Origin of the sequence: Bacillus cereus group sp. BceL220 (genome assembly GCF_051776965.1) — a bacterium.
Lineage (GTDB): Bacteria > Bacillota > Bacilli > Bacillales > Bacillaceae_G > Bacillus_A > Bacillus_A cereus.
Genome location: NZ_JBPWBC010000019.1, coordinates 1 through 57,240 on the forward strand (window position 1 = coordinate 1; position 57,240 = coordinate 57,240).

Consider the following 57,240-nt stretch of genomic DNA (forward strand, 5'->3'; position numbering starts at 1 on the left):
TTATACTAATACGCTTGATAGAAATACGATTAATGCTGTTAATACTACCGCTCCACTTGCTGATCCTACGAAGTCACCTTTTGTTACTTGTAATACTTGCTCTTTCATATCTTTCATTCTCCCTTCTTTTTCTTTTGTTACAAAGTTTCTATTATACTAATACGCTTGATAGAAATACGATTAATGCTGTTAATACTACCGCTCCACTTGCTGATCCTACGAAGTCACCTTTTGTTACTTGTAATACTTGCTCTTTCATATCATTTATCCTCCCTTTTCATAAGTTATCTATATGTAATTTCTAAGAAATGTTTATTTCATAGTTTTTATGTTAACGTTACATTAAATTTGATAACGTAACGTTTGTAACATTAATGTAACATAACTATTGTTACGTTGCAATATAATAACGTGAAATTTATTACACTTTTTTTACGTTTTTTTATAATAATCCCTGAAAACCTTTATTTAATGCGATTTTCACTAAACTCACGTTTGTAACATTCGTGTAATATTACAGTCATAAAGTGAAATATAGTCATCCTCCTCTCTATTTTTGTTACAAACAGTTTATTTAGTGACACTAAACCTATCTAATCTTTACTTACTTTTAATATGAGATAAAATACCGTCTTTCCAAGATAAGTTTATATGTTTCCTCTATATAACTATGTATAATAAAAACAAAGAGGTGGTCATTTTGAAATTAATCGCATTAGATATGGATGGTACACTACTATCATCTAATCTTGAAATCTCCAAAGAAAACCTACAAGCAATCCAAACTGCACAAGAAGCTGGTCATATTGTAATGATTTGTTCTGGTCGTGCGAAAGAGGATGCTTTAAAGCTATTGGAAGAATATAAATTATCTCTTCCAGTCGGAGCAAGCAATGGGGCTATTGTTTATGTGGATGGAAAAGTAATTAACTCTCGTTGTATACAAAACGACAAAGTGTACAAACTTGCAAAATTACTAGAATCTGAAGGTTTCCCATATAAGCTATATACGAATAAAGGCGTTTATTCTCCATATACATGGCAAGATCAAGTGATGCAAGCGTTCGAAGAAAATAAGCATGCGCTCGATGTTACATTAGAGGAGCTTGAACGAATTACAGAAAAGCAAAAAAAATCAAACCTAATTACTGATTTCAAAAAAATAGAAGATGTTGTAAATAACCAAGAACTAGAAATATCTAAATTCTTCATTTCAACATTTAATGCAGCGCATCGCGCACAGCTATTAAGCGTGTTACAAGAAGACGCTGATATTATGGTTACAGCATCAGCTCCTACTAACTTAGAAATTATGGATAAGAATGGACATAAAGGAAACGGGCTACAGCAGATGGCAGCTCATTTTAATATCCCTATTGAAGATACAGTTGCTATTGGTGATAATTTTAATGATGTACCAATGCTAGAAGTAGCAGGCTTATCTGTTGCAATGGGCAACGCTGAAGAAGATGTAAAAAAACTATGTGATGTTGTAACACTAACAAACAATGAACATGGTGTTGCTCATGCAATCGAGCAATTTGTATTGAAACAAACTTCATCTAGTAAATAAAAAAAGGACTCTTTCAAATTGAAAGAGTCCTTTTTTTATACATGATGACAAGAAACAAAATGATTATCACCAACATTACGAAATTCTGGTATTGTTTTTTTACAAACATCTGTTGCAAACGGGCAACGTGTATGAAAACGACAACCCGAAGGTGGACTTGCTGGACTTGGAATATCCCCTTCTAGTATAATTCGCTCTCGCTTCACTGTTGGATCCGGTATTGGAACAGCTGATAACAATGCTTTTGTATACGGATGTAGCGGATTGGTAAATAACTCATCACGCGGCGCCGTCTCCACAATTGTACCTAAATACATAATTCCGATTTTCGTACATAAATGTTCTACTACACTCAAATCATGTGAAATGAATAAATAAGATAATCCCTTTTTCTCCTGTAACTCACTAAATAAATTAATAATTTGTGCTTGGATAGATACATCTAGTGCCGCCACAGGTTCATCAGCTACAATGAATTCTGGATTTAATACCATAGCCCTTGCTATTACGATACGCTGACGTTGTCCACCAGAAAACTCATGGGGATACCGGTCAATATGATAAGGAGCTAAGCCACATAACTCCAATACTTCAATTACCTTTTCACGAACATTTTCTTTCGTCGCTAATCCGTGGGCCAACATCGGCTCTCCAAGCGCTTCACCAATTCTCATTCTCGGATTTAATGAGCTAAATGGATCTTGGAAAACGAGCTGCATATTAGGGCGATGTTTTCTCAATTCATCCTTGGATAAAGAATGAACATCTTTCCCTTTAAACTTCACTTCCCCCTCCGTTTTTTGAACGAGACGTAAAATTGTTTTTCCTATCGTTGTTTTTCCGCTCCCTGATTCGCCAACGAGACCAAACACTTCACCTTTATTAATAGTAAAACTTACTCCATCAACTGCTTTTACATGCCCGATCGTTCTACTAAATATGCCACCTTTAATTGGAAAATATGTCTTTAGGTTTTTCACCTCTAATAATGGTTCACTCATTGTTCCGCACGCTCCTCATATAACCAGCAAGCTACTTTATGATTTTCATCATTTACATTTAGATTTGGGGCTTCTTTTTCACATATTTCCATACAATGCTCACAACGCCCACTAAAGTAGCAAAACTCACCTAAACCAACTAAATTCGGAACTTGCCCTGGAATAGAATATAGTTTATCTATTCGTTTTCCCATTACTGGTTTTGATTTCAACAATCCTTTCGTATAAGGGTGTTTTGGATTTTGGAATATCTCTCGTACTGGAGCTTCTTCAATAACTTTCCCGCCATACATAACGACAACGTAATCAGCCATTTCTGCTACGACACCTAAATCATGTGTAATTAATAAGATCGACGTTTTAAATTCTTCTTTCACTTGTCTTAGTAAATCCAATATTTGAGCTTGAATCGTAACATCAAGAGCTGTTGTTGGTTCATCTGCAATTAATAACTTAGGATTACAACTAAGCGCAACAGCAATCATAATACGTTGTAACATCCCGCCGCTCAATTCATGCGGATAAGAATGAACAATTTCATTAGCACGGGCTATGCCAACTTTACGAATTAACTCAATTGCTTTCTTATACGCTTCATTTTTACTAAGTAATTCATGCTCCCTTAGCGTTTCTACAATTTGCTCACCTACAGTGAAGACCGGATTTAGCGATGTCATCGGTTCTTGGAAAATCATCGCAATATCATTGCCTCGTAAACTACGAAGTTCTTTCTCTTTCATTCCTAAAAGACTTTTTCCTTCATATAAAATGTCTCCACCTACTACACTGCCAGATTCAGCAATAAGCCCCATAATAGATAAAGCCGTTACACTCTTCCCGCAACCTGATTCTCCTACTACACAAACCGTTTCACCTTCTCGAACAGCAAAGCTAACATGGTTTACAGCCTTCACTGTCCCTTCCTCCGTTTGAAAGTGTGTTTGTAAGTCTTTTAGCTCTACTACCGCTCTACTCATACCTTCTCACCTACCGTCTCATCTTTGGATCTAACGCATCACGAAGTGCATCACCAAGTAAATTAATTGATACAACTGTTATAAAGATTGCAAAGCCAGGCGGAATCCATAACCACGGACGCTTTTGGAAATCAATTAATGAGTTAGCTGCGCTAATCATGTTCCCCCATGATGGCGTAGGTGGGACGACGCCGAGACCTAAGTAACTTAGTGCGGACTCACTTAAAATAGATCCAGCCACACCTAGAGTTGCTACAACAATAAGTAACGGAAAGACGTTAGGAATTAGATGATGAATGATTTTCCGAGAATCTTTTAATCCTAATACATCTGCCGCTTGCATAAAGGCTTGCTCCCGCAATGTTAAAATTTGTCCCCTCACAAGACGGGCAAGTCCTGGCCATCCTACTAAACTTAAAATAATCATTACAACATATAAACGGTACTCCGATGGTAATTTCCATTCTGATAAAATTGCTCCCATTATAATAAGTAGTGGTAATCCTGGAATGGACATTAACACATCTGCAACACGCATAATTAAATGATCTACAACTCCTCGATAAAAACCAGCAATTGCTCCTAATAGAGCTCCTAGTATAACGGATAGTAGCATCGACGCTAAACCGATTGTTAATGAAATACGCCCTGCTTGCATAAGTCTAGTTAAAATATCCCGTCCCAACTGGTCTGTCCCAAGCCAATGTGACAGGCTGGGTGGTTTATTAATTTGTGTTACTTGTACTTTCCCATCAGCATACGGTGAAAAGATTGGACCAATAAAACTAAATAAAAACATAAATATTAAAACGTATAAGCCACACAGTGCCATCTTATTTTTCTTGATTTTTTTATACGCTTGGCGCCATGGTGATGATTCATTTCTCTTTTTCCGTTCTTTCTTTTTCTCTATTATAGGTGTAATAGTCTCCATATCTTTCCCCCCTTACTTCAATCGAATTCTTGGATCAACAAACGCATAGACAATATCAGCTAAGAAATTAGCCATAATTGTTAAACAAGAAAGAAACATTGTAAAGGCCATTAATACCGTATAATCACGAAAGTTTAATGCTTCTAATTGAATACTCCCAATCCCTGGCCAATTAAAAATCTGTTCAATAATAATGGCTCCTGAAAATAAACCCGGTAATTCAAAAGCGAGTAATGTAATTGCTGGCAAAATTGCATTTTTCAATGCATGTTTATAAATAACGGTTCTTTCTTTTAAACCTTTTGCACGAGCAGTACGAATATAATCTTGCCTAATAACATCCAACATGCCCGTTCTAAAATAGCGTGTTAACGATCCTACACCAAGAAGCGTTAAAATAAATACAGGTAGAATCATATGACGTAATACTTCTAATATGTATGCTATCCCTGTTGAGTTACTCCCAATATCAATCATGCCACCAATAGGTAATAACTTTAAATCAACTGCTAATAATTTAATTAAAAATAGTCCGATAAAGAATGATGGAAATGACATTGCTGCAAAGACACCGATTGTTACCAATCTATCAAACCAAGAATGCTGCTTTGTTGCAGAAATAACCCCAATAATAAGAGCAATAATCCAAGTGAAAAATAAAGCTGCAGCAGCAACAATAAATGTATTCCAAATGAATTTATTAAGTAATGAAGTTACCGGTTCTTGGTACTGTAAAGAAAATCCAAAATCACCATGCAAAGCATTCACTAGCCAATGAAAATACCTTTCAATAATCGGTTTATTTAAACCGTACAACTCTCTTAATTCTTGAGCTCTCTCTGGTGTTAATTTTGGATTTGAATCGATATAATCACCCGGTAAGAGTGCAAATAAGAAAAAGATAATAATAGACGTACCAAACAATGTAGGAATCATTTGTAGAAACCTACGAATGATATATGTTTTCACCTTTTGTCTCCCCAATCCTATTTACTTAAAAATAGAAGAACATTTTTTCAAAACAGCTACCATTCCATTGCTGTGTGAAAAAACGTCTTCTATTATTTAGGTCAACCCTTATTGTTCAATAGATAACACTGGTAAGTTGGAACTGATGCTATCGTACTTTTCTGGATCAATTCCTTTTATACGTGCATTATGAGCATAAAGTAGTTTACGATAGTTTAATAAAATAACTGGTGGATCATCACTTAACTCTTTATACAGCTCTTTATAAATCGCTTTACGTTTTTCAATATCTGTCGTTCCTATACCTTTTACAATCAAATCATCTACTTTCGGATTATTATAACCCGTATCACTTTTTGGATTAGTTGATAAGTACTCACTTACAACTTCACTTGGATCACTAATTCCTGGTGTTGAAACTGCCGCTAAATCGTAGTCACCTTTTCCTACTTTTGAAAGCATCGTATTAAAGTCCATCAACTCTGGATTTAATTCAACACCAATTTCTTTGTAACTTTCTTTTGCAATTGGAATAAAGATATCATTTGTTTTACCTGTATTTGATGCGTAGTATGTTAATTTTAATTTTTGACCATCTTTTTCACGAACCCCGTCAGAACCTACTTTCCAACCAGCCTCATCCAATAATTTTTTAGCCTTTTCTACGTCGTGCGGATATTTATTAATACCTTCTTCTGTATATGCCCATGAAACTGGAGCAATTGGTACGTTAGCGACAGAGCCATAGCCTTGTAAAGCTGTATCCACATACTTCTTACGGTCTAATCCATAAGTAAGTGCTTGGCGTACCTTTTTATCTTTCAAATACGACTTCTTATTATTTACATAGATATAAGCAATATCACTTGATGATTCAAGATTAATATTTGCAAACTCCAATCCTTTTAATTGGTCTATATTTTCAGGGTTCGCTCTAAATCCACTATAGTCCAGTTCACCTGTTTGGAATAATTGGAATCCAGTATCACCTGATGTGATTTTGTAAATAAAGTTTTTAATTTTTGGTTTACCTGCATAATAATTTTCGTTAGCAACAAAGCGGACTTCTTGACCTGGAACATATTTTTCAAATTTATATGGACCCGCTGCAATTGGTTGCCCATATAATGCTTTTAAATAGTCTAAACTTGTATTTTGTTTATAATCTTTTCCATAATAAGCTTTTGATAGCACTGGGCCACCTAAATTCGTTAGCGCCTGTGAATTAACTTTTTCAGTTGTAATTTTAATTGTCTGTGGATCAACAACTTGGATTCCTTCAATAGAAGTTGCTTTTCCTTCTTTATATTCTTTCCCACCTTTAACAGCATACTGAGCAATATCCAATCCACCTTCATACGCTTTATCATGAAGTAGTGTTAATGTAAATGCTACATCATCCGCTGTTAGAGGCGACCCATCACTAAATTTTAAATTTTTACGTAAATGGAATGTATATGTTAACTGGTCAGCAGAAATATCCCATTTTTCTGCAAGATCCGGAACAGGTTTACTTTGTTTGTCTGTTGTTACTAATGAAGCAAAAATAACCGACGTTACATTTCCATCCCAACCATTATCTTGGAAATACGGAAGGAAAACTCCCCCTGGCTTAGAAATGGCTGTAATGAAAGTATCTTTTCGTTGATTTGCTTTCTCTGGACTTTTCTTTTTATCTGTAGCTGGAATTGATTCAATCTTAGAATCTTTTAAATCCTGCTTTTTTACTGGTTCTGTAGAAGCCGTATCCTCCTGTCCCCCACAAGCAGATAACACAAGCGAACTACTAAGTAATACTGAAAATACACCAGCCCATTTTTTTGTCTTTTTCTTCATTGTCCCCACCCTAACTGTTTAATAGTTATACCCTTTGAACTTATTAGCTTATGTATGCCTCCCACAGCACATTTATAGCCAATCGGAAAAGTCGGTTTTAATCAGAAAAAAATAGATGTTTTTGAGGGGTAACAATCTTATTCCGACCTTTCCGGTAGACTTTATGGTTATTAGCTTATATCGTTCAGTATATTTTGTCAATTCTTTCTAAATAAATATTTTGAGAATTTTTCCAAAATTATCACTCTATTCTTATACTTTAAGAAAACTCAGCTATAATTCGTATTAAAAACTTAAAAATCTACTTCTATTTCTTCAGCATGAAACATAGAATACTAATAACCAATTACCAAAAAGGGGGCGAAAATATGGACAACCTATTCCAATACGTCCTGCACTACGTATTATTAACAATTATGATAGTCGGGGCGCTATTACTATTCCCGTTCTTCCCAAAGTTCGTCCTCTTTTTAGCTTTTTTTATCATGCTCGGGATCGCTATTATAATTTCAACAAGAGAAGATGCCACGCAGAAAGAGAGCAGAGTTCAGCGCGTAAAGCTGTAACTTTGCTCTCTTTTCGTTTTCAATCACTAGTCTCTGTTACACATATTTATCCCGCTATTTGCCGGGCAGTAACCCCCCCACTGATTAAAGTTTCACTTTATCTCTCGGGAAATAATTAGCCTTTGTTTTTGTGATTACTCCTATTGAAAGGCCACTAATGACATTTATTTTTCACCTTATCATTTCATACGCTTCACAAGCTATGCAAATTGAGGAACACGGATTTATCTAAGTTACTGTTTCACGTGAAACACATCGCTTCATTTAATCTTTAAAGCAAAATATCATTATGAAAAAGCCACTTCCTCCAACAAAACTGAAAGGAAGTGGCTTTCTACTCTTTACTCCACAATATTCTCTAACTCACTATATAACTTCGCTCGTAACAACTCTTTCATCGTTTTTTCCTCATATAATTTTTCAAGTCTTTCAACATCAGCTACATGTTCCATTTCACATTCTATTGCATATATATCTTCTTCTACATGCATTAACTCATTTTCAATCTCTTCAAGATTCCTAGCTTTTTTCTCTTTTACTGGAACCATTTCAACACTCTTTCTCCCTTGGCGTTTTTGCTTTATTACTTGCTTCTCAAGCTTTTCTTCCCATTTTTGACGAGCCCATGCATAGTTTCCTGCAAACTCAAATAATTTACATTCATCAATCCAGTACGTCTTTTCAAATAACTTATTTAAAAAAGAACGATCATGTGAAACAGCTAGGATTGTTCCATTATATTGCTCAAGGGCTTCCTCTAAAACTTCCCTTGATTCAATATCAAGATGGTTTGTCGGCTCATCTAGAATTAGAAAATTGATGTCTTGATACATAAGTTGCGCAAGTCTTAACCTCATTTTTTCTCCACCGCTCAGTTGCGTTACTTTCTTAAATACTGCTGGACCATAAAATAAAAACTTAGCCAATATATGTCTTGCTTCTCCTTCTGTTACAGCTACATACTCTCTAAACGCTTCCAATACATTACTCTTCACATTTCCATACGTATGCTGTGATAAATAACCAATCTTGACACTACTACCAATTCGAATTTCACCAACGTCTGGATTTATTTCTTTTAATAGTAGTTTTAATAATGTAGTCTTTCCTGTACCATTACGACCAACGATAGCCGCACGCTCTTGAAAACGAACATGTAAATTCGCTTGTTCAAATAAAGGTCGGCCAGCAAAACCTTTACTCACTTCTTTCATTACAACAACATCTTTCCCGCTTCTCTCTTGCCCTTCAAACTGAAGACCCATCTGTTTTCGTTCTAAAATTGGCCTCTTTAATTTCTCTATACGTTCTAACGCACGTTCCATATTTCTCGCTCTTTTATGCAATCCTTCATTCGGAGGGTTCGCTTGATTTGCCCATTCACGTAGACGCTTAATTGCTTCTTTCATTTTCTTTATTTTCTTTTGTTGCTCCTGATAAGCTTGAAACTCTTGAAGTAATCTTTCTTCCTTCTCCTCAACGAACTGAGAATAATTCGTATGGTACACGTGAATCTCTCCATCTTCCAAATCAAAAATTTTCGTTACAACTTCATCAAGGAAATAGCGATCATGTGAAATAACCATAACTGTTCCAGTGTATTCTTTTAAAAATTGCTCTAACCATTCAACTGCAAATAAATCTAAATGATTTGTTGGTTCATCTAATAGAAGTAAATCTGGTTTCTGCAATAGCATATATGCAAGGCTTACTTTCGTCTGTTCTCCTCCACTTAATTCTGTAAATACTCTTGAAAATAAGTCTGTCACTTGTAAGCCATTTGCTACCTTCATTATATTTGCTTCTATTTCATAACCACCAAGAAACGCAAATTTTTCTTGAATGACTCCGTACCTCTCCATTAGCTTTTCCAAAGCAGATTGTTCCTGTTCCACCGCCATATTTTTTTCTAAAGCATGCATTTCTTTTTCTAATTCCTTTTCTACTTTAAAAGCAGAACTCAATACATCATATACAGTCATAGCCTCATCAAACTTCAGAATTTGTGCGACATGACCAATACGTGTACCTTTCTTCATATGAATGGCTCCTGCATTCAAACTCTCCATTCCCGTTAGAAGCCCAAAGATTGTTGTCTTCCCACTACCGTTACGACCAACTAATCCAACACGTTCACCATTCTTTATTTCAAGCGATATATTTTCAAATATAGTGTTTCCACCAAAAGATTTCGTTACATTATTCACACTACAAATAGTCATTTTCCGTACTCCTTTCAATATAAAAAACCATGAGAAAGAAACATTCCCCATGGTTTTCGGCATAGAAAAAGGAAGCCAAATAGCTCCCTTTTCACACGTTTATTAAAAATGGGTGAAGAGATTTCTATCGTTCAATAGTCACTATGCAATTGTTAAAAAAGGGCATACGTATCCCGTTAACAACTACATCATGAAAAATCGCACGACAAAAATAGATAAAATCTAAAAATTTGGCACGTGCAGCTAAAGAACGTTTCATCTCATTCACCCCTTTCGTACGGAATTTAATACTTACTTCTTTATTATACTTTCCAATTTCATGTTTGAATAGTCATTTTTCTGAAAATAATGAAGATAGACTAAACATTTCAATAAGTGACATCAAATCTTACAAAACTGTTATGTTCACGTAATGGAAAGCGATAGTACGAAAAGATGCCTCCCTATACAATAAAGATGTAAACAAGAGAGACAAACAAAAGGAGGAAACAAACATGATGAAAGAAATCGTAAAAGCAATCTTTGAGGTATTAGTGAACGGACAAGCAGTTGTAAAAGAACTAAATGAACTATAAAAAGGAGTGAAGAAATATGATGAACATGGTGAAAATGATTTTACACGCTTTAGTCGATGCAAAAGCAGTTAGCCAAGAATTAAACCAACAATAAAAAGGGGTATATGAATATGAAGAAAGCCATTATTATCATTGCAAGCACAGCAATTACTTTATACACAATAAAAAATAGAAAAAAGAAAAATAATGAAAATGTTCTATATTATCCATACACGCTATTAGAGAAAAAATAAAAGACAAGGTACCCTATCGTAATGAGGATATCTTGTCTTTTATTTTTCCCCTATTCCTTTAGAGGATTTCCTTCTCCTTTTCCCGAATGTATTAAGCGGGATTTTTACACATATTTTAAAGGGGCATATATACAAATGGATACACAACAACTATATTTTTTAAACGATATTGGTAAACAAAAACCAGAAAGTATTCGGAATAGAAGCGCTGCATGTCCATTTTGCGATAAAGAACAATTAACGGATATTTTAGCAACTGATGGTTCTATTATTTGGTTAAAAAATAAATTTCCTACATTACAAGATACATTTCAAACAGTGTTAATCGAAACCGATAATTGCGAAGATCATATCGCAACATATACAGAAGAACATATGAGAAAATTAATGCAATTTTCTATTCAACATTGGTTACACTTACAGAAGAACGAAGAGTTCGCATCTGTGATTTTATATAAAAATCACGGTCCATTTTCAGGTGGAAGTTTGCATCATGCACACATGCAAATTATCGGAATGAAATATGTAGATTATCTTGAAAATATTGAAGAAGAAAATTTCCAAGGGTTAATTGTTCAAAAAAATGAATGCATTGAGCTTAATATTTCAGAGCGTCCCATTATTGGCTTCACTGAATTCAATATAATCATTGATAATATTTCATATATAGCTGAAATGGCAAATTACATTCAGCAAACTGTACGTTACATACTGACAGATTTCCATAAAGGATGCAGTAGTTATAACTTATTCTTCTATTACTTAAATGGAAAAATCATTTGTAAAGTTGTACCTAGATTTGTCGTTTCACCATTGTATGTAGGATATAAAATACCGCAAGTTTCTACAAAACTAGAAGAGGTGAAAATACAACTCACGCAGTATTTCACGAAAGAAAAGGATGAAATTATTCATAAAAAAACAGAGTAGGTATAGAAAACCTACTCTTTTATTACACCTTTATTTCGATAGTACACATCTTCTAATCCGATGTTATACTTCATGTTATTATCCGTCCACTCCGGCCCTAAATTCCCTGGCCATCCAGATGTATTCGCTATATATTTCAGTAATGCAAAATCAGTCAAACCTTTTTGCACCCCGCGCTTATATCCTTTCATCAAATGCGGCATTGCAATTTGTGCATTTGTACGTGGATCTTTTAGCTCATCATCAGTTAAATGTTCTGGTGCAAGCCCGCCGCCGCGGTGTAGTTGAAACAATCCGAATGAAGTTCCATTATCTCCAACACTCCTTGGATTTAATCGACTTTCATGCTCAGCAATTGCAAGAGGTATCCATTCTGGAAGATTTACTTTCTTCGCTTCCTCTATAATGATTTGTTTCACCTGTTTTGCTTCTTCTGAATCAACATAACTTGTTCCATTCACTAGCTTATCCATTCCTTCAGACTTTCCTTGGAAATATAAATATACTCCAAGAACAACTAAAAATCCTACAAAGAATTTCTTCACTACCTCTACCTCTTTCTCCGCTGAAATTTGTCCCCTTTCAGCCTTCCCTTTACAATTACCTACATTCTATTACTCTTTTATCATAGCAAATAACTATACATATTATCATCATGCTTTAGACCGATTTTGTAAAAAAACAGCTGGTAAATACGTGCAAAAATGTAACTTTCATAGACTATAACGTATTTATTGTATATAATTGTAAACTGAACTCTATATATAGAATAGGAGCATACAAAATGAAAAAATGCCTAACACTCTTGTTCAGCATTTTACTACTCATCCCTACCTACACCTCTGCACAAACATCATCAAAACCAAAAGTACTTGTTTTGTATAGTACACAAGACGATAAAGTTTCAAATAATGTCCAAATCCTTAATACTCAATTAGGACATTTTACAAATGATATAACCGTAAAAAACTTAAAAGAAGCAACTTCAATTAATAACGTATCCTCCTATACACATATTGTTTATATCGGTGAAACAAAAGAAGCGTTTTCTAATGAAACGAAACAATTTCTAGAAAACTTCTCCGGCCCTGTATTAGTATTAGGACAAAATGTTGAACAATTATCTAACCGTTTTTCTTTCATTACATTGAAGAGTGACGATATACGAGTTAACAAAATTGAATATCCAGACAAGAAGCTAAAAAATACCTTAGAAGAGGAACGATTAATTCAATCATTTGATACGAATGGAACTGTGATTGCTAACGCTTTAAGCTCAAATAACACTAATCCACTAATCGTTCAGCATGAAACATCTTATTATGTTGCAACACCTAATCTCTTTGACTGGATGTCTCATTACGTCGGTGAAATGTTATTTTCTTATTTCGGCCAAAAACCAACGACGAATAAAGTTGAAGCTTATTTACGTCTTGAAGATGTTCACCCAGCAGCAGATATAAATCAATTGAAAGAAATTGCTGAATTACTAAAAGAGAAAAAGATGCCTTACATGATTACTGTTATTCCGGTATATAAAGATCCAGATACAGGAAAAATAATACATTTAGAAGATAAACCAGAACTAGTTGATCTTTTACGCTCTATGCAAGATGATGGTGCAGCAATTATTATGCATGGTTATACTCACCAATTTTATGACAGTGAAACAGGTGAGGGCTTTGAATTTTGGGATGTAAAAACAGATCAACCAATTCGCCAACCGAAGCATGAAAAACCGAAGACAAAAGATGACTTTCCAAATATAGAGGCATATAACCAATATGTAAAAAAAGGGGAAGAGTTTGAGGAAAAATATACGAAAGATCATATCGAAAAAGGAATTCAAGAACTTGTAGCTGCTAAACTATATCCTGTTGCCTTTGAAGCACCTCATTACACGATGTCTCAAAAAGGATATGAAATATTATCAAGATACTTTTCAACTTATGTAGGACAACTACAGTTAAATGATACAACTTGGAAATCCATGCACTCACCATATTATACAAGTACTCCGTCATTTTTACATGGAATGAAACTATTGCCTGAAACAGTCGGATTTATTGAAGAAGATAAGCCACAAACTATTGCTAAAATGAAAGAACGTGCTCTATCTGTTTCTAAATTATCCGATGGGATTATTGGAGCATTCTATCATCCTTACTTAGGTGTGAAACCATTAAAAGAAGTATTAAAGGATCTAGAAAGTATTCCAAATATAGAATGGATTGATTTACAAAAGGAAAAGAATGAAGTAAAAATGAAAGATATTCATATTACGACGAATAAAGACGGCATTCACGTTGAAAAACCAACCAGTGCGAATGACATAATTGATTATATAAAGCAATATGGCTTCTTCCTTATACTAGGGTTCGTTATCATTGTCTTTCTTTTATTATTAAAACGTGCGAAAAAATTAGAATCCTAATACAAAACCACCGAGCGGAACGCTTGGTGGTTTTTTGTCCTATATCAAACCGTGGCATTTTACTAAATAAATTCAACTTTTACTTTTTCCGTTACATGATTAAAACTATAATTCTCCTATCCTTTCAAATAAAATCGACTTGTATTTTCATATATTGTTTCTGCGACCTTATCAATGGATATGTTTTTTATAGAACTAATTTCCTTTAATACCTCTCGAATCATTCTTGGATGCGTTATAACACCCTCTTGAAATTCCCACGGTCCATCTGTTTCTACCATCATATATTCAAGCGGATAATACGAAATGATTTTTCTAATCTTCTCCTTATGTAAAACATCCGGTGTAATCGAAATATAATAACCATTTCTCATCATCCGTTTCATTGTTTCATCGCTTCCTTTAAACCAATGGAAGTGTGCACGTGAAACTTTATATTTCTCTAGCAAATCACATACAATGTCAGCATCTTCATAAACTGCGTGTAATACAATCGGCAAATTATACTTACTAGCTAGTTCTATAAATTTTTTCAATACAGCTATGTATGGATCTGCAGCAATTCTTTCATCTTCTTTTCTCAAATAATAGGGCAAACCTACTTCACCAATCCCAACAATTTCCTCTGCGTTCTGTTCAATAAGTTGATAAATCTGTTCACACTCTTCTTTATGAATCTGTTGCTCTGGATGAAACCCTATCGCTGGATATATAAAGGGATACTTCTTCGCTAAAGATAACGTTTCCTTACAAGATTGATAATTCATAGATACCGCAATAAGCCCCTTTATTTCCTTACTATTTTCCACCTCTTTTAGTAATCTGCTCTTCTCTTCATCCTTATATTGATCAACATGTATATGACTATCAATCCATTTCATCTTTATGCCCCCATAAAAAAAACAAGAAAGGACTTCCTTTCTTGTTTTAGCATCTATATTATTTAACAATTAAGTTTGTTATGATATCAAATAATCCAATACACACTACGGCAACAGTAAAGTAGCTACAGAAATCTTTAATTGGTAACTTCACTACTTCTTCTTTACGCATCCCATTTTTCTCCCTTCTTACTAGATCCCTAATTATTTTTCTATCTGTATCTATTATGCAAAAAATATGACAAATTTACTATCGAATTAACTTACGTAAACCTTACAATGTTGTAAGGTTTAAAAAAGATCCCCATCTTTATTCAGATGAGGATTATTAAAAATTAGTTGGTTTTTCATTCTTCATTACAAACAGAAAGTAATACATTGAGACTTTCTAGTTACACTATATGAAAATTACTATCTTTTAACTATCGAATTACATTACAGAAGGCTTACATGTTTGTAAGTTATGTGTAATGTAATTCGATAGTTCTCCTTACTTATATTTCGTACAATAAAGTTAGAAAGTAAGCCAAATAAGAAGAACAATCACATAACCAAATTACATTGCTAGTAGCTACTCTTCTTATAGCTTTCACCCATGCTACTACAATGTACCCCCTTCCCCTTTATATAACAAAAAAGCCTTAGTCTATATGGACTAAGGCTTTTTTGTTAACCTTAAAAATACCCTTACCCAGTATTTTTATTTTCGACAAAAAATAGCTGGGGGTATATTTCGCTATCTCACCGTTAAAAGTTTACTCTTCGCATTTATAGGAATATTTGCAACCTCAATCTCTTCAATGGACTCACCGTAACGCCCTTTTGCAAAAACCTTTAATGCTTCATCTCTCTTTAACATATGCTTAACCGTTTTCTTTATTTTCTGCTCTCTACCACGTTCATCGAATGCAATAAATTCATATTCATACCACTCATCACCGATATGCTGACCAATTGTATTCACAACCGTATAATATTCTTTCGTCTTATACAGTGGATTATATTTATCGATAACCGGTCCAAGTTTCGTAGGCAGTAACATTACTACTATCACTATCATCGCTATTATAGTAGTGATCATTTTTTTCTTCATAATAAACATTCCTCCTCTGCAGGATATATATACATCCATTTTAAAAAGGGGGAATAAAATCTACTATTGAATCTCATTACATTACACTTACATTTTTGTAAGAATTAAAAAAGGTGAACGAATTTACTCGTTCACCTTTTAGCTTGCTTTAAAGCCACCGCCAAGTACATCACGTACATCATGTATAACAACGAAAGCATCTTCATCTACCCGGCTAATAACTTGTTTTAACTTAACAAGCTCTTGTTTATTAATAACAACATATAAAACTTCTTTATTTTTACCAGTATATCCGCCGCGCCCTTCTAATACAGTAACACCGCGTGTCATATTTTTCGTAATAGCTTCACGAATTAAATCTGGTTGATTCGAAATAATCGTAACAGCCGTTTTTGTGTCCATTCCTTCTACAATGAAATCAATCACCTTCGCTCCAATGAACACAGCCACAAGTGTATACATCGCCTTTTCTTGCCCTATTATAAATACAGAACCAGCAATTACAACAATATCAATAATTAGTACGCCTTTCCCTACACTCCAACCTAAATATTGATTTGCTAACTGAGCTAAAATTGCTGATCCTCCCGATGTACCTCCGGCTTTGAACATACAGCCTAATCCAATACCCACAAATAAACCAGCAAATAAAGCTGCTAATAATGTATCACTATTTACATGATACTCAATATGTTCTGTAACGTATAAAAACAAAGATGTTTCTACAATCCCTAAAATTGTATAAATCATTGTTTTCTTATCAAAAAATTTATAACCAACAGCTAGTAAAATTGCATTTATAGCAAAGTTCACAATTCCTGGTGACCAATCAAATAAGTAGTACGTAACAACCGTTAAACCAATAATTCCACCTTCCGATAAACGGTTTGGAATTGCAAAGTAATTAATACCAATTGCGAATAATAATGAACCAATTGTAATTAGTGTTATTTCCTTTATACGTTGATTAACCATAGTTCATACCCTCCCCCCATTTGACATTGTATCACTATCTCCTAGAGGTTTAGAAGTGGTTTTTATTCCGCATTTTCCCTCTTAAAAATTGAAATATTATGTTTAAACAGAGGGTTGATTAATTATTCATATTTGCTCTAACTGCACGGACAAATCGCTCCACATTCCCTTTCTGAATATACTTAGCGCGAATGGTTTCATGACTACAAGTAAATTCAAAATACGGATGAAAATCTATGCTATCTATATGCAAATATGAATACTCTTTAAATGTTGAAGAATAGTACGGAAATTTCCCGTAAAAAAGGAGACGTCTAGTAGTGGCAACAAAAACCCCATGTTGATACGATAATATAAAATTATCCTTCTCAAATATCCCTACCACAAAAGCCAGAATCTTTTCATCATCATCTACATACTTTTTCATACTCGATAAAAGTTCATTCATGCATATTCCTCCAAATTCTATTCACTGCATTAACACTTGAAAAGAATCCATGGATTATTACAGACCGGTTTAACTCCTTTATAAAGTATGAAACGCGTTTCCTGTCAAAGATATTTCAAAAAAATAATCCGTTATGCGATTATACACATAACGGATTACGATTAAACTGTAGAGCGTTCCACAAGTTCGTATGGAATTTCCAGCTTTTCTTGTTCAGAACTCTCGTCATTCACTTTTCTATGCAACATTTCAAAAGCAGTTTTCCCTATCTCCTTTAAATTTTGATCAATAGTTGTCAATTGTAACACTTGCGAGATAGGTTGATTATCAAAGCCAATAATCGCTAAATCCTCAGGAACTTGAATCCCTAATTTTTCAACCTCTGTCATAACCCCAATCGCAACTTCATCACCTGCTACTATTAATGCTTCAGGAAGATCCTGCATCTCTTTTAACTTATGAGCCACTTTTACACCATCTTCTAGTGTAAAACATTCTGTAAAAATCCATTCTTCATTAACCTCTTCGTCTATAGATTGCAATTGCTGTTTATAAACATCAAAACGTTTTTGGCTACTTGGCCCTAATTTCCTTCCCGTGCAATAACCAATTTTTTTATAACCTTTCTCAATCAAATAATCCATTCCTAATTGAAAGGCCGCTGAATGATTCGTATATACACTTGAGATGTTTGAAATATCATTGTCTTCACAAGCAATTATTGCGCCGTAAGAAGCATACGGTTCTATCGTTTCCCAATCATTTGCACGTGAACAAATAATAAGACCATCCAATTGTTTTGTTTTTAACATATGTAAACTTTTCATTTCTTCTTTTTTATTATAATTCGTTTGGCAAAGTAGCACCCTGTAATTATGCGCTAACGCAGTCTCCATCATTCCGCTCACCATCGCATCAAAACACGGATGATTAATATACGGTAAAATCACACCAACAATATTCGTTTTTCCTTTTGATAAATGAACAGCATTTGCGTTTTGCGAGTAATTCAATTTCTCAACTATCTCTATAACCGCTTTTCTTTTTTCTTCACTTACATATGGGTGATCATTCAACACTCTCGAAACAGTCGTAACTGAAACTCCCGCCATCTTTGCAATATCTTTAATATTAGCCATACACTCACCTCTACCTTTAACTTAATGAATCTCATGAACATATGTCAAATCTTCTTATCATTACACCTTCATTCGTTTCTCTTACAAAAGTGTAATTTTTCTGTAAGCTAATTCGATAGTTACTTTCCACAACATTTCATACAATTGAGTCAGAAACAGGGTAACAACTATTCGAAAAGGAGCGGATTAATATGATGAACAAAATGAAAACGAACAATTTCTTACATACAATGGGCATGGTATTTTCCGCTCTTATCGACGCAAAAGCCGTTGCTTCTACATTAAACAAGTAAGGAGAATATATTATGAATAACATCACTTTTAACAAATTAGATTTTTTAGGACTAGCTAGTGGCTCGCTTCTTCTTACTGCTTTTATTTACGCCGCTACGCTTGTATAACTTTGTGTCCCCTTTCCCCTTTATTATAAATAGTAATAGAAAAGACGACCGTCTATGCCCGGTCGTCTTTTCTTATTTTTGATTTGATTGCAAAGCTTCTTTTAACTCCTCAAACTTCTCATTTAATTGATCTGTCATCATTTTCATAGCGGTTTTTCGATCTATTTGTTCTCCAGCCTCAATTTGAATTGGATCTCCAAAAATCAATTGTGCCTTTTTCCCCTTTATTAATTCTTTTACACTTGATGGACCAACATAAGCTGCTGGTACTAACGGAACATTAGAACGCATCGCAATTGTCACAGCACCCGCTTTTAATGAAACATCTTCCGCTGATCTTGTTCCACTCGGAAAAATCCCTACTACCTTTCCTTCTTTTAATAAACGTGATGGAATTTTAAGTGTACTTGGTCCTGGATTCGCACGATCTACAGGGAATGCATTTACATTTTTAAAGAACCAATTTTTGAATTTCCCTTCAAATAATTCTTTTTTGGCCATGTAATGAATTTGAGTTGGATACATCCCTGTAGCTAACATTAATACATCCATAAAACTTGTATGTGTACATGCAACAACATACGGTCCACCTTCTGGTAGCTTTTCTCTTCCTTGTACTTCTACTTTCCCAGCTGTTTTAAATATATATTTCAACAAAAATGTAATTGGTTTATACATTTATTTCGTTCCTTTCTAAACATCCGAAGTATAATCATATTCTTACAATAATTATAACACTAAGTTTTAGGAGTTGGTAATAAAATTAAGGATGAATTGTTAAATTTCAATTCTTACAAAAGTGTAATTTTCTTGTAAGCTAATTCGATAGTTACTTCTTACTATATTTCATACAATTAAGTCAGAAACAGGGCAACAATTATTCGAAAAGGAGTGGATCAATATGATGAACAAAATGAAAACGAACAATTTCTTAAATACAATGGGCATGGTATTATCGGCTCTTTTCGATGCAAAAGCTGTTGCTTCTGCATTAAACAAGTAAGGAGAATGTATTATGAATAACATTACTTTTAACAAATTAGATTTTTTAGGATTAGCTAGCGGCTCTCTTCTTCTTACTGCTTTCATTTACGCTGCTACGCTTGTATAACTTTGTGTCCCCTTTCCCCTTTATATAGAAAAAGACGACCGTCTATGCCCGGTCGTCTTTTTAATTTTTTCTTTCTTTCAATTCTTTTAAAAGCTGTATCAGCTCAGCTTGTTGTTTTATCTTTTTACGACCATTTCGATTAATTGCTGCAAGCTCACAGGCAACTCCGACGGCAAAGAAAAACAATAAACTTTCTAACATGTGAAATCCTCCATTTGCCTATTAAACAGCTTGACGTAATTGTTCTTCTTGTAAAACTCTCTTATTTATATTTTCTTCTTTTCTCTGACAAACGTTATTGCGAATAAGCGCTGCAATAACAAGTACAGTCCCTATAATATCAAACATTGTGATTTGATACCCTTGCATCATCATAATAGCTAAAGTCGTAATTGGTACAAAATTAATAAATAAAATCCCATTAATGGATGATAAAATTTTCACACCATAGTTCCAAGCAAGTAGCGCTACAATACCTGGCAATGTCATCATAAATAACAAATCATATTTCACAATAGAAATCGTTCCCATACTCGGAACTGAAATATATCCAAGCGACGTAATAATTACCGTTATAATTCCTGTAACAGTCGTACCGAATACACACGTCAACGTAGAATAACGTAATGTTGACCAATCACTACACGTTTGACCACCCATCGTATAAATAACCCAGCCTACAACACCAATAAATATAAATGCTAATGAGAACATATTATCTTTCAATGTTACAAAGAAACTCACGTCACCTTTTGCAATAACAAACACAGCTCCTACAAAAGCAATAACCATACTCGTTATCATATACTTCTTCGGTTTTATATGCTTATATCCCCATAAAATACAAATAGAAATCATCGGCATAAGTGATTCCATAATGGAAGCTACCATTACACCCGACTTACCCATTAACATTTGCCCTAAAAATATGAGGACATTATATACTGTAAATGCCATCGTTCCAAAAAAGACGAGTAACTTTCCTCTTCCCTCTAAACGAAATGCCTGTTTTCCTTCTTTCATTAACAACAATACAATCAGCATTATCGCCACTGCTCCATAACGAATAAGCGAAAAATAAAATGGATCTATGTATTCTAGCGCATGATCAGCAACTGGAAACATCGCTCCCCATGACATACTCGCAATTAAACACGCTAAAGCCCCTATTATCATTTGACCTCTTCTCACCGCAATCCCCCGTTTCTTTCTATTTGCACAAAGAGAATTGTAAAAGAAAAAATATATCACGTAAAATGATTCAAAATGATGTTAACTATCATTTATAATGATAGTTAACATCAAGGGGGATTACAAAATGGAATTAAGAGACTTACAAATCTTTAAAAGCGTTGCCGACCAGGGTAGTGTAAGTAACGCAGCAAAGGAATTAAATTATGTACAATCAAATGTAACTGCACGTATTAAACAATTAGAAAACGAATTAAAAACCCCACTCTTTTACCGCCATAAACGAGGAATGACTTTAACAGCTGAAGGAAGAAAAATGCTCGTTTATGTTAATAAAATTTTGCAAGATGTCGACGAACTAAAACAAGTATTTTTAGATAGTGAAACACCCTCCGGTATATTAAAAATCGGTACAGTAGAAACAGTAAGTACATTACCTACCATTCTATCTTCTTACTATAAAAGCTATCCGAATGTCGATTTATCATTACAAGCGGGTCTAACAGAAGAATTAATTAGAGAAGTACTTGATCATCAATTAGATGGTGCCTTTATATCAGGTCCTATTAAACATCCACTAATCGAACAATACGATGTTAGTACAGAAAAATTAGTGCTTGTAACACAAAATAAAGCTTTTCATATAGAAGAATTTACAACAACGCCTCTACTCGTTTTTAACCAAGGATGCGGATACCGTTCCAAACTAGAACGATGGCTGAAAGACGAAGGTTTGCTACCAAAAAGAATTATGGAATTCAATATATTAGAGACAATATTAAACAGCGTTGCACTCGGCCTCGGAATTACACTCGTACCACAGTCTGCTGTCCATCATCTTTCTAAAGCAGGTAAGGTACATTGTCATGCAATCCCTCAAAAATACGGCAGTATTTCAACGGTTTTCATACGCCGTAAAGATAGCTATATGACGAATTCAATGCGTAGTTTTTTAAAAACAATTGAAGAACATCATCATATCAATATGCTGTGAAAGACATTCTTACATGAATGTCTTTTTTTCTTACAAAAGTGTAAGTCTTTCGTAAGCTAATTCGATAGTTGCAAGTGGACATATTTCCTATAATTAAGACATAAGCAGGGCAACAACAATTCGAAAAGGAGCGGATACGCATGATGAACAATATGAAATCAAATAAATTTTTAAATACAATGGGCATGGTGCTATCCGCACTTGTCGATGCAAAAGCTGTTGCAACTACATTAAACAAATAAGGAGAGATTATAATGAACAACATTACTTTCAACAAATCAGACTTCATCGGACTTGCAAGTGGAGCTACTCTTCTTACGGCTTTCATTTACACACTTGCTCAAGGTCTTGTTTAACACTTTGTTTCCCCAAACCCCTTTATATAGAAAAAGCTGCTCGTCTTATAGACAAGCAGCTTTTTAGTTTGTTTCATATATAATTTGACCTGTTTTCGTAATATCATATCCGCCAATCGCATTTAATTCATTATGAAATTCTTCCGATTGCAGAATGTCTTTCACGACTTCAATCAGCTCTTCATTTTCTTTATTCTTCAAAATTACTAAATCATACTGTTCTTTCATGATTGGAATAAAGTCCACATTTACAATTTGCGAAAACTTTTCTGAACCTACTCCTACATCAGCTTTTCCATTTGCAACTTGCGTGGCAACACCCAGATGATTCGATTCTTCCCATTCATATCCACTAATATCAGCTTTATTTAATTTTTGGATTCGTAATTGTTCATCCACTAACACTCTAATACCAGAACCCTTTTCTCGATTTATAAACTTTATAGTGGATCTGGATATGTCGGCCCATGTCTTTATTTTCTTCGGATTTCCTTTTTGGACATAAAATCCTACATTTCTGGACAATAAATTAATCATAATACATGGCTGGCCTACTAAAATGCGTTTTACATAAGGAACATTATATGTACCCGTTTCACCATCAAACAAATGCAAACTAACGATACTTCCTTCTCCTTGATACATTTTCACTAAACTTGTTAAGCTACCTTGATACGCCCTTAAAACATTAGAACTTGGCAAACGATTTTCTATACGTTTAGCTAACATATCTAACGTTAGTTCTTGACCACTAATAATACACGTGTTCAAGATACTACTACCATCGTTTTTTACAGGAGTAACTTGTACCTTTCCTGTTTTCATTTGTTTTATATATTGATCTAAATCTGCTGCATCAATGCGCATCTGTCTACCAACTCTATAAGAAGGAAGTTCTCCTTTTTTAATTAAGTCGTATACAGTTAATTTTGATACTTTTAATCGCTTTGCTACTTCTTCCGTTGTGTAGGAATGATGATCCATAGACGATTCCTCACTTTCTCCTTTCATTGTAACAAAGAAAAGAATATTTCTCCTATTTTTTAAAAATAGACATATGTTCAAATTATATTCAATTATAACTAGTTATATTTAGTTATATTTAGTTATAATTAGATGTGTCAAAACGAAAGGGGATTTTTTTATGAATAAATTTACATTACGTTCGATTGGGGCACTTATACTTTCTTTTCTTCTTATATTTAGTGTTGCATGTACAAACGGAGATAAGAAAGAGAAATCAACTGCTAAAGAAGGAAAAGCAGTTGAGCTTACTATCTCAGCTGCTGCAAGCTTACAAGATGCATTAAAAGAAATTGAAAAACAATATAAAGAAAAAGAACCCAATATTAAACTTTCTTTTAACTTCGGTGCTTCTGGAGCACTTCAACAACAAATTGAACAAGGTGCACCTGCTGATTTATTCTTCTCTGCTGCAGAAGATAAATTCCAAATCCTTGTAAAAAAAGGATTCATTAATGAAAAAGAAGGGAAAAATCTTCTTGGAAATGAACTAGTTCTAGTCATCCCTAAAGAAAGTTCTCTTACAAAATTTCAAGATTTAAAAGATGAGAAAATCAAAAAAATCGCACTTGGTACACCTGAATCTGTACCTGCTGGCAAATATGCAAAGGCCTCTCTAACACAAGAAAACCTTTGGAATGATGTTCAAAATAAAGTCGTATTTACAAAAGATGTTCGCCAAGTGTTAACATATGTAGAAACAGGAAATGTCGATGCTGGTATCGTATACAAAACAGATGCTCTCATTTCAAATAAAGTAAAAATTGGTGAAACAGCAGCAGCTATTTCTCATGAGCCAATCCACTATCCTTTAGGTGTTATAAAGGAATCTAAACATAAGAAAGAGGCGACTTCATTTTATGAGTATTTGCAGTCAAAAGATGCACAATCTATCTTTAAGAGATATGGATTTACAGTCCTGTCGTAATTACTATGAGCATTGATGCTATTATATCGCCTGTCTTTCTATCTTTAAGAGTAGCTGCGTGTGCCACTATTCTCGTTACAATTTTAGGGACGATTGTCGGGCGAGCACTAGCTCGCTCCTCATGGCGATATAAAGTACTATTAGAAACCATATTTTTATTACCAATGGTACTTCCACCAACTGTTATCGGCTTCTTTCTCATTATCATCTTTGGAAACAACAGCCCGATCGGAAGGTGGGTTGAATCATTATTTCAGCAGTCTATTACGTTCACATCTACCGCTGCGATCATCGCTTCTACAGTTGTTGCATTTCCGCTTATGTACCAATCAGCGAAAACGGGATTTTCTATCGCAAATGTACAAATTGAAGAAAGTGCTCGTGACCTTGGCGCAAGTGAATATCAAGTTTTTCTGCACGTTACACTTCCGCTCGCATTTCCTGCATTACTAAGCGGGATGATTTTGAGCTTTGTCCGCGCGCTCGGTGAGTTTGGTGCTACACTCATGTTTGCCGGGAATATCCCTGGTAAAACACAGACAATCCCGACTGCAATTTACATGGCCATTGACGCAAGTAATATGCAACTCGCCTGGACACTTGTAGTTATTACTATCGGTATGTCACTCGTATTTCTACTATGTATTCAACTTATTAATAAAAGAATTACTAACTCTTAAAGCAGCTTTTTTCGAAGCTGCTTCTTTATTTCTTAGGAAATAAAATATACCACCGGGAAATAACTGAATTTTACCTCTTATTAAAATATACATTTTATTTGAATTCACTTTCTAAAATAGGCAATTTCCTGTTATTATATGGAGGTGTTTCAAAAAATGAAGAAATGAAAACGCATTTATATCGTGAATTCTTCATCCTGTTTTAGCGATCGGTAATCTTCTACTCTATTAGTGGGGCATTACCGATCGTTAGAACGATATGTAACTATATTGGTATAGCAAACCGAAGGGAGTCTTGTAATGGACATTTTATTAGCGCTTCTTCCTGCAATTGCATGGGGAAACATCTTATTAGTTAGCGTAAAAATGGGCGGTGGTGCATATAGCCAAACGGTAGGTATGACAATCGGTGCTCTATTCTTCGCAACAATTATGTATGTATTTACTCAACCAGCTTTAACAATGACAATCTTAATTGTTGGTTTTATTTCAGGTTTATTCTGGGCTTTAGGACAAGTAAACCAATTAAAAACAGTTGAAAAACTAGGTGTTTCAACTACTGTAACGATTTCTACTGGTATGCAACTTGTTGCAACTTCTATCTTTGGGGTTATCGCTTTCCGTGAGTGGACTACTACTACAACGATCATTCTGGGAACGATTGCAATCCTATTAATCGTAGTTGGTGTTGTATTCACATCATTAGATGATAAAGAAAATGCTCAGCCACCTGGACAATTGAAAAAAGGACTTCTTACTTTAATTGTTTCTACTTTCGGCTATCTTGTATATGTAATTATTATTCGTTGGTATAATATCGATGGTTGGTCTGCTATTTTACCACAAGCAGTTGGTATGTTTGTTGGTGCGGTTGTACTGACGTCTAAACATAAACCATTTAACAAATATGCAATCCGTAATGCTTTGTCTGGTTTACTATGGGGAACTGGAAACTTATTCTTACTTCTTTCATTACCACGTGTTGGAGTAGCAACAAGCTTCCCATTATCTCAAACTGGAATCGTTATCTCAACATTCGGTGCGATTGTATTCTTAGGTGAAAAGAAAACAAAACGTCAATTGATCTTTATTGCACTCGGTAGTGTTTTAATTATTGGCGGCGCTGTATTACTTGGTATGACAAAAGCATAATCTTATATTCTATTAGTAAACCCCTGAAGCATATGTACTTCAGGGGTTTTTAATTCTAATTATTTTCTAGATATAATTATTTGTATGTTCTTGCCCCTTATAATTGCCCTTCCACTCTAGCAAACCAGCTACACATATAAAGAGATTAATAATAGCTAATATTAGCATGACGTATAAACCAGTAGAAATATAAATTACAATGCTAACTACGTTATATAAAATCCATAAATGCCAGTTTTCTAATATTTTTCGACTTAACATAAATTGAGCCACTAGTCCCAATACGGCATTTAAAGCGTCTAAATATGGACTTGTTGACTCTAAATAACGGACTTGATAATAACCCCAACCAATCCAAGCAACTAAAATAAAACTTATATAAAAGGTCCACCCTTTCAAATCTAAACGAACCGTTGCTTTTACCTCTCCCTCCCCACTTCGTGCAATCCAATAATACCAACCATATACATTAAATATAAATTGAAAAGCGGCTAATACTGCCATTGCATATAAACCTTGTGTAATAAAAATGTATAAAAATACCGCAACAGTAATCATGCCAAATAAAAAGTTGGATACTTTTTCTCTCGCTAATAACCAAACATTAATGATCCCCATAATTGATGCGAAAATTTCAATATAACTCGATTGAATATACAATCCAACTAATACACAAATAATACTAGAAACAAGTAAAAAAAGTGGACTTCTAACCATATTTATCTCTCCCCAGATGTGTAATAAATTCCCTATCACCAGTATAAGGAATAGCCCTTTCCTTTACCATGAATTTCCTCCTTCTCATTATCCATTCCATCTACGGTAAGTCTTTTCTTTTTACAAAATTCTCTTAAAGATGATATCGTTTTTATAACATATCTCTACTAGAAAGGAATAAAGGATATGCCTAACAAACATCGAATTTTATTTATTGGTGCTGGTCGTATGGCAGAAGCTATATTTTCCGGATTACTTAAAACAAGCAAAGAATACATCGAAGAAATTATCATCTCTAACCGAAGCAACGTAGAAAAGTTAGAACAATTACAAAGGCGATATAATGTGTCTATTACAACGGATTGGAAGCAGCATATTACATCTGTCGATACGGTTGTTTTAGCAATGCCACCTTCTGCTCATGAAGAATTATTAGCTGAGCTATCTCCGTTAATATCAAATCAACTTGTCGTAACAGTAGCAGCTGGCATTGGACCATCTTATTTAGAAGCTAGACTCCCAAAAGGCACACCTGTTGCTTGGATTATGCCTAATACAGCTGCTGAAATTGGAAAGTCTATCTCCTTATATACAATAGGACAATCAGTAACCGAGATGCATCAAGAAACCCTGCAACTGCTTTTAAGAGGTATTGGTACTTCGCAACTTTGTACTGAGGAAGAAGTTCATCAGCTTACTGCAGTTACTGGAAGTGCACCAGCCTTCCTTTATTACTTTGCTGAAAGCTTAATTGAAGCAACAAAAAGTTATGGAGTCGATGAAGAAACCGCAAAACATCTTGTCATTCAAATGATTTCTGGCTCTGCTTCTATGCTCGAGCAAACGCAAAATCCAGCTAACCTCCGCGAACAAGTAACAACGCCAGGTGGTTCCACAGCTGAGGGTCTCAAAACTTTATACGAATATAATTTTTCAGAGGCAATTCAAAAAGCAGTAGAAGCAACAAACAAAAAAGCTAGGGGGAAATAATATGATTTTAACAAGTTTAAAAGATTATACAACATTACATAACGGTGTAAAAATGCCTTGGTTTGGTTTAGGTGTTTTTAAAGTAGAAGATGGTTCAGAAGTAATTGATTCTGTAAAAGCAGCAATTAAAAATGGCTACCGCAGCATCGATACTGCAGCAATCTATCAAAATGAAGAAGGCGTTGGACAAGCGATTCGTGAATCCGGTGTTTCACGTGAAGAATTATTTATTACCTCAAAAGTATGGAATAGCGATCAAGGATATGAAACAACACTTCAAGCATTTGAAACTACATTAGAGAAATTAGGTCTAGAATATTTAGATTTATATTTAGTACATTGGCCTGTAAAAGGGAAATATACTGAATCATGGAAAGCATTAGAAAAACTTTATAAAGATGGCCGTGTTCGCGCTATCGGTGTGAGTAATTTCCACATTCACCACTTACAAGACGTATTTGAAATTGCTGAAATTAAGCCAATGGTCAACCAAGTAGAATATCACCCACGTTTAGCACAAGAAGAGCTACATGCATTCTGTAAAGAACATAATATCCAGCTTGAAGCTTGGTCACCATTAATGCAAGGACAACTACTAGATAATCCAACGTTACAAGAAATTGCGACAAAATATAATAAATCAACTGCGCAAATTATTTTACGCTGGGATTTACAAAACGAAGTTGTAACAATCCCTAAATCAATTAAAGAACATCGCATTATTGAAAATGCAAACATCTTCGACTTTGAATTAAGTGCTGATGATATGAAAGCAATTCAAGCTTTAAATGAAGATCGTCGCGTTGGTCCAGATCCAGATAACTTTAACTTCTAGTAGAAAAACCACTGCCATATGCAGTGGTTTTTTCGTTTAAGAAAACTGAAAATTTAAACTATATTCCATTTGGTTGACACTTCATTATTCAAGGTGTAAGATTTTGAATTATCAAAGAAACACAAAAATTAATAAAATTTATTCGTTTACTCATTGTATCAAGAGAGGTGGAGGGACTGGCCCTTTGAAACCTCGGCAGCAGGTTCATTTTGAATACTGTGCCACTTCCTGCAAGCTTTATGCTTGAAAGATAGAATGAGGGACTTCGTTTATATACGGGTGCATAACTTGTACGTAAAAATCCCTCTTTCTCAATATGAAAAGAGGGATTTTTTATTTTTCATTTCCCTCATCATCATCCAAACTTAATTATTTAGGAGGAAAATCAAATGAAAAAGAAGTTTGTACCCGGTATTGCATCAGTTGTAGGAGTAAGTATTTTATTAACTGGTTGCGGTAGTTATAAAAACGAAGCAAGCGGAGCAAATGCAAAAGACGAGGCACCTAGCAAACAGGTTTTAAATTTATCTTCACCTACTGAAATACGAACAATGGATACGGCCCGTGCTACAGATACTGATTCTGGTCAAGTAATGAGAAACGTATTTGAAGGTTTGTATAATCTTGGTGAAGGTAACAAACCTTTCCCTGGCGTTGCAAAATCTCATGAAGTAAGTGGCGATAAAACAAAATACACATTCCATTTGCGAGATTCAAAATGGTCAAATGGCACTCCTGTTACAGCGAAAGATTTTGTGTTCGCTTGGCAGAGAGCCGTAGATCCAGCAACAGCCTCTGAATATGCATTTCTATTCTTTGATATTAAAAATGCAACAAAAATTAACAACAAAGAACTTCCAGCCGACCAACTTGGTGTAAAAGCAGTTGATGACCATACGTTTGAGGTAGAATTGGAGCGTCCTGTTCCGTATTTTATTAGCTTAACAGCGTTCCCAACATTTCTACCAATTAACGAGGAATTCTTTAAAGCACAAGGTGATAAGTACGCTTTAGAAGATAATACAATCTTGTACAATGGAGCTTTTACACTAAGCGATTGGAAGCACGAACAAAGCTTTAAATTTAAGAAGAACCCTACCTATTGGGATAAAGATACTGTCAAACTAGAAGAAATCAATTTTAACGTCGTAAAAGAAAAATCAACAGAAGTAAATTTATTCGAGTCAAAACAATTAGATCGTATAAAACTAACATCTGACTTCGTTGATAAATATAAAAAAGATGCTAACTTTAAAGAACGTCCAAATGTAGGCGTACAATTTTTACGCATGAATCAACAAAACAAAGTACTTCAAAACGTTTCTGCACGCCAAGCAATCGATCAAACAATTGATAGAAAATCCTTTGTAAATACGTTATTAAATGATGGCTCTACACCAACATTTGGTCTCGTTCCAAAAAACTTTGCAAAAGGACCTGAAGGAAAAGACTTCCGTACTGCAAACGGCGATTTAACAAAAGTTGATACAAAATCTGCACAAGAATTATGGAAAAAAGCTAAACAAGAGCTTGGTTCTGAAAAGATAACATTAGAATTATTAACGAGTGATGCTGACCTTGATAAGAAAACTGGTGAATTCTTAAAAGGGCAACTAGAAAAGAATCTAGATGGATTAACAGTAAATATAAAACCGCAACCGCGTAAGCAACAAGTTTCGCTTTTATTAAAAGGTGACTACGAAATCGGAATTGACGGCTGGAGCCCTGACTTTGCGGATCCAATTACATTCCTTGAGCTATTTACAACGAATAACCCTTATAACTTAGATCATTACTCTAATAAGGAATTCGATGAAACAATAGCAAAAGTGAAAACAACTTTAGCTGGTGATGAAAAAGCTCGCTGGGAAGCATTACTAGAATCCGAGAAAATATTATTTAAAGACTCTGTTATCGCTCCTCTTTACCAAAAAGGCGAATCTTATTTAGAACGTTCTTATGTGAAAGGAATTGTGCAAGTAGACTTTGCGGGTCAATTAAACTTCAAGTGGGCAAAAATTGAAAAATAAAGTAAAACCGTAATAAGTGGGGGTTCTTCATCCCCACTTATTATTAGCCCACACCAATTGTTTTTTTAGCAAAATATATTAAAAGTAGGTTCTCTCACACAAGAGAATCTACTTTTTTAATATATTATTCCAAGAAATTAACATTCTATTTTTATTATTGACATATAGTTCTTTCCAGTGTTAATATTCTAAATAATCAAAGAAACAAAATATTTCACCATCAAAATATAATGTCTACTAAGTTGAAACATATAACGATAGATTATAGCTCAACATGTATATACATATAGAACACCTGATTACCTATAAACAAATATTTATAATAGGTTCCATCTCCTTCTATAGCCACTTCAAGACATGGACATTATGACGTTACGAACAACACATTTAGGGAGGAACGAACAATGAAGAAAAAAGTTGTACCTGTTGTTGCATCTGTTTTAGGGGCAAGTCTATTACTAACTGCTTGCGGGGGAAATAAAGATAATGCAGGCGGAGCGAAAGCAAACGATAAAGTACCTGATAAACAAGCAATTAACTTATCATTCGCTTCAGAAATTCCAACAATGGATGTTGCAAAAGCAACGGATGGGGAATCCATGAATGTAATGCGCAATGTTTTTGAAGGCTTATATGCAATGGGAGAAGATAATAAACCGATTCCTGGTGTTGCTGAGTCGGTTGACATTAGTCCCGATAAAACAAAATATACATTCCATCTGCGTGATTCAAAATGGTCAAACGGTACTCCTGTTACAGCAAAGGACTTCGTCTTTGCTTGGCAACGTGCCGTAAATCCTGATACAGCAGCTGAATACGCATTCTTATTCTTCGATGTACAGAATGCGAAACAAATAAACCAAAAACAATTACCAATTGATCAACTAGGGGTCAAAGCTGTTGATGACAAAACGTTAGAAGTACAACTAGACCGTCCTGTTCCTTACTTCTTAAGCTTAACGACATTCTCAACATTCTTGCCAATTAATGAAGAGTACTTAAAGTCTCAGGGCGATAAATACGGTTTAGAAACAAATCATTTAATTTACAACGGTGCTTTCACATTAGATAACTGGAAACACGAACAAAGTTTCCAATTGAAGAAAAACCCTAACTATTGGGATGCTAAAACGGTAAAATTAGAAGAAATCAACTTCAATGTCGTTAAAGATAAGTCTACAGAAGTGAACTTATATGATTCAGGACAAATTGATCGCGTTGCTTTAACTGCAGAGTTTGTTGATAAATATAAGAGCGATCCAAACTTCAAGGAACGCGCTGAAGTCGGCATTCAATTCTTACGACTAAATCAGAAAAATGAAACATTAAAAAATCAACATGCACGCCTTGCTATTAACGGCGCAATGAATAAAAAGGCTTACGTAGAAACAATTTTAAATAACGGTGCTATTCCAGCTGAAGGAATGGTTCCTGCGAAATTTGCAAAGAGTCCAGAAGGCAATGACTTCCGTAAAGAAAATGGAAATCTAGTCAAGGATGATGTAAAAACAGCGAAAGAAAACTGGAAAAAAGCAAAACAAGAACTTGGTACTGACAAAGTAACAATCGAACTATTAACAAGTGACAATGCTTTAGCTAAAAAGACTGGTGAATATTTAAAAGGTGAATTAGAAAAAAACCTAGATGGATTAACAGTGAATTTAAAACCACAACCACGTAAACAACAGTTGAAACTACTATTAAGTGGTGACTATGAAATTGGTATTGACGGCTGGGGCCCTGATTTCGCTGATCCAATTACATTCTTAGATTTATTTACAACAGATAGTGCTTATAACTTCGATAAATACTCTAACAAAGAGTACGATGAGCTAATTCATAAAGTGAAAACAGATTTAGCTGGCGATGAAAAAGCACGCTTTGAAGCAATGAAGCAAGCTGAAAAAATTCTATTACAAGACGGCGCTGTCGCTCCTTTATACCAACAAGGTCGTTCTTACTTACAACGCTCTTTCATTAAAGGACTTGTAACGACTGACTTCGGCGGTGAATTTAACTACAAGTGGACAGAAGTTGCCAAATAATAAGAGCTAATAAAAAGGTATCCAATTGAGGATACCTTTTATAGCTAAAGTCTTCACTGCTACTAATTGTGTAACCAATACAATAACTAATAATGAAATAATATTTCTCTCTAAACTAACTCCTCCGAATATTATTGTATAATAGCCATTTGCTGCATATGTTACTTGAAATGGTTTGATACGTTTTAGAAAGCATTTCAGTACCTCCCTCACAACTTCAATTTACCATATACATACAAATCATTTTTGATTTAAATTGCGGATGAGCCCTTGTGACTGCAGGATAATAATTTATTTTCAACACATACATAATTACATGTTTTTGGGAAAAACTTGTATAGAACGAATTTACATAAGGAGGAATTTATAATGAGAATTCTACTATCAGTTTTATTAGCTCTTATGCTAGTACCTGCATTAACAGGATGTAAAGCCCCTGCAAAAGAAGACACAACTTCTAATAAAAAGACGACTGAAGAAGCAAAAAATGAGGCTCCTGCAGATTTAAAACTAAACTTTAATGAATTTAGTTTAGATGCAGACTATCAAGATACGAAGAAAGACTACGAAGCTGATTATAAAAATGTAGCCGCTGATAAGAAAATGGAAGCAAAGCTTGAAGACCATAAAACAAATGCAAAGTTTACAGGTGACGAGGCTATTACAAAATTAAGCCCACTTCTACAAGAATTAAAATTTGATAAAGATACTGCTGACCAAGAAGTAATCGATCAAGTAGTGAACGTGTTCAAACTTGATAAAGACTACCAAAAATTCGATTTAGAAGTTGTCTTCTCTGATGGAACGAAAAAAGAATATAAAAGAGAAATAAAATAAAGAAGTAGGCAATTGCCTACTTCTTTATTTTTTAATTTTTGCGTATCTTAGTTCTGGACTAGAACCGATAATGAACTGAACACCAGATACTGATGGTTTTTGTAAATATGAAGCACTTGGGAAAATAATTGGGATTAATGGTGAATCTGTAAACATAATATCTTCCGCTTTATGCAATAAGTCAAAACGCTTATCTTCGTTTTGTTCAACTTTTGCTTCTTTTACTAAAGCGTCAAATTCTTTATTATGCCATTTTGCATAGTTATTCGGACCATCACCTGCATATAAATCTAGTTTAGTAATTGGATCTAATAAAGAGCCGCCCCATCCCATATAAGCTAATTGGAAATCACTTTGCTTGTATGTGTCGATGTAACTCTTCCACTCTTTATTTTCTAATTTAATATCTACGCCAAGATTTTTCTTAAACATTTCTTGCATTGCTTCTGCTACTTTTTTATGTTGTGTATCTGTAGTGAATTTTAATGTTACTTCAGGTAATGTAGACCACCCTTGTTCTTTCATACCTTCTTCTAATAATTTTTTCGCTTCTGATGGATCAAATTTAACGTAATCACCTTTCTCTTTACGGAAATCACGACCACTTTGTGTTTTTGCTCCTTCTGGAACGAATGCATATGCTTCTTGCGCATTATTTTTATACAGTTTTTCAACGATAAATTTACGATCAACCGCTAATGAAAATGCTTTACGTACTTTCGCATTTGTAAACGGCTCTTTTTCTACGTTAAACGAATAAATATAAGATGAGAATCCTGCAACACGCTTATATTCTTTATTTCCTTTTTCTTTTTCAATCATCTCTTGTGGTAAACCACTTAGTAAATCTAATTCTTTTGATTTAAATAATTGATACGCTGTTTTAGAGTCTGGAATAATACGAAACTCAATTTCTTTTAATGTTACCTTTTTATCGTAGTATTCTTTATTTTTTTGTACTGTAATAGCCTGGTTATGCTTCCACTCTTTTAACTTGAATGGTCCATTCGTAATTAACTCTTTTGGATCTGTTTTTAATTTATTATTATCACCAATCGACTTTTTAGCTAATGGAATAAATAATGAGCTTGCTAATTTCTGTTTAATAGAAGCAACTGGATGTTCAAGAGTTACCTTTAATGTTTGAGGATCAACGACTTGAATACCAACTTGTCCCTCTTCACCTTTTCCAGTATTATATGCCTCTGCCCCTTTAATGAAATACATTTCTGTCGCATTCATAGAACCCGTTTTCGGATTTAATAATCGCTTCCATGCAAATTCAAAATCATTTGCCGTAATAGGAGAACCATCTGACCATTTAATATCTTTCTTCAAATGGATTGTATATTCAGTTCCATCAGCATTTACTTCTTCTTTCTCTGCTAATTCATTTTGATATTTCCCATCACTATCTTGCGTATATAAACTTGAAAACAACTGCCCAATGATATAACCTGACGTGCTATCTGTTGCAATAGCAGAATCAAGTGTGTATGGATCACTACTAATATTCGTTACTAATCGATCGCCTTCTCCCTTACCAGCACTCGCCTTTTGCGTCTCTTTCTTACCGCAAGCGACCGAAGTAATCGCTAAAACAGTCATAATGATAAACAGTAAAAACTTCTTCATCCTACATTCTCCTTTAACCCGAAATTTTTGGTGTTGATGCTAACAATGTTTTTGTATAAGAATGTTGTGGATTACGGAACACTTCGTCCGTATTTCCAAATTCAACAAGTTCTCCTTTATATAAGACAGCCACTTTTTCACATAAATAGTGAACCATCGGCAAATCATGTGCGATAAATAAATATGTATAGCCTTGTTCCTTTTGAATTTTTTGCAGCAGATGTACAATTTGAATTTGCAATGAAACATCTAATGCTGAAATTGGTTCATCAAGAATCAATACTTCTGGCTCACACAATAACGCTCTTGCAATAGCAATTCGTTGACGTTGTCCTCCGCTAAATTCGTGTGGATAGCGATCGATATATCGTCTATCTAATCCCACACGTTCTAGCGCATCACCTGCTACTTTATCCTTTAATCCTTTATCACCTATACCGAATGAAATATAACCTTCCGTTACGCTATCGCGTACTTTCCAGCGCGGATTTAATGCTGCTGTGGAATCTTGAAAAATGAACTGTACTTTCTGTAAAAAATCTCGCCTATGAGCTGATTTTAGCTTGTGAACGACTTGACCGTTATAATCAATTTCACCAGACGTTGGACTCTCAATCCCTGCTATGAGCTTTCCAAGTGTTGTTTTTCCTGAACCACTTTCACCAATAATGCCAAGTGTTGTTCCTTTCGGAATAGAAAGTGATATGTCTTTTAACGCTGTGATTTCTTTACTTTTACTTCCATACGTTTTCGTTACTTGCTTTATAGTAATTAAATCTGTCGTCATGAGGCATTCACCTTCTCTTTTGATTTCGCTTTATTATGCTCTAGAACATGTTGCCAACAATGTGAACTATGCTCCTTAGAATATGTGGTTCTCTCTGGAAAACGATGAATACATTCTTTTATCGCTACTGGACAACGATTTACAAAAGGACAACCAAAGCTATTTAATGTTTCAATGGAAGGTGTCGTTCCTTCTATAGCACGTAATACCTTTTCGGAATCATCCATATTCGGAATTGCTTGTAATAAACTTTTCGTATATGGATGTTTAGGAGAACCTATTACCTCCTGTATCGTTCCTTTTTCAACGACACGTCCCCCATACATAACAACTACTCGATCAGCTACTTCACGTACAAGTGCCAAATCATGTGTAATTAATAAAATACTCGTATTTTGTTTTTCTTTTCTTTCTTTTAATAGCCCCATAATTTGTTTCTGAATCGTTACATCTAACGCTGTTGTCGGCTCGTCTGCAATTACAAGCTTCGGGTGACAAGCAAACGCAATTGCTAAACAAATACGCTGCCTCATACCTCCGCTTAATTGATGTGGGTACTGTTCAAAGCGTTTCTCTGCTTCATGTATCCCTAAACCTGTTAACAAGTTAATCGCAATTTCCTTCGCTTCTCTTTTCGATTTTTTCCCATGTTGCAAAACTACTTCTGTAATTTGTTTGCCTACCTTCATCGTTGGGTTTAAAGATGAAAGCGGATCTTGAAATATAAAGGAAATATCTTTTCCGCGAATTTGATTCCATTCTGACTCTTGTAAATTCGTTAATTCCTTTGCTTGGAAAGCTATATTCCCATCATCGATATGAATTGATTCTTGATTCAAGCCGATAATGGATTGTGCTGTGACACTTTTTCCCGAACCACTTTCTCCTACAAGTGCAACTATTTCACCTTCGTTAATAGAAAAGGAAACATGCTTCACAATTGCTTGTTTACTATTCTCTTTTTCAACGGCTAACGTTACGTTTTCTAAAGATAAGATTTGTGCCATGTTTTTTCTCCTTTCGATTCCGTTTGACGATTTTTGGATCAATCGCATCTTGCAAACCATCACCAATTGCATTAAATGCGAACATAATGAGTGCAATCATGATTGCCGGGAAAAATAGCTGCCACCATTCTCCGCTCAATAATGTCCCGAGTGCATCATTCGTCATCGTCCCCCAACTTGCCGCTGGTGATTGTACTCCAAGTCCTATAAAGCTTAAAAATGATTCTGAAAAAATAGCTGCTGGAATTGTAAATGATAAATTCACGATAATAATCCCTGTTAAATTCGGAATTAAATGCCCATATATAATTTTCATATGTGATGTACCTAATCGCTCTGCTGCAATAACAAACTCTCGTTGTTTTAAAGATAAAACTTGCGCCCTAACGAGACGTGCCATACCAATCCATCCTGTTAATGCAAGGGCGATGATAATGGTAAAAAGACCTGGTTTCATAACAATTAATAGTAAAATAACAATTAATAAATATGGGATACCGTATAACACTTCGATTCCTCTTATAATCCACTCATCAATTAACGTTCCAAGGCGATTACGCCCTCTCACATATCCACTAAATCCACCAATCAGTACACCAAGACCTATATCGAGGGCAGCTGCTACTAATCCAACTGTTAGTGAAATCTTCCCACCAGCCCAAGTACGTGCCCAAATATCTCTCCCTAGATCATCTGTTCCAAACCAATGTTCACTACTCGGCGGTAAATTTGTTGCCTCTTTTACTTGTTCACTCGCAGTAAATGAAGTTAAACTTTCGCCAATAAGCGAGAAAACAATAATTAGCAATAACGTCACTGTTCCTAAAACTGCGATTGGATTCGATATAAACTTACGAAACACTTCTTTCTTTCTGCTAATCTTTTGCTGATCTTTATTTATCGTTAATTCTTTTTTCTCTTCTTTCGTTAATAACTGTTCATTAATCTCATAAGCCCCCATTTAAATATCCCCCCTCCTTATGTAATAGAACGAATACGCGGATCAACAATGCGATGAATAATATCTGTAATGAAAATACAAGCAATTAATAATGCACTATAGAAAATCGTTGTTCCCATAATCACCGGATAGTCTCGGTTAAAAATACTATCTACAAAATATTTTCCTAGGCCAGGAATTGAAAAGATTTTTTCAATAACGAAAGTCCCTGTTAAGAGTCCAGCCATTAACGGTCCAACAAATGTAAGTACTGGAACAATCGCATTTCGAAGAGCGTGTCTTATAATAATCTTCTTAATTGGTATACCTTTTGCTCTTGCTAGCTTAATATAATCACTCTGCAGTACTTCGATCATATTAGAACGAACAAACCTTGTAATAACTGCGATTGGCCCTAACGCTAATGCAAAGGATGGCAATACCGTATGTTCGAATGTTCCCCAAGAGGCTACTGGTAAAAACTCAAATTGGATAGCGAATACTTGTATAAATAGTGGTGCTAAAATAAAACTTGGAATAGAAATACCTAAAATTGCGAGCAAACTCACACTATAGTCAATTACTCTCCCATGATATAGAGCAGCAAATGTCCCTGCCGCAATTCCTACTAACAATGAAATAACAAGTGCTTGTAGACCAATAATTGCTGATGGACCAAAGCCAGTTGTTATAATTTCTGATACACCTTGCCCGGTTGATTGAACAGATTCACCAAAATCAAAATGAACTACACCGTCTAAATAAGCAACATATTGATTCCATAACGGTTCATCAAGGTGATACTTCGCTCTCATGTTTTGGATCACTTCTTCAGGAAAGATTTTTGCATCTGATGAAAATGGATCTCCCGGAATAATATGCATAATTAGAAATGTCACTGTCGTAATAACCCATAGTGTGAACACCATAACCGATAATTTTTTAATTACATACACTTCAATAACCCCCTAAACACATGAATTTACTTTGTTTTATGAATGTACTTTTTCCATTACTCCCTTTTCTCTTTTTAGAATACAAAAAGCCTTGATCTTAAAAAATAAGATCAAGGCTTAACAAACAAAGGCCCATCACTTATCTTTCAAGACTTGCTTGCTGGAATTAGCACGGTGTTCCTATTACAGAACCCGCTGCTGAGGTGTCATAGGGCCAGTCCCTCTACCTCTCTGGATAAGTAAATTGCTATATTATTATTTGGTTCAAATTGTATATTTCGAATTATAATTCTGAAAAATTGAAAAGTCAATCAAATTGGATAAATTTAGAAAAATCAGTTTTTAATTCATTTATCGAAATTACAGTTTTCGGCTTATAATAAAAAGAAATGATGTTAAAGGAGTTATAAGATGGACCCCTTACTTCTTGCTACTATAGGATTACCCTTAACAATCGTTATACTTTTCATCATCGGCTCCTATAAACTCTTTATTAAAAAGAAACGTATTACTTCTTTTTATACTCCTTTCGATAATATTACCGGGCAAACTATTTCCGAATTTCACGAAGAACAGAAAATATTAGTATCTGAGGATGAAGACGGAGATGGCAAGAAGAAAAAATAACCTTGCACAGGCAAGGTTATTTTTTCGTTTCTGCTTGAAAACGTTTATAGTATGTCGATGCTGTTGCGAAATTAATTTCTATATCACGAATCAACGATGAATCTTCTTCTTTAGCTAACTTCTGTAATTTTTTCATCGCTTGTTCCGATTCATTTAAGAAACCAACATATACCTCATGTTCTTGCTCTTTCGACTTCGGAACATGAATTTCTTTACGTATATTATCAATATCTTCTAACATGCTCGTTGTTACCTTTTTCACATCTTCTTTATATGTAGCCTTCGTTATTTCCTTACCGCCCTTTTCCTTTGCCACTTCAAATAGCTGCAGTGCGTTATTAATTTCTTTATTCATTTTCATATCGTATTTTTCATGTACTGCACGGTATTCTTTCATCTCTTCTGTTTGTTCAGTAGATTGCTCTACCTTTTCTTTCGGTTCTTTCGTATCTTTATTTCCATTACATCCTGCTAGAAGGATCATACTTCCCATTACAGCAATACCCAAAACCTTCTTCATCTCTTCTTCTCCTTTTATCTACAGCTACTACTCATTATAGTTTCTTTTATCTCCACTTGTTATTATACCGAGAACATCCTACTTTTTACACTTAAGACGATACCTTAATATACATACCAACATTTTTGTCACAGTATCGTCACTTTATGCAATTAAGTTTTGCAACGCTTTACTACATCACCTTACAAAAATGTAAGCACACATAAAGAACAAACCATGCTAGACTTACATATGCATAAAGCAAGCATATGTAAGTTTTTAAGGAGAATCATCTATGTACAACACAATGCGTTTTATGGAAGAAGATATTCGTGTCCTTATTCGCGAAAAATCACTTCATATTGAAAATACAGAGAGCCTTCGCCGTGTATTAAAAAAGAAGCATGCTCCATTTAAGTTAGCCCAATATTTAAAACAACAACATACAAATCAATTTCATACTGTGCTAAATATATCGGATAAATCATTAACAATCGAAATCATCGGTCATGTCTACATTGGAAACTTTGCAGATATCTTAAAAGAAATCCCACGTATACCGAAGATTGCTCCTATTATCGTTAAAAAAGCGTATAAAATTACCGATCATACTGATATTATCGACTGCGGAGAAAAAGAAGTCGATAGTAATCGCTGGGTGTGGGATAAACTTGCTGTTTTATATGATACGATCATGAATAATATGTATGGGGTATTTCAAAGAAATGAAAAAAAGAACTGATTCAAATATTTCCTTTGAATCAGTTCTTTTTTGTTAAGCCTCTAGGTTTTGTTTTTGCTGCATTTCAAACTGCTTCTCACTTCTTCTAGCCATAAATAGATAACATAATACAGCACCAATTTCACAAAGCGCAATAACAACACCCATCGGTAATGCTGTATTACTTCCACCAATACCTACTAGCGGAGCAACAAGTGCTCCTGAAATGAACTGTAATAAACCTAATAATGCTGACGCTGTTCCTGCAGCTTGCTTCTGATTTCTCATCGCTAACGAGAATCCAGTTGTTGATACAACACCGACACTTGATACAACAAGGAATAACGAGCATAAAACACCAATTAAACCTATTCCTAGTAAGATTGTCAGTAGTAAAGATAGACCACCAACAGCTGCAATAATAATGCCAGAGACAAATAATTTCTTCTCACTAACTTTACCCGCTAAGCGACCAGTAACCTGACTGGCAATAATAATACCAATACCGTTAATTGCAAAGAACAAACTAAATTGCTGTGGTGATGCTCCGTATATGTTCTGCAACACAAATGGTGAGCCCGAAATGTATGCAAACATCGCCGCTGTTACTAATCCTTGTGACAATGCATATCCCATAAACAGACGGTCCTTTAACAATTTTCCGTACGTCGCCAAAGTCCCTGACAAACCACCCGTTTCTCTTTCTTCAGGAGGTAATGTTTCACGCAATACAAAAGTAGCTGAGATTAACATGAATACGCTAATTGCTCCAAGAACGATGAAAACACCGCGCCACGTTGTAAACTGTAATAATTGCCCCCCAATAATCGGTGCCAAAATAGGTGCTGCTCCGTTTACTAACATAAGCAGTGAGAAAAACTTCGTCATTTCAGAACCTGAGTACATATCACGTACCATTGCACGTGATATAACAATCCCCGCTGATCCTGAAGCTCCTTGTAAGAAGCGCAATAACACTAAAGTCCAAATAGATGGCGCAATAGCACAAAGTAAAGAAGAAGCAACATAAATAATAAGAGCAATAATAAGAGGTTTGCGCCTTCCATAAATGTCACTAATTGAACCGACAAATAATTGTCCTACTGATAACCCAAGTAAACAAGCTGTCAATGTAAGCTGCGCTAGGGATGCACCTGTTTGTAAATCATCCGTTAACTTTGGTAACGAAGGCAAATACATATCAATAGATAATGGTCCAATCGCCGTAAGTGTTCCTAATACAAGAATCATCCATAACCTGTTCATCTTTACAGGTTTATATATTTCGTGATTAACTTCATTCACTTTTTCCATTCACCCTTTCCTATACACACTGAATCGTAACAATTATAGTTACATCATAAACATACGTCAAGTACAGCGCATTTTCCTCTTTCATAACGTAAAAAAAAAGCGATAGAGATTCTATCGCTTTACTTTTTCACATTACTATTCGTAAATTTGGATACCGAGGCCATCGTCTCTCCCGTATCTAAATATGTAATTTGAATTGGATCTCCCACTTCTGTAAACATAGCATACGGGAATTTCTTCACTGGTATCATAAATACCTTTTGTTCATTCTCTAAAAGTACGTACACGATTGTATTTTCACCTGATTTCTCTTTATATACACGTTGTACAATACCTTCTTTTTGCGCTTCTTTTCCTGTTGAGGTTGGTCTAAAGGTATCACCATTACCGCTCATTACGTTTTTATAATTCTCAAGCGCTTCTTTCTGCGTCGAACCTGTCGCAAATATTTTTGCATTAGCAGCATATACAACTGTATGTGCACGTACTAGGCCTCCGTCATCAACAACCGGAATAATCCAAGCTGGTTTTCCGTATACGTTATAAATGACAGGCATTGTCCCATGCCATTTCTCTCTCTTAAAGGAATTATCCACTACTTCTGTAGCTGCTGAACCATCCATAATCCCCTTCACTTCTTTTCCATTATAGTAATATAGCTTGCCTGTGCGTGCATCTACTAATGAATAGCCTAGGGCTGAATCTACTCCTTCTTTTGGAGAAGTAAAGTCTGTAAAATAATACAGTGTTCCATCTTTACCAAAGATCGGGGTCACGCCTTCTTTCGTTCCCCACTCAGTCGGAATTTTCATATCTGTTTGTGAGAATTTCGTATTCCAAAATCCGTGAATATATTTGCCAAAGTACGTATTTAACGTAGATGCAGTCTCATGATTTAATACACCATCAACAAATTTAGGTGCCTTTCCTTTATCATATCTTTTCACTTCTCCTGTTTGTGCATCTACTACGACAACACCTTCTACCTCAAATCCAGATCTTCCTGAAATAAATTCACCATACGTCATTGTATAATATGGTTTTCCTTTATCATCAACCTCAAATTTAGGTTTTCCTTTAAAGATTAAATTTGGTTCTGCTTGCCTTACCACACGCTCTAAATTATTACCAAAAAACATGCTTGGCACATATTTCATTTTATAACCGAGGTGCAGTTTCGCTTCCGCATCAGGATTCGTACCTGACATCGTTACATACCCTGGAATTATCTCAGCTTTACGCGCTTTAAAAAATCCTGAAACTTCAATCGGCGCTACATATAAAGCTTCGCCGTTTACCATTTGTGGCGTTAATTCTCCTAGCTCAAAATAAGCTACTTTCGGAATATCACCAAATACTTTTTTCATCTTATTCTCCGCTGTCTTTGGCGGCACTGTAAACGGCTGGTCATTTTCAGTAAATGGCTCTGAAATATCTTTCTCTATCTTAACAACAGAATCATATTTCTTTTGCGAGATTACTATATCGTGCAAATATCCAAAGTAGCCGTAACTTGCGAGTAAAATAAACATTAGAAGTCCTTTTAATGTACCTTCTAATTTCCCTATTTGATCTTGTGAAAATAAAACAAGCCCAATTAAAATTGCTACTGCAACAGAATAATGAGTAAGAATCGAGTCTACTCGATCATCAATTAGCCAAAAGTATTCATAGATTGCAATACCTATCCAAAATAAAACAGGAATAACTAAAATAGATGATTTCTTACCCTTTACAACCTTCTTATCTCCCTTCTTATCCACTGCTCGAAGCTTACTACTACTTCTTGTCCATGGAATCAAAAACAAAGTAAGAATAGCTAAAACTACAAATTTCATCAAAGGCACTGTCCCCTTTTCTTTTGTATTCCCTTTTAGTATAACAAATAAAGGGTATTAAGGTGAAAATAGGAATAGTTATATTTTTTTACTACTTAATACAATCCCGCTCACTACATATAGAATAGATGCAATATAAAAAATTGTACCAATCGTAAAGAAATCTACTAAATATCCCGTGGCAATAACCGCTACTGCTCCGCCAATGGATGTCCACACATGGTATTTTCCAATCTCATAACCAGCCTTTTCCTGCGCAACCTTTCGTGCTAATGAAGTCTTCTCAGTATTACGCTGCACAGCACCTAAAACTCCCATTACAATTTGAAGAATATACACATGCCATACTTCCGTGGCAATCGGAAAGCAAAGCATTAAGATTGCCATGGACCAAGCGTATATGATTAATAATTTTTTATCACCTACTTGATCAGATACCTTTCCCACTAGTGGATATACAAGTGCTGATGTTAAAGCAAATAAGCCATACGCCCAGCCAAATTGCGAGAAGCTATTTCCAACGTTTCGAAGTAATAATATATAAAAAGGAAATACCATACTTCCTGCCATCATGATAATACTTTGCGAAGCCACAAATCTTCTATATGTCATTTCGTATACTCCCTATAAAATAAATTAACAAATCTCTCTTCTGAATCTACTTCCTTCTTTTTCTTGAGAAATTCTTCAATATGAGGATATGCCCTTTTTAACTGCTCTTTCGTTGGATAAGAATAGTACGGCAAATAGTAACTACCGTTATGCTTTAAAGTAACATCAATCATCTTCCGAATGACATCCTCTGTTTTCTTTATCTCACTCTCTGAGCGTCCCTGGTTAATCAAAAGAACCAGCGCAAACATATCATCTTTCGCATAGGACAAAACTGCATTTTCATTCTTTTCCACGTAACGAATCGTAATGTTGAGTAAATTAAACTCTTCTTCATTTAATGCGTTACGTAAATCATCTATATACTTCGTGAAAGCATCTATAGGCACAAAGTATTCTTGTAACACTTCGGTCCTATTTTGATTTTCATATTCCATAAAAGCACTATCTGATCTCATAACATTATTACGCGTCTCATACTTTCCATCTGTACGTTCAAAATAACCTCTTTGTATATCCCAAAATGTATTCTTTCCCCAATCACTATAACGTGATAACCCAAGTAAAAATTTAGGTGCAGCTATAATATTTTCTTCCTTTAATTCACTGTACTCTTCTCTCATATTTTGATTTTGTGCCAAAGTATAATCCGTCACATACATCTCTTTTAAAAATGAATTTGGAGCAACAGAAATACGCGCTAAGTGCATACGAACATTCTCATCTCTTTTCACTTTCTCTTTGAAATAAGATGCGTATTCTTTATAATCTATCATTCTCGTGTGCATTTCATATAATTCATCTTCTGTTAACTTCAGCGTCACATCTAAAATAACTCCAAATAAACCGTAACCACCAATGACATATGGAAATAACTCTGCATTTTCTTCTCTACTTACATTACGTACCGTGCCATCTGCCATTAACAATCTGAATGACTCTACTGTATCAATTAGTGCCTCATGACGAATATCACGCCCATGTACATTTACACTTAATGAACCACCAACAGTAAAAATATTTTGAGACTGCATGACCTGTACCGCAAGGCCATATGGATTTATTTTCTTCTGAATATCATTCCACGTGACACCACTTTGAACTGTAATACGCTTCTTCTCTGGATCGAATTCTAATATTTTATTATATCCTTTCATATCAAGCATCGTGCCATTCGGATAATATGTCTGTCCTCCTTGGCTATGTTGCATGCCTGCAATGGAAATTTTCTCTCCTGAAACTTTTGCATCTCGCACTAATTTTATTAACGAGTGCTCTTCCGTAGCACTTTCAACACGTTTTATTTTTGTCGGAAGCAATTTACCTACATCACTCATAATAGGATGATCAATTTGTTTTTTATACGTATGTACAGACGTTGCAAGCAAAACCGTATATGCGACAATGACCACTACTATCTTTCTTTTTTTCAAAGGACACTCTCCTTATTAGCAACAAAAAGAGATACCCGTTCTTTCAGGTACCTCTCTTGACAGTGATTACTTTGCTGCTGGCAATTGTATTGGATCAAATTTATCATACGATGTAAACTTCGCATCCGTAATAATGTGCGCTTTATCCTCACCATTGCTACTCATAACCATATCTATCTTTGCTGATTCATATTTAAAATCTTTTGTAATAATATATTCCCCATCTATTTCTTCTATCTTTGCATTTTGGCCTTGTAGCATTTTTTTCTGCTTTTCATCCATACTAGCTAGCATACTCTCTGTCTCTTGCCCTTTTAATGCAAACTTCAGCTTATAATTATCTCCACTTTTCTCCATCTTCACTTTATTTAAAATTTCCGATGGAATCTCTAAATTATCTACCATTCCTTGAGTCGCGTTCATTCCGTTAGCATTTAATTGTTCCTCTGGTACAGACATAACTTCACCCGTATTAGGATTTTTCAACTGACCAGCAATTTTGCCACCCACATCATAAACAACAACCTCTGTACCAGAAACATTCATTTCAGAACGAGAATTTTTTTTCTTCGGCTCTAGTTGCATTTTGGCCTTTATTACATTCATCTCTGTTCCTTCAGCCTTTATTCCCACATCATATGTCATCGTTACATTTTCTTCGTTTTTAAAAGCTTCATTCGCTTTATTGAAAACATCCTTCGCTGTTAATTCCTTTTCTTTCTGCACAGCTTCTTTTTTCGGTTCATCAGTCTTTTTTGTTTTCTCATTACTACACCCTACTCCTAGACCGACTGCAAGTACTAAACTTGAAATTAAAATAAGTTTTTTCATAACGTCCCCTCCTTCCCCAAAATAATATCATCTCTTTTCCTATTAAATCTATATAATTCGTAATATTTATCTTTAAATTTATTTCCTATATAACAACATGTTTGAGAAAAAGTTTAAATATGATGTAAATAATAACAACTCATTTCAGGAGGTCATTATGAAAGCGATTATTTGCACAAAGTATGGACCACCTAATGTTCTCCAGCTTCAAAATGTAGAAAAGCCTAAACCTAAAAAAAATGAAGTATTAGTTAAAATTCACGCAACAAGTGTATCGACTGGAGATTGTAGAATACGTGGCTTTAATAGCCCCCTCTTATTTTGGATTCCTATGCGGATCATATTAGGTTTCAGAAAACCGAGAAAACCTATACTTGGCGTAGAGTTGTCCGGTGAAATCGAAGACATTGGATCAGATGTAACACAATTTAAAAAAGGTGATCCAGTTTTTGCATTAACAGAACTAAATCTTGGTGGTTATGCCGAATACACATGCGTGCATGAAAGTGGATTAATAGCATTAAAACCTACCAATGTGACCTATGAAGAAGCTGCCGTTATTCCTTTTGGCGGAACTTCAGCATTGCACTTCCTTAGAAAAGGACAGATAAAAAAAGGGCAACAAGTACTTATATACGGCGCCTCTGGGTCAGTAGGGACAGCTGCCGTACAACTTGCTAAATACTTCGGGGCGACTGTCACAGCCATTTGTAGTAGTTCGAATTTCGATTTAGTAACAGCTTTAGGTGCAGACAACGTAATTGATTATATGAAAGAAGATTTTACTAAGCGGGGCGATCACTACGATATTATATTTGACGCAGTTGGAAAATATAATAAGTCTCTTTGTACAGATGCATTAATGCCTAATGGAAAATATGTATCTGTGAACGGAATGATGGCAAAGGTCAGTAAAGAAGATATGAACCTACTAAAACAACTAGCTGAAACAGAAAAGCTAAAACCTGTCATTGATAGAACTTACCGATTAGAAGAAGTTGTAGAAGCCCATACGTATGTAGAAATGGGCCATAAGAAAGGAAATATTTCGATTACCTTAAAATAAAATATATTCTGAAAATATCATTGACAATTCTTTCTGTACGATTTACTATTAGTACCATATTCAAAACTACATACACATACTCTTATCAAGAGTGGCGGAGGGACTGGCCCGATGATGCCCGGCAACCGAGCTTATGACGTATAAGCTAAGGTGCTAATTCCTGCAAAACGAGTTTTCGTTTTGGAAGATAAGAGAGGAATCTATTTCGTCTATTCGGCACCTCTCTTATTTTTGGGAGGTGCTTTTTATTTTGGAACGTATATGAAGGGGGATTTATAGATGAAAAAGGTATTATTAAGCATTGTAAGCGGAGCAGTATTATTATTAGGCGCATGTAGCGCGAGTTCAGATAAAGAGGTAAAAGCATTAGACGAGAAAAAGATTACTGTCGGTGTAACAGGTGGGCCGCATGAACAAATTTTTGAAAAGGTAAAAGAAGTTGCCGCAAAAGATGGCCTCGAAATTGATATAAAAGTATTTAATGATTATGTAGCGCCAAACGTATCTTTAGATGAAAAAAGCCTTGATGTAAATAGCTACCAAACAAAATCGTATTTAGATGTATTTAAAGCTGAACGCAATATGAAATTAGCTGAAGTATTTTCAACAGTAACATTCCCTATGGGCGTATATTCTAAAGATATAAAAGATGTAAAAGACTTAAAAGACGGCGATGCAATTGCTGTACCAAATGACCCAACGAATGAACTTCGAGCTTTAAAATTATTTGAAAAAGCAGGGGTTTTAAAAGTTGATCCAAAGGCTACAGAAAAAGCGACTGCAAAAGATGTAATTGAAAATCCAAAAAAATTAAAGATTGTCGAATTAGAGGCATCTCAATTACCAACGCAACTAAGTGAAGTGAAAGCAGCTGCAATTAACACAAACTTTGCATTAGGTGCAAAATTAAGTCCGGCGAAAGATTCTATTTTCCGCGAAGGAAAAGATTCACCATATGTGAACTGGGTTGTTGTTCGTACTGAAAATAAAGATGATGCCGTTGTAAATAAATTAAAGAAAGCTTATCAATCTAAAGAAGTAAAAGAGTTTATCGAGAAAAAATTTGATGGTTCAGTTTTACCATCTTGGTAGGAGCTGACGATAATGATTGAATTAAAAAACATATCCAAAGTATTTACAACAAAAAAAGGGTATGTTGAGGCTCTTAAGTCTACTTCCCTTAAAGTAGAAAAAGGCGAGGTATTTGGAATCATTGGGTATAGTGGCGCTGGTAAAAGTACATTGATTCGATGTGTAAATTTATTAGAAAAACCAACGACAGGAAATATCATTGTAAACGAACAAGACTTAACAACGTTATCGACAAAAGAACTAGCAAAAGCGAGACAAAAAATCGGAATGATCTTTCAAGGATTCAATTTACTTAAAACTGTTAGCATCTATGAAAACATTGCATTACCTTTACGCCTTGCTGGTATTCCAAAAGTGGAAATTAAAAAAAGGGTAGAAAAATATTTACGCATTGTCGATCTTTTCAATCGAAAAGATGCTTATCCAAGTGAACTTTCTGGCGGTCAAAAACAGCGCGTTGCAATTGCACGTGCACTATCACATGAGCCTGAAGTGTTATTAAGTGACGAAGCAACGAGCGCTTTAGATCCAGAAACAACTGATTCTATTCTTGATTTGTTATTAAAGATTAACAAAGAAATTGGAATTACGATTTTACTCATTACACACGAAATGAACGTTATCCAACGTATATGCGACCGCGTTGCCGTTATGGAACATGGATCTGTAGTCGAAAGCGGGACTGTGAAAGATATTTTCACAAACCCACAACATGTAACAACGAAGAAATTTGTAAATAGCGCCTTTGCAGCTAAAATTCCAGAAGAGGTACAGAAAGAACTACAGAATACTGGAGAAATTGTAACACTTTCATTTATTGGTACTACTTCAGGTGAACCTGCCTTAGCTGTTGCCACAAAACGTTTCCAAGTGTATCCGAATATTTTATCCGGTAATATTACGCAGTTAAAACATGAAGCATATGGGAAACTAGTCGTTCATATGCAAGGAGAACAAAATGAAATCCACCGTGCTTTATCATTTTTACAAGAGCAAGGAATCATTGTAGAAGGAGGTAGAACAGATTATGGGAAACAAGTCCTTTTTGGATGAATGGGGTAAAGTCATATGGGAAGCCACAATTCAAACCTTTCAAATGACATCTATTTCATTACTCATCTCAATCCTTATTGCACTGCCACTTGGCGTCACACTTGTTTTAACGAGACCTGGTGGGCAGCGTGAAAATAAAATCATCTATCCTATTCTTAATACAATTATTAATATCATTCGCTCTCTTCCATTTATCATTCTATTATTCTTCATCTTACCTTTTACAAAGTTTCTAATGGGAACATCCATTGGCGTGCAAGGTGTTATCGTACCACTTGTCGTCTTCACAGCTCCCTATATCGCACGTTTAATGGAAACAGCCTTACTAGAAGTAGATCGAGGGGTTATTGAGGCCTATCAAGCGATGGGAGTCTCTACTATAAAAATCATTTGGCACGTCATGGTTAAAGAAGCTCGTCCCTCCCTTGTACTTGGATTAACAATTGCAACGATTGGCTTAATCGGCGCAACAGCAATGGCTGGTCTTGTAGGTGCTGGCGGGCTAGGGGACTTAGCATATCGCTTCGGACATTTACGCTATGAACCTGAAGTAATGTATGCAACCGTCTTTATTCTAATTATCCTCGTTCAAGGATTACAGTCTTTAGGTAATGGGGTTGCACGAAGACTGAAGAAAGATTAAAAAAGAAGGTATCTCACCAGGGTGAGATACCTTCTTTTTATCTTTTAAATCCGCCTTCTGAATGAATAACTTGCCCCGTAATCCACTCAGCTTCTTCACTTACTAAAAATTTAATGAGTCTAGCTGCATCCTTTGGCTCACCAATTCTGCCAAAAGGAAACATCGGCTTTAACCCTTGTTTTATCTCTTCAGTCATCCATCCTGTATCGGTTGGTCCTGGATTAATTGCATTCACTGTTATTCCTAATTGAGCTACTTCTGCTGACAACGTACTAGTAAGAGCATCAATAGCTCCCTTCGTTGTCGCATAAGCTAGTTCTCCTGCCATAGGACCTTGAAATTGCCCCGAAGTCATATTAACAATTCTACCACCAGATTTCTTATCAAATCCTCGGGCAAATTGACTACTGAGCAATGTAGTCGCACGAATATTAACCATATAATGCTTATCTAATTCTTCAGCAGTCAACGTAGAGAAATCATTATTCGTAGAATATGCTGCATTATTAATTAATATATGAGGGTACCCTAATTGTTCAGTAACTTTATTTAAAAGCTCTTTCGGTGCATCATTCCGAGTTAAATCTAACTCCATGCTCAATACTCTAACACCTTTTTGTAATAGCTCTTCTTTTAATTGTATTTGTTCATTTTTATCAACGCCCCAAGGCATCTCTTTATCATAATCCGTCCAATACGTAAAAAATATATCGTATCCTGCCTCAGCTAATTCTTTACAAATCGCTGCTCCTATACCGTCTAGACGACTTACGCCTGTAACAACTGCTACTTTATTTTTTAATTGGTTCATCATATACTCCTCCAAGTTTAAAGGACGCATATTTTATATAAGAGATATAAATTTCCCCACCTAGACCTCTGTCCTTACAAAAGGGATGTACAAGCCAACTATGCATTCCTTGCATGATTTACAAATAGCTAAATAAACCCTCACTTATGAGAGAAAAATTCATCTATCCAATTTCTAATCATTACAGGTTCATCCACATATCGAGTCCTTGTCTCCTTTCCATATATCTCTGTTTCTATCATACCAATATGATGTACTATTTCAAATGATAAAAAAATAAAAACCAATATTCCATTCCAAACTTCTATCGAATTTATTATATTATAATATAATAAATAATGGAAATAATCAGAAAAATACTGGTAAATATTGACTAACCTTCTTATAATAAAACGTGGGGCTAATGTGAGAGTTTAGTTTTAAACAAATAGGGGGAAGAAACATGTCAAAAAAATTACTTTCTTTATTTTCTGCAGTAATCGTAGCAGCTTTTGTAATAACCGGCTGTGTTCAAAGCGATACGACAAATAAAGAACAAAAAGAGAATGCAACAAAAGAAAGCAAAACGGAAAAAACAGATACAACGAAAGAAAGTAAACCTACTGAAAAAAAATCCGAAGATAAAAAAACTGAAGATAAAAATCCTGAAAATACAGCTACTGGATCAAGCGACTACTCTAAGCTGATTTCCTATATGGAAAAAGAAACAGGTGGTAAAACAAAAGTTCTTTTTGAAAATAAAGAACCACAAGTCTATAAAGCTGAAGATGTTTCAGTATCAATGAATAGTTACACATTAGTTGAATTAAATGGATTCCATACAAACTTCGATATTCCGTTTAATCGTCAAACAGAAGGCGGAGTTATTCTTGTGAACTACAGCGTAAAAAATAGTTCAGCTAAAGATATTTATTATATGCCAGCATTGGACATGTCATTTACTGGCGCGCAGAAAGCATATAGTAACTATAAAGATTTAATTCCAAAAGAAGATCAGCTCCCAACTAAACTTGCTCCAACGAATAATTACTTAGTAAAAGCAGGAGAAACTATTTCTGGTTATATCGCTTATCCATTCGGAAAAGATGATCTAGCGAAAATTTCAAGTCTCTCAACAGTCTCAGTCACAGTCCCAACTGCACAAGCTAATAAAGGAAAATTTGATGCTCCAATCGGAAATCCTGGAAGCTTTTCATTAAGTTTAAACAAACAGGGTGCTGAAAAAGTTGCAACAGATAATACTTTCTACCAAGATAAAGCTACAGCTAATAACATGGGCGATAAAAAAATGTTAAAAGAGAAATCAAGTATTAATAACAACCAAGAATTAGGCGCTGTTAATGTTACATTAGACGGATACCAATTCACTCAATTCACACCAAATTCCGTCGAAGCTCCACGCTTTGCAAATTTTAAAAACGGTCTTGTTCTGTTAACAGTAAAATTCAAGCTTGATAACAAAGATGCTCAAGACGTTTCACTGTCTCCTATAAGCTCTACATTAAGAGTGAATGATGGTACACAATATACGATTAATGAAGGTATGCTATTAAATTATGACTATAATGCTGCAGTTAAAACTGGAACATCTGGAGAGTTACTACAAGTATATATTTTAGATCAAGAGCAGTATGAAAAGATTTGGAAAGACAAAAGCTTTGAGATTGAGTTAGGACCTATGAGAAATAAAGAAGCTAAAGATATTTCACAAGGTAAAAAAGCTAAATTTACATTACCTAAATAAGTTACTAAGTATATATTAGAAAAGGCATATAACATATGATTGTTATATGCCTTTTTCATTTTATAAAAACACCATTTTTGTTCACACTTTATCCATTGTGAATCTTTTCACAATGGATATATAATAAACTTGTAAATACAATATTGGAGGGATTTCAATGATTATCAATTTTTTAAGAACTGATAAACGTGCTGCTTTCATATTATTATTTTTACGATTTTACATAGGATATGCATGGCTCGCTGCTGGGATAGGCAAAGTCTTCGGACAATCTTTTGACGCAAGTGGTTTTCTAAAGGGCGCTATTGCTCAAGCATCAGGTGACCACCCTGCAGTACAAAGTTGGTGGGCAGATTTTCTTCAACATTTTGTTCTTCCAAACGCAGACCTATTTAGCTTTTTAGTTCAATGGGGAGAAATTTTAGTAGGTCTAGGTTTAATTTTAGGCGGATTAACAAAAACAGCTGCATTTTTCGGAATTATAATGAATCTTTCATTTTTATTAAGCGGAACTGTTAGTGTAAACCCAAATCTGCTTATTTTAACTATGTTCATTTTAGTTGCAGGGCAAAACGCTGGACGTATTGGATTAGATGGCTATGTTTTCCCTAAACTTTTCCGTAAAAATAACCACGGAACATATAAATTAAGTAAAACTGCGTAGTAACAGTTTACTTTTAAAATATAAATAAGAAAAAGAGCCTGAGTATAGGCTCTTTTTCTTATTTATCCTAATTTAAACTTTTAACGAGCCACGAAAACCTCTGGCAGCGTAATAGGAATCTGCTCCATTGTGGTACACGAAAACATGTCCGAAGCGATAATCGCAAAATAGAGCACCACCGAGTTCTCGAATATCTGAAGGTGTTTGTACCCAACTTGATGATTTCATGTCAAAATCCCCAAGTTGTTGCAATTCCCGATATTGTTCTTCCGTTAATAGTTCAATGCCCATAGCATTTGCAACATCAATAACATTATTTTCTGGTTTATGTTTTTTTCTTGATTCTAACGCTTCAAGATCATAACAAAGACTTCTGCGGCCTTTAGGACTCTCCTTTGAACAATCATAGAAAGTATATTCGTCCTTTTCTTCATCATAACCGACAACATCCGGCTCACCGCCAGTTACTTCCATTTCGTTAAGTGACCATAATTTTTCAGCATCAGCTTCTATCTTAGCTTCAACCTTAGCCCATTCAAGCCCTTCATGGCGGTTCATATTTTTCTCAAAACGAGCTTGCAATACTTTCAATAACTCTTGACGTTTTTCTACTTGTAAGTCATTTTTATTTCCTGTCATATTAGTCCTCCCTGATGTGTGTACAGATATTAGTTTAAGTATATATTTTATAATAAATCATCTCAAGATGAAGACCGTTTCAGCCTTATGTCTTGTACAAACATCCATTATAAAGTTCTAAAACCCTCCATACTTTCTCCAAGAATATAGTGTGAAAACCACATCAAATTCTGCTTCATAATAGCTACATTCATTCCCGGCTGATTAGGACTATATGCCATTCCTTTAAATATAATTAATTCTGTATCCACTTCCATATCCATTAATCCTTGATATAGATCATATGCATTTGTAATTGGAATTCTTGCATCCTTTTCTCCATGCTGAATTAAGGTAGGCGTACAAGCTGATTCAATATACGTCATAGGTGATGTCTTCGTATATATCTCTGGATCATTCCATGGAGTATTTCCTAAATACATTCTAATAAAGTAAGGTATATCTGTATTTACATAATGGGTACTCCAGTTAGTGATTCCACCGCCAACTGAAATAGCTTTAAATCGACTACTAAATGTAGAACAGAAAGCTGATACATATCCACCGTTGCTCCATCCCATAACTCCTACTCTATCCTTGTCTACCATCCCTTTTTCTACTAGTTCATCCACTCCAGATATAACATCATCGTAGTCAGCAATCCCCTGTTTTCTATAGTTAGCTTTTAAAAATTCATTACCATAACCTGAACTTCCTCTGTAATTTGGTTCTAAAACGATAAAGCCTTTTTCAATAAACTGTTCAATCGGATATTTCTCATTGAAGCAGTCTGAAAATATCGGAAAAGACGCCCAAGCCGGACCGCCGTGAATTACTACTAATAAAGGATATTTTTTATTAGTATCAAACTCTACTGGCGTTGATAAAACACCTTCTATTTCAAGACCATCGCTACTTTTCCATGAGATGATTTCCCTGTTACTTCTAAGTTTCCCTTTGAAAAAGCTATTTTCATCCGTTATTTTTTTATCGTCTAAATAGATTTCAAAGGTTTCATTTGTTATTGCCTTATTGTAGGATATATATTTGCCATCCTTTGTTATAGAAGCATCCATTATAAAGCCATCTACTTTTTCGCTTAGTATTTCCACAGTTCCATCTTCAGCTAGCAACCCAATAAGATAATTCGTTTTATTCTGCCATCTAATTAAAATCCCTTTAGCTGTCCACTGTAATGGCATAACCGTACTATCAAAATCTGTTAAAGGTTGAATTAGCTCTCCATTATGAATATCATATATCTCTAACGTACTATCTTGTATATAGTTTCTATAGTAATCCCTCTCTCTTATGCTTGCTGAGTAACAAATTTTGCTGCCCTCTGGAGAAAAGCAAACACTCCCTCCCAACAATTTATCCACATTCAGCTTTTGTAGCTCTCCAGCTTTAATATGGAGTATGTATAGATCTCCATTTATATAATCTGCCATATTTGAGCTTGTTGTCGCCATAAATACAACCTTTTTACCATCATTTGAAATATCAAATTCATGGATATGAAAATCCTTACCATCAGTTAATCGATAAACAACTCTGTTCTCGTGTTCATCTGTATCACTTTGTATCACCTTTTCTATTTCAATGTAATATAAACAATTATTCTGGTGTTCCTTACTTACATGATGGAAATCTCCATATAATTCCTTACGTTTCTTTATTTCCTCACATTCTTTTGACTGTGCAACATAATAAAAACCTTTACCAGCAGGATCCCATTTGAATGTACTAATTCCTTCCTTCTCATCAGTAATTTGAACCTCGCTATAACCATCTAGCGACTTAACAAATATCTGATTTTTCCCATCACCAACTGGACTAAGATATGCGATACACTTAGCATCTGGAGACCATAATGGGTGTGTACTATCTATATCCCCATTTGATAATGGGTAACTCTGCTTCTTATCTTTTTCATATATCCATACATGATTCCTATATGTATTGTCTTTCCAATCAGCCGTCTTCTTTACAAATGCTACGTTTTTACCATCATCACTTATGTTTGTACTTGATAAGGTTGGTAATGAAATAATCTCTTCTATACTTAGATATGTTTTTTTAATCGTTTTCATCAATATCCCCCCTGAAATGTCCATAAATCTCTCGTCTCTTTTTGTCGTAATCAAAGAAATTGTTCATGAATACTTAAAATAATAATGGGAAATTCAGATAAATAAAAGTGAATTCGATAAGGTAAAACTTTAATCTATAGGGTTCTATCCACTTACCAAGTCTAGATGTTATTTTTCGAC

Annotated in this window: 59 protein-coding genes, 1 pseudogene and 3 riboswitches; of the genes and pseudogenes, 25 read left to right on the plus strand and 35 right to left on the minus strand. The window is 34.8% G+C overall.

Annotated features, from left to right (window positions below):
* Window positions 1-117 carry a DUF3948 family protein gene (locus ACS2FK_RS27080; RefSeq protein WP_000654250.1) on the minus strand — a complete coding sequence of 39 codons (117 nt, stop codon included), beginning with the start codon at window positions 115-117 and terminating at the stop codon, window positions 1-3.
* 34 nt (window positions 118-151) lie between these two features.
* Window positions 152-259, minus strand: a complete 108-nt coding sequence (locus ACS2FK_RS27085; protein ID WP_000664237.1) for a DUF3948 family protein — start codon at window positions 257-259, stop codon at window positions 152-154.
* 441 nt (window positions 260-700) lie between these two features.
* Here ACS2FK_RS27085 and ACS2FK_RS27090 point away from each other — a divergent pair, with 441 nt between their 5' ends.
* The gene (locus tag ACS2FK_RS27090) at window positions 701-1,573 is read left to right on the plus strand and encodes a Cof-type HAD-IIB family hydrolase (protein WP_000766424.1); all 873 of its coding nucleotides are present in this window, start codon (window positions 701-703) and stop codon (window positions 1,571-1,573) included.
* Between the two features lie 35 nt (window positions 1,574-1,608).
* On the opposite strand, the gene ACS2FK_RS27095 is transcribed toward ACS2FK_RS27090, so the two are convergent.
* The 5 genes from ACS2FK_RS27095 to ACS2FK_RS27115 all read right to left on the minus strand — a co-directional run bounded on the left by ACS2FK_RS27095 (window position 1,609) and on the right by ACS2FK_RS27115 (window position 7,290).
* Window positions 1,609-2,574 carry an ABC transporter ATP-binding protein gene (locus ACS2FK_RS27095; RefSeq protein WP_063546235.1) on the minus strand — a complete coding sequence of 322 codons (966 nt, stop codon included), beginning with the start codon at window positions 2,572-2,574 and terminating at the stop codon, window positions 1,609-1,611.
* Window positions 2,571-3,551: an ABC transporter ATP-binding protein gene (locus tag ACS2FK_RS27100; RefSeq protein WP_063546233.1), complete on the minus strand. Its 981-nt coding sequence runs from the start codon at window positions 3,549-3,551 to the stop codon at window positions 2,571-2,573. Before ACS2FK_RS27100 ends, ACS2FK_RS27095 begins: the two co-directional genes overlap by 4 nt.
* 10 nt (window positions 3,552-3,561) lie before the next feature.
* Window positions 3,562-4,485, minus strand: coding sequence for an oligopeptide ABC transporter permease (gene opp4C / locus ACS2FK_RS27105; RefSeq protein WP_000447957.1), 924 nt, complete (start codon window positions 4,483-4,485; stop codon window positions 3,562-3,564).
* A 12-nt stretch (window positions 4,486-4,497) separates the two neighbouring features.
* Window positions 4,498-5,454, minus strand: coding sequence for an ABC transporter permease (locus tag ACS2FK_RS27110; protein WP_000860687.1), 957 nt, complete (start codon window positions 5,452-5,454; stop codon window positions 4,498-4,500).
* A 108-nt stretch (window positions 5,455-5,562) separates the two neighbouring features.
* Window positions 5,563-7,290, minus strand: coding sequence for an ABC transporter substrate-binding protein (locus tag ACS2FK_RS27115; RefSeq protein ID WP_000730676.1), 1,728 nt, complete (start codon window positions 7,288-7,290; stop codon window positions 5,563-5,565).
* 368 nt (window positions 7,291-7,658) lie between these two features.
* Between ACS2FK_RS27115 and ACS2FK_RS27120 the strand changes: the two genes are divergently transcribed.
* Window positions 7,659-7,856: a hypothetical protein gene (locus ACS2FK_RS27120; protein ID WP_000369254.1), complete on the plus strand. Its 198-nt coding sequence runs from the start codon at window positions 7,659-7,661 to the stop codon at window positions 7,854-7,856.
* 341 nt (window positions 7,857-8,197) lie between these two features.
* Here the strand turns inward: ACS2FK_RS27120 and abc-f are convergent, their stop codons facing one another.
* Window positions 8,198-10,129 carry a ribosomal protection-like ABC-F family protein gene (gene abc-f, locus ACS2FK_RS27125; RefSeq protein WP_154816438.1) on the minus strand — a complete coding sequence of 644 codons (1,932 nt, stop codon included), beginning with the start codon at window positions 10,127-10,129 and terminating at the stop codon, window positions 8,198-8,200.
* 73 nt (window positions 10,130-10,202) lie between these two features.
* Window positions 10,203-10,337, minus strand: coding sequence for an RAxF-45 family protein (locus tag ACS2FK_RS27130; protein ID WP_000830643.1), 135 nt, complete (start codon window positions 10,335-10,337; stop codon window positions 10,203-10,205).
* Between the two features lie 420 nt (window positions 10,338-10,757).
* On the opposite strand from ACS2FK_RS27130, the gene ACS2FK_RS27135 reads away from it, so the two are divergent.
* On the plus strand, window positions 10,758-10,886 hold the full coding sequence (locus ACS2FK_RS27135) for a hypothetical protein (protein ID WP_001998915.1): 129 nt from the start codon (window positions 10,758-10,760) through the stop codon (window positions 10,884-10,886).
* Between the two features lie 135 nt (window positions 10,887-11,021).
* Complete coding sequence (locus tag ACS2FK_RS27140; protein WP_000381022.1) at window positions 11,022-11,816, plus strand: DUF4931 domain-containing protein; 795 nt, start codon at window positions 11,022-11,024, stop codon at window positions 11,814-11,816.
* Between the two features lie 11 nt (window positions 11,817-11,827).
* Here the strand turns inward: ACS2FK_RS27140 and ACS2FK_RS27145 are convergent, their stop codons facing one another.
* A complete protein-coding gene (locus ACS2FK_RS27145) occupies window positions 11,828-12,361 on the minus strand; it encodes a transglycosylase SLT domain-containing protein (protein ID WP_000713253.1) in 534 nt (177 codons plus the stop codon).
* 239 nt (window positions 12,362-12,600) lie between these two features.
* Between ACS2FK_RS27145 and ACS2FK_RS27150 the strand changes: the two genes are divergently transcribed.
* Window positions 12,601-14,250 (plus strand): DUF2334 domain-containing protein, encoded by a 1,650-nt coding sequence (locus ACS2FK_RS27150; RefSeq protein WP_063546229.1) that lies wholly within the window; start codon window positions 12,601-12,603, stop codon window positions 14,248-14,250.
* Between the two features lie 116 nt (window positions 14,251-14,366).
* Here the strand turns inward: ACS2FK_RS27150 and ACS2FK_RS27155 are convergent, their stop codons facing one another.
* The 5 genes from ACS2FK_RS27155 to ACS2FK_RS27175 form a co-directional block, all read right to left on the minus strand.
* On the minus strand, window positions 14,367-15,131 hold the full coding sequence (locus ACS2FK_RS27155; RefSeq protein WP_063546227.1) for a TatD family hydrolase: 765 nt from the start codon (window positions 15,129-15,131) through the stop codon (window positions 14,367-14,369).
* Window positions 15,132-15,867: 736 nt separating this feature from the next.
* Complete coding sequence (locus ACS2FK_RS27160) at window positions 15,868-16,224, minus strand: YxeA family protein (RefSeq protein WP_000728426.1); 357 nt, start codon at window positions 16,222-16,224, stop codon at window positions 15,868-15,870.
* A gap of 138 nt (window positions 16,225-16,362) precedes the next feature.
* Window positions 16,363-17,199, minus strand: a complete 837-nt coding sequence (locus tag ACS2FK_RS27165; protein WP_000248045.1) for a YitT family protein — start codon at window positions 17,197-17,199, stop codon at window positions 16,363-16,365.
* 118 nt (window positions 17,200-17,317) lie between these two features.
* Complete coding sequence (locus ACS2FK_RS27170; protein WP_001004245.1) at window positions 17,318-17,647, minus strand: PH domain-containing protein; 330 nt, start codon at window positions 17,645-17,647, stop codon at window positions 17,318-17,320.
* A 161-nt stretch (window positions 17,648-17,808) separates the two neighbouring features.
* Window positions 17,809-18,786, minus strand: coding sequence for a LacI family DNA-binding transcriptional regulator (locus tag ACS2FK_RS27175; RefSeq protein ID WP_001273903.1), 978 nt, complete (start codon window positions 18,784-18,786; stop codon window positions 17,809-17,811).
* 305 nt (window positions 18,787-19,091) lie between these two features.
* Between ACS2FK_RS27175 and ACS2FK_RS27180 the strand changes: the two genes are divergently transcribed.
* Window positions 19,092-19,187, plus strand: a complete 96-nt coding sequence (locus tag ACS2FK_RS27180; protein ID WP_001060007.1) for a DUF3948 family protein — start codon at window positions 19,092-19,094, stop codon at window positions 19,185-19,187.
* Window positions 19,188-19,259: 72 nt separating this feature from the next.
* Here the strand turns inward: ACS2FK_RS27180 and ACS2FK_RS27185 are convergent, their stop codons facing one another.
* Entirely contained in the window at window positions 19,260-19,865 is a 606-nt protein-coding gene (locus ACS2FK_RS27185) for a lysophospholipid acyltransferase family protein (RefSeq protein ID WP_000277778.1), read from the minus strand.
* Window positions 19,866-20,202: 337 nt separating this feature from the next.
* On the opposite strand from ACS2FK_RS27185, the gene ACS2FK_RS27190 reads away from it, so the two are divergent.
* A complete protein-coding gene (locus tag ACS2FK_RS27190; RefSeq protein WP_001060007.1) occupies window positions 20,203-20,298 on the plus strand; it encodes a DUF3948 family protein in 96 nt (31 codons plus the stop codon).
* 60 nt (window positions 20,299-20,358) lie between these two features.
* Here the strand turns inward: ACS2FK_RS27190 and ACS2FK_RS27195 are convergent, their stop codons facing one another.
* Both ACS2FK_RS27195 and ACS2FK_RS27200 read right to left on the minus strand, forming a co-directional pair.
* Window positions 20,359-20,499, minus strand: coding sequence for a YrzO family protein (locus tag ACS2FK_RS27195; protein ID WP_000894065.1), 141 nt, complete (start codon window positions 20,497-20,499; stop codon window positions 20,359-20,361).
* A 21-nt stretch (window positions 20,500-20,520) separates the two neighbouring features.
* Window positions 20,521-21,489, minus strand: a complete 969-nt coding sequence (locus ACS2FK_RS27200; protein ID WP_063546225.1) for a DMT family transporter — start codon at window positions 21,487-21,489, stop codon at window positions 20,521-20,523.
* A 127-nt stretch (window positions 21,490-21,616) separates the two neighbouring features.
* Between ACS2FK_RS27200 and ACS2FK_RS27205 the strand changes: the two genes are divergently transcribed.
* Both ACS2FK_RS27205 and ACS2FK_RS27210 read left to right on the plus strand, forming a co-directional pair.
* Window positions 21,617-22,483 (plus strand): LysR family transcriptional regulator, encoded by an 867-nt coding sequence (locus tag ACS2FK_RS27205; protein WP_063546223.1) that lies wholly within the window; start codon window positions 21,617-21,619, stop codon window positions 22,481-22,483.
* A gap of 254 nt (window positions 22,484-22,737) precedes the next feature.
* Window positions 22,738-22,839 carry a DUF3948 family protein gene (locus tag ACS2FK_RS27210; protein WP_001060018.1) on the plus strand — a complete coding sequence of 34 codons (102 nt, stop codon included), beginning with the start codon at window positions 22,738-22,740 and terminating at the stop codon, window positions 22,837-22,839.
* 63 nt (window positions 22,840-22,902) lie between these two features.
* On the opposite strand, the gene ACS2FK_RS27215 is transcribed toward ACS2FK_RS27210, so the two are convergent.
* Window positions 22,903-23,823, minus strand: a complete 921-nt coding sequence (locus tag ACS2FK_RS27215; protein ID WP_002094235.1) for a substrate-binding domain-containing protein — start codon at window positions 23,821-23,823, stop codon at window positions 22,903-22,905.
* 160 nt (window positions 23,824-23,983) lie between these two features.
* Between ACS2FK_RS27215 and modA the strand changes: the two genes are divergently transcribed.
* From modA to ACS2FK_RS27230, 3 genes are all read left to right on the plus strand, one after another.
* Window positions 23,984-24,790 (plus strand): molybdate ABC transporter substrate-binding protein, encoded by an 807-nt coding sequence (modA, locus tag ACS2FK_RS27220; protein WP_063546221.1) that lies wholly within the window; start codon window positions 23,984-23,986, stop codon window positions 24,788-24,790.
* Window positions 24,791-24,795: 5 nt separating this feature from the next.
* A complete protein-coding gene (modB, locus tag ACS2FK_RS27225) occupies window positions 24,796-25,470 on the plus strand; it encodes a molybdate ABC transporter permease subunit (protein WP_063546219.1) in 675 nt (224 codons plus the stop codon).
* Between the two features lie 300 nt (window positions 25,471-25,770).
* Window positions 25,771-26,622, plus strand: a complete 852-nt coding sequence (locus ACS2FK_RS27230; protein WP_000353544.1) for a GRP family sugar transporter — start codon at window positions 25,771-25,773, stop codon at window positions 26,620-26,622.
* Window positions 26,623-26,688: 66 nt separating this feature from the next.
* Here ACS2FK_RS27230 and pnuC read toward each other — a convergent pair whose 3' ends face one another.
* Window positions 26,689-27,339 carry a nicotinamide riboside transporter PnuC gene (pnuC, locus tag ACS2FK_RS27235; RefSeq protein ID WP_000252483.1) on the minus strand — a complete coding sequence of 217 codons (651 nt, stop codon included), beginning with the start codon at window positions 27,337-27,339 and terminating at the stop codon, window positions 26,689-26,691.
* A 186-nt stretch (window positions 27,340-27,525) separates the two neighbouring features.
* Between pnuC and proC the strand changes: the two genes are divergently transcribed.
* The 4 genes from proC (at window position 27,526) to ACS2FK_RS27255 (ending at window position 33,239) form a co-directional block, all read left to right on the plus strand.
* The gene (gene proC, locus ACS2FK_RS27240; protein WP_063546217.1) at window positions 27,526-28,329 is read left to right on the plus strand and encodes a pyrroline-5-carboxylate reductase; all 804 of its coding nucleotides are present in this window, start codon (window positions 27,526-27,528) and stop codon (window positions 28,327-28,329) included.
* A gap of 1 nt (window position 28,330) precedes the next feature.
* On the plus strand, window positions 28,331-29,164 hold the full coding sequence (locus ACS2FK_RS27245; RefSeq protein ID WP_000604196.1) for an aldo/keto reductase: 834 nt from the start codon (window positions 28,331-28,333) through the stop codon (window positions 29,162-29,164).
* Between the two features lie 152 nt (window positions 29,165-29,316).
* Window positions 29,317-29,421, plus strand: a riboswitch (SAM riboswitch).
* A 132-nt stretch (window positions 29,422-29,553) separates the two neighbouring features.
* The gene (locus ACS2FK_RS27250; protein ID WP_000726449.1) at window positions 29,554-31,194 is read left to right on the plus strand and encodes a peptide ABC transporter substrate-binding protein; all 1,641 of its coding nucleotides are present in this window, start codon (window positions 29,554-29,556) and stop codon (window positions 31,192-31,194) included.
* 404 nt (window positions 31,195-31,598) lie between these two features.
* Window positions 31,599-33,239, plus strand: coding sequence for a peptide ABC transporter substrate-binding protein (locus ACS2FK_RS27255; protein WP_000731063.1), 1,641 nt, complete (start codon window positions 31,599-31,601; stop codon window positions 33,237-33,239).
* A 6-nt stretch (window positions 33,240-33,245) separates the two neighbouring features.
* On the opposite strand, the pseudogene ACS2FK_RS27260 reads toward ACS2FK_RS27255, so the two are convergent.
* Window positions 33,246-33,438: pseudogene (locus ACS2FK_RS27260) on the minus strand (hypothetical protein); the annotation flags it as partial.
* Window positions 33,439-33,608: 170 nt separating this feature from the next.
* Here ACS2FK_RS27260 and ACS2FK_RS27265 point away from each other — a divergent pair.
* Window positions 33,609-34,076, plus strand: a complete 468-nt coding sequence (locus tag ACS2FK_RS27265; RefSeq protein WP_053565429.1) for a YusW family protein — start codon at window positions 33,609-33,611, stop codon at window positions 34,074-34,076.
* Between the two features lie 24 nt (window positions 34,077-34,100).
* Here the strand turns inward: ACS2FK_RS27265 and ACS2FK_RS27270 are convergent, their stop codons facing one another.
* Genes ACS2FK_RS27270 through ACS2FK_RS27290 form a run of 5 tightly spaced genes read right to left on the minus strand, consistent with a single transcriptional unit; the run spans window position 34,101 to window position 39,401 of the window.
* The gene (locus tag ACS2FK_RS27270) at window positions 34,101-35,711 is read right to left on the minus strand and encodes a peptide ABC transporter substrate-binding protein (RefSeq protein WP_063546215.1); all 1,611 of its coding nucleotides are present in this window, start codon (window positions 35,709-35,711) and stop codon (window positions 34,101-34,103) included.
* A gap of 13 nt (window positions 35,712-35,724) precedes the next feature.
* Window positions 35,725-36,498, minus strand: a complete 774-nt coding sequence (locus ACS2FK_RS27275; protein WP_063546213.1) for an ABC transporter ATP-binding protein — start codon at window positions 36,496-36,498, stop codon at window positions 35,725-35,727.
* A complete protein-coding gene (locus ACS2FK_RS27280) occupies window positions 36,495-37,505 on the minus strand; it encodes an ABC transporter ATP-binding protein (RefSeq protein WP_000057272.1) in 1,011 nt (336 codons plus the stop codon). Before ACS2FK_RS27280 ends, ACS2FK_RS27275 begins: the two co-directional genes overlap by 4 nt.
* Entirely contained in the window at window positions 37,462-38,466 is a 1,005-nt protein-coding gene (locus ACS2FK_RS27285) for an ABC transporter permease (RefSeq protein ID WP_063546211.1), read from the minus strand. Before ACS2FK_RS27285 ends, ACS2FK_RS27280 begins: the two co-directional genes overlap by 44 nt.
* A gap of 17 nt (window positions 38,467-38,483) precedes the next feature.
* Window positions 38,484-39,401 carry an ABC transporter permease gene (locus ACS2FK_RS27290; RefSeq protein ID WP_000289326.1) on the minus strand — a complete coding sequence of 306 codons (918 nt, stop codon included), beginning with the start codon at window positions 39,399-39,401 and terminating at the stop codon, window positions 38,484-38,486.
* 136 nt (window positions 39,402-39,537) lie between these two features.
* A riboswitch (SAM riboswitch) is annotated at window positions 39,538-39,643 on the minus strand.
* Between the two features lie 169 nt (window positions 39,644-39,812).
* Here ACS2FK_RS27290 and ACS2FK_RS27295 point away from each other — a divergent pair.
* A complete protein-coding gene (locus tag ACS2FK_RS27295; protein ID WP_048655823.1) occupies window positions 39,813-40,028 on the plus strand; it encodes a DUF3951 domain-containing protein in 216 nt (71 codons plus the stop codon).
* Between the two features lie 16 nt (window positions 40,029-40,044).
* On the opposite strand, the gene ACS2FK_RS27300 is transcribed toward ACS2FK_RS27295, so the two are convergent.
* Entirely contained in the window at window positions 40,045-40,548 is a 504-nt protein-coding gene (locus ACS2FK_RS27300; RefSeq protein WP_063546209.1) for a hypothetical protein, read from the minus strand.
* Window positions 40,549-40,822: 274 nt separating this feature from the next.
* On the opposite strand from ACS2FK_RS27300, the gene ACS2FK_RS27305 reads away from it, so the two are divergent.
* Window positions 40,823-41,269, plus strand: a complete 447-nt coding sequence (locus tag ACS2FK_RS27305) for a hypothetical protein (protein ID WP_063546207.1) — start codon at window positions 40,823-40,825, stop codon at window positions 41,267-41,269.
* Window positions 41,270-41,302: 33 nt separating this feature from the next.
* On the opposite strand, the gene ACS2FK_RS27310 is transcribed toward ACS2FK_RS27305, so the two are convergent.
* The 5 genes from ACS2FK_RS27310 to ACS2FK_RS27330 form a co-directional block, all read right to left on the minus strand.
* Window positions 41,303-42,562, minus strand: coding sequence for a multidrug effflux MFS transporter (locus tag ACS2FK_RS27310; RefSeq protein ID WP_141435916.1), 1,260 nt, complete (start codon window positions 42,560-42,562; stop codon window positions 41,303-41,305).
* 119 nt (window positions 42,563-42,681) lie between these two features.
* Complete coding sequence (locus ACS2FK_RS27315) at window positions 42,682-44,400, minus strand: DUF3981 domain-containing protein (RefSeq protein ID WP_063546205.1); 1,719 nt, start codon at window positions 44,398-44,400, stop codon at window positions 42,682-42,684.
* 78 nt (window positions 44,401-44,478) lie between these two features.
* A complete protein-coding gene (locus tag ACS2FK_RS27320) occupies window positions 44,479-45,012 on the minus strand; it encodes an MFS transporter (protein ID WP_000222367.1) in 534 nt (177 codons plus the stop codon).
* Window positions 45,009-46,445 (minus strand): FAD-binding oxidoreductase, encoded by a 1,437-nt coding sequence (locus tag ACS2FK_RS27325; RefSeq protein WP_063546203.1) that lies wholly within the window; start codon window positions 46,443-46,445, stop codon window positions 45,009-45,011. The genes ACS2FK_RS27320 and ACS2FK_RS27325 overlap by 4 nt, the downstream gene beginning before the upstream one ends.
* Window positions 46,446-46,511: 66 nt before the next feature.
* Window positions 46,512-47,276, minus strand: coding sequence for a DUF6612 family protein (locus tag ACS2FK_RS27330; RefSeq protein ID WP_000733614.1), 765 nt, complete (start codon window positions 47,274-47,276; stop codon window positions 46,512-46,514).
* 157 nt (window positions 47,277-47,433) lie between these two features.
* Between ACS2FK_RS27330 and ACS2FK_RS27335 the strand changes: the two genes are divergently transcribed.
* From ACS2FK_RS27335 to ACS2FK_RS27350, 4 genes are all read left to right on the plus strand, one after another.
* A complete protein-coding gene (locus tag ACS2FK_RS27335; RefSeq protein ID WP_000643858.1) occupies window positions 47,434-48,342 on the plus strand; it encodes an NAD(P)-dependent alcohol dehydrogenase in 909 nt (302 codons plus the stop codon).
* 79 nt (window positions 48,343-48,421) lie between these two features.
* A riboswitch (SAM riboswitch) is annotated at window positions 48,422-48,536 on the plus strand.
* 85 nt (window positions 48,537-48,621) lie between these two features.
* Window positions 48,622-49,434, plus strand: coding sequence for a MetQ/NlpA family ABC transporter substrate-binding protein (locus ACS2FK_RS27340; RefSeq protein ID WP_000756981.1), 813 nt, complete (start codon window positions 48,622-48,624; stop codon window positions 49,432-49,434).
* Between the two features lie 12 nt (window positions 49,435-49,446).
* Window positions 49,447-50,487 carry a methionine ABC transporter ATP-binding protein gene (locus ACS2FK_RS27345; RefSeq protein ID WP_063546201.1) on the plus strand — a complete coding sequence of 347 codons (1,041 nt, stop codon included), beginning with the start codon at window positions 49,447-49,449 and terminating at the stop codon, window positions 50,485-50,487.
* Complete coding sequence (locus tag ACS2FK_RS27350; RefSeq protein WP_000527151.1) at window positions 50,462-51,130, plus strand: methionine ABC transporter permease; 669 nt, start codon at window positions 50,462-50,464, stop codon at window positions 51,128-51,130. Before ACS2FK_RS27345 ends, ACS2FK_RS27350 begins: the two co-directional genes overlap by 26 nt.
* Before the next feature lie 37 nt (window positions 51,131-51,167).
* Here the strand turns inward: ACS2FK_RS27350 and ACS2FK_RS27355 are convergent, their stop codons facing one another.
* A complete protein-coding gene (locus ACS2FK_RS27355) occupies window positions 51,168-51,944 on the minus strand; it encodes an SDR family oxidoreductase (RefSeq protein WP_002094237.1) in 777 nt (258 codons plus the stop codon).
* Window positions 51,945-52,383: 439 nt separating this feature from the next.
* On the opposite strand from ACS2FK_RS27355, the gene ACS2FK_RS27360 reads away from it, so the two are divergent.
* Window positions 52,384-53,685 (plus strand): DUF5068 domain-containing protein, encoded by a 1,302-nt coding sequence (locus ACS2FK_RS27360; RefSeq protein WP_063546199.1) that lies wholly within the window; start codon window positions 52,384-52,386, stop codon window positions 53,683-53,685.
* A 157-nt stretch (window positions 53,686-53,842) separates the two neighbouring features.
* Window positions 53,843-54,349, plus strand: a complete 507-nt coding sequence (locus tag ACS2FK_RS27365; RefSeq protein ID WP_023520830.1) for a DoxX family membrane protein — start codon at window positions 53,843-53,845, stop codon at window positions 54,347-54,349.
* A 72-nt stretch (window positions 54,350-54,421) separates the two neighbouring features.
* Here ACS2FK_RS27365 and ACS2FK_RS27370 read toward each other — a convergent pair whose 3' ends face one another.
* Both ACS2FK_RS27370 and ACS2FK_RS27375 read right to left on the minus strand, forming a co-directional pair.
* Window positions 54,422-54,988, minus strand: coding sequence for a DUF4256 domain-containing protein (locus ACS2FK_RS27370; protein WP_023520829.1), 567 nt, complete (start codon window positions 54,986-54,988; stop codon window positions 54,422-54,424).
* A 107-nt stretch (window positions 54,989-55,095) separates the two neighbouring features.
* A complete protein-coding gene (locus ACS2FK_RS27375; protein WP_023520828.1) occupies window positions 55,096-57,060 on the minus strand; it encodes a S9 family peptidase in 1,965 nt (654 codons plus the stop codon).
* Window positions 57,061-57,240: the final 180 nt, after the last annotated feature.

What these genes read in the sequence shown, in the direction of transcription:
- ACS2FK_RS27080 (WP_000654250.1), bottom strand. Translation starts at nt 117, where the DNA reads ATGAAAGATATGAAAGAGCAAGTATTACAAGTAACAAAAGGTGACTTC.
- ACS2FK_RS27085 (WP_000664237.1), bottom strand. Translation starts at nt 259, where the DNA reads ATGAAAGAGCAAGTATTACAAGTAACAAAAGGTGACTTCGTAGGATCA.
- ACS2FK_RS27095 (WP_063546235.1), bottom strand. Translation starts at nt 2,574, where the DNA reads ATGAGTGAACCATTATTAGAGGTGAAAAACCTAAAGACATATTTTCCA.
- ACS2FK_RS27100 (WP_063546233.1), bottom strand. Translation starts at nt 3,551, where the DNA reads ATGAGTAGAGCGGTAGTAGAGCTAAAAGACTTACAAACACACTTTCAA.
- opp4C (WP_000447957.1), bottom strand. Translation starts at nt 4,485, where the DNA reads ATGGAGACTATTACACCTATAATAGAGAAAAAGAAAGAACGGAAAAAG.
- ACS2FK_RS27115 (WP_000730676.1), bottom strand. Translation starts at nt 7,290, where the DNA reads ATGAAGAAAAAGACAAAAAAATGGGCTGGTGTATTTTCAGTATTACTT.
- ACS2FK_RS27120 (WP_000369254.1), top strand. Translation starts at nt 7,659, where the DNA reads ATGGACAACCTATTCCAATACGTCCTGCACTACGTATTATTAACAATT.
- abc-f (WP_154816438.1), bottom strand. Translation starts at nt 10,129, where the DNA reads ATGGGGAATGTTTCTTTCTCATGGTTTTTTATATTGAAAGGAGTACGG.
- ACS2FK_RS27130 (WP_000830643.1), bottom strand. Translation starts at nt 10,337, where the DNA reads ATGAAACGTTCTTTAGCTGCACGTGCCAAATTTTTAGATTTTATCTAT.
- ACS2FK_RS27135 (WP_001998915.1), top strand. Translation starts at nt 10,758, where the DNA reads ATGAATATGAAGAAAGCCATTATTATCATTGCAAGCACAGCAATTACT.
- ACS2FK_RS27140 (WP_000381022.1), top strand. Translation starts at nt 11,022, where the DNA reads ATGGATACACAACAACTATATTTTTTAAACGATATTGGTAAACAAAAA.
- ACS2FK_RS27150 (WP_063546229.1), top strand. Translation starts at nt 12,601, where the DNA reads ATGAAAAAATGCCTAACACTCTTGTTCAGCATTTTACTACTCATCCCT.
- ACS2FK_RS27155 (WP_063546227.1), bottom strand. Translation starts at nt 15,131, where the DNA reads ATGAAATGGATTGATAGTCATATACATGTTGATCAATATAAGGATGAA.
- ACS2FK_RS27160 (WP_000728426.1), bottom strand. Translation starts at nt 16,224, where the DNA reads ATGAAGAAAAAAATGATCACTACTATAATAGCGATGATAGTGATAGTA.
- ACS2FK_RS27165 (WP_000248045.1), bottom strand. Translation starts at nt 17,199, where the DNA reads ATGGTTAATCAACGTATAAAGGAAATAACACTAATTACAATTGGTTCA.
- ACS2FK_RS27170 (WP_001004245.1), bottom strand. Translation starts at nt 17,647, where the DNA reads ATGAATGAACTTTTATCGAGTATGAAAAAGTATGTAGATGATGATGAA.
- ACS2FK_RS27175 (WP_001273903.1), bottom strand. Translation starts at nt 18,786, where the DNA reads ATGGCTAATATTAAAGATATTGCAAAGATGGCGGGAGTTTCAGTTACG.
- ACS2FK_RS27180 (WP_001060007.1), top strand. Translation starts at nt 19,092, where the DNA reads ATGAATAACATCACTTTTAACAAATTAGATTTTTTAGGACTAGCTAGT.
- ACS2FK_RS27185 (WP_000277778.1), bottom strand. Translation starts at nt 19,865, where the DNA reads ATGTATAAACCAATTACATTTTTGTTGAAATATATATTTAAAACAGCT.
- ACS2FK_RS27190 (WP_001060007.1), top strand. Translation starts at nt 20,203, where the DNA reads ATGAATAACATTACTTTTAACAAATTAGATTTTTTAGGATTAGCTAGC.
- ACS2FK_RS27195 (WP_000894065.1), bottom strand. Translation starts at nt 20,499, where the DNA reads ATGTTAGAAAGTTTATTGTTTTTCTTTGCCGTCGGAGTTGCCTGTGAG.
- ACS2FK_RS27205 (WP_063546223.1), top strand. Translation starts at nt 21,617, where the DNA reads ATGGAATTAAGAGACTTACAAATCTTTAAAAGCGTTGCCGACCAGGGT.
- ACS2FK_RS27210 (WP_001060018.1), top strand. Translation starts at nt 22,738, where the DNA reads ATGAACAACATTACTTTCAACAAATCAGACTTCATCGGACTTGCAAGT.
- ACS2FK_RS27215 (WP_002094235.1), bottom strand. Translation starts at nt 23,823, where the DNA reads ATGGATCATCATTCCTACACAACGGAAGAAGTAGCAAAGCGATTAAAA.
- modA (WP_063546221.1), top strand. Translation starts at nt 23,984, where the DNA reads ATGAATAAATTTACATTACGTTCGATTGGGGCACTTATACTTTCTTTT.
- modB (WP_063546219.1), top strand. Translation starts at nt 24,796, where the DNA reads ATGAGCATTGATGCTATTATATCGCCTGTCTTTCTATCTTTAAGAGTA.
- ACS2FK_RS27230 (WP_000353544.1), top strand. Translation starts at nt 25,771, where the DNA reads ATGGACATTTTATTAGCGCTTCTTCCTGCAATTGCATGGGGAAACATC.
- pnuC (WP_000252483.1), bottom strand. Translation starts at nt 27,339, where the DNA reads ATGGTTAGAAGTCCACTTTTTTTACTTGTTTCTAGTATTATTTGTGTA.
- proC (WP_063546217.1), top strand. Translation starts at nt 27,526, where the DNA reads ATGCCTAACAAACATCGAATTTTATTTATTGGTGCTGGTCGTATGGCA.
- ACS2FK_RS27245 (WP_000604196.1), top strand. Translation starts at nt 28,331, where the DNA reads ATGATTTTAACAAGTTTAAAAGATTATACAACATTACATAACGGTGTA.
- ACS2FK_RS27250 (WP_000726449.1), top strand. Translation starts at nt 29,554, where the DNA reads ATGAAAAAGAAGTTTGTACCCGGTATTGCATCAGTTGTAGGAGTAAGT.
- ACS2FK_RS27255 (WP_000731063.1), top strand. Translation starts at nt 31,599, where the DNA reads ATGAAGAAAAAAGTTGTACCTGTTGTTGCATCTGTTTTAGGGGCAAGT.
- ACS2FK_RS27265 (WP_053565429.1), top strand. Translation starts at nt 33,609, where the DNA reads ATGAGAATTCTACTATCAGTTTTATTAGCTCTTATGCTAGTACCTGCA.
- ACS2FK_RS27270 (WP_063546215.1), bottom strand. Translation starts at nt 35,711, where the DNA reads ATGAAGAAGTTTTTACTGTTTATCATTATGACTGTTTTAGCGATTACT.
- ACS2FK_RS27275 (WP_063546213.1), bottom strand. Translation starts at nt 36,498, where the DNA reads ATGACGACAGATTTAATTACTATAAAGCAAGTAACGAAAACGTATGGA.
- ACS2FK_RS27280 (WP_000057272.1), bottom strand. Translation starts at nt 37,505, where the DNA reads ATGGCACAAATCTTATCTTTAGAAAACGTAACGTTAGCCGTTGAAAAA.
- ACS2FK_RS27285 (WP_063546211.1), bottom strand. Translation starts at nt 38,466, where the DNA reads ATGGGGGCTTATGAGATTAATGAACAGTTATTAACGAAAGAAGAGAAA.
- ACS2FK_RS27295 (WP_048655823.1), top strand. Translation starts at nt 39,813, where the DNA reads ATGGACCCCTTACTTCTTGCTACTATAGGATTACCCTTAACAATCGTT.
- ACS2FK_RS27300 (WP_063546209.1), bottom strand. Translation starts at nt 40,548, where the DNA reads ATGAAGAAGGTTTTGGGTATTGCTGTAATGGGAAGTATGATCCTTCTA.
- ACS2FK_RS27305 (WP_063546207.1), top strand. Translation starts at nt 40,823, where the DNA reads ATGTACAACACAATGCGTTTTATGGAAGAAGATATTCGTGTCCTTATT.
- ACS2FK_RS27310 (WP_141435916.1), bottom strand. Translation starts at nt 42,562, where the DNA reads ATGGAAAAAGTGAATGAAGTTAATCACGAAATATATAAACCTGTAAAG.
- ACS2FK_RS27315 (WP_063546205.1), bottom strand. Translation starts at nt 44,400, where the DNA reads ATGAAATTTGTAGTTTTAGCTATTCTTACTTTGTTTTTGATTCCATGG.
- ACS2FK_RS27320 (WP_000222367.1), bottom strand. Translation starts at nt 45,012, where the DNA reads ATGACATATAGAAGATTTGTGGCTTCGCAAAGTATTATCATGATGGCA.
- ACS2FK_RS27330 (WP_000733614.1), bottom strand. Translation starts at nt 47,276, where the DNA reads ATGAAAAAACTTATTTTAATTTCAAGTTTAGTACTTGCAGTCGGTCTA.
- ACS2FK_RS27335 (WP_000643858.1), top strand. Translation starts at nt 47,434, where the DNA reads ATGAAAGCGATTATTTGCACAAAGTATGGACCACCTAATGTTCTCCAG.
- ACS2FK_RS27340 (WP_000756981.1), top strand. Translation starts at nt 48,622, where the DNA reads ATGAAAAAGGTATTATTAAGCATTGTAAGCGGAGCAGTATTATTATTA.
- ACS2FK_RS27345 (WP_063546201.1), top strand. Translation starts at nt 49,447, where the DNA reads ATGATTGAATTAAAAAACATATCCAAAGTATTTACAACAAAAAAAGGG.
- ACS2FK_RS27350 (WP_000527151.1), top strand. Translation starts at nt 50,462, where the DNA reads ATGGGAAACAAGTCCTTTTTGGATGAATGGGGTAAAGTCATATGGGAA.
- ACS2FK_RS27355 (WP_002094237.1), bottom strand. Translation starts at nt 51,944, where the DNA reads ATGATGAACCAATTAAAAAATAAAGTAGCAGTTGTTACAGGCGTAAGT.
- ACS2FK_RS27360 (WP_063546199.1), top strand. Translation starts at nt 52,384, where the DNA reads ATGTCAAAAAAATTACTTTCTTTATTTTCTGCAGTAATCGTAGCAGCT.
- ACS2FK_RS27365 (WP_023520830.1), top strand. Translation starts at nt 53,843, where the DNA reads ATGATTATCAATTTTTTAAGAACTGATAAACGTGCTGCTTTCATATTA.
- ACS2FK_RS27370 (WP_023520829.1), bottom strand. Translation starts at nt 54,988, where the DNA reads ATGACAGGAAATAAAAATGACTTACAAGTAGAAAAACGTCAAGAGTTA.
- ACS2FK_RS27375 (WP_023520828.1), bottom strand. Translation starts at nt 57,060, where the DNA reads ATGAAAACGATTAAAAAAACATATCTAAGTATAGAAGAGATTATTTCA.